The sequence below is a fragment of the Citrobacter sp. RHBSTW-00029 genome, from assembly GCF_014104295.1.
GTDB classification, from domain to species: Bacteria; Pseudomonadota; Gammaproteobacteria; order Enterobacterales; family Enterobacteriaceae; genus Citrobacter; species Citrobacter youngae.
In genome coordinates this window covers 1,830,529-1,888,199 of record NZ_JABXRT010000001.1, presented here as the reverse complement: position 1 = coordinate 1,888,199, position 57,671 = coordinate 1,830,529, and the positions used below count along the sequence as shown (strand labels likewise).

Genomic DNA, 57,671 nt, shown 5'->3' with positions numbered 1-57,671 from the left:
TTTTTTACGCAGTTCCTCTATCGGGCCGAAGTCCAGCGCACGCAGCGGGCAGGATTCGACACAGATGGGTTTCTTACCCTCAGCAACGCGTTCATGACAGCCATCGCACTTGGTCATGTGTCCTTTGGCGGCATTGTATTGCGGCGCGCCATACGGGCAGGCCATGTGGCAATAGCGACAGCCAATGCACACATCTTCATCCACGACCACAAAACCATCTTCACGTTTGTGCATCGCGCCGCTTGGACACACCTTGGTACAGGCCGGGTCTTCACAGTGGTTGCACGCAATGGAGAGGTAGTAGGCGAAAACGTTCTGGTGCCAGACACCGTTATCTTCCTGCCAGTCACCGCCGGCGTATTCGTAAATACGGCGGAAACTGACGTCAGGCGTTAAATTTTTGAAGTCTTTGCAGGCCAGTTCGCAAGTTTTGCAACCGGTGCAACGAGCGGAGTCGATAAAAAATCCGTATTGAGTCGTCATGGGTTACACCTTACGCCTTTTCAACCTGAACGAGATTACTGTGGGATGGATTCCCCTTCGCTAACGGAGAAGGACGATGTGACGTGAGAATGTTAATAGAACCACCGTGATCGATCTGGTCACCAAACATATCAGCATTGAGCCATGCGCCCTGGCCGATGGCTGTCACGCCGGGCAAAATACGCGGTGTAACTTTCGCGGCGATCAGCATCTGACCATTGCTGTTAAACACCCGTACCGTATCGCCGTGATGAATACCACGTGAACGAGCATCGACGGGGTTGATCCAGATTTCCTGCGGGCATGCCTGTTGTAAAACATCAATGTTGCCGTAGCTTGAGTGAGTTCGCGCCTTATAGTGGAACCCGGTGAGCTGTAGCGGGTACGTTTTGCGTTTGGGGTCGTCCCAGCCGTCAAAGCCTGGCGCATAAGCCGGTAGCGGATGCACAATCTCGTCTTGCTTGAGTTCCCATGTCTCGGCAATGGTGGCCAGTCTTTCAGAGTAAATCTCAATTTTCCCTGATGGTGTTTTCAACGGGTTTGCCGCAGGATCTTCGCGGAATGAACGGAAGGCAACATAGTGTTCTTCCGGGCATTTTTTCTTGAAAATACCGGTCGTTTTCATCTCTTCGTAATCCGGCATTTCCGGGTTACGTTCTTTGGTTTTGGCATGCAGATATTTCACCCACTCGTGTTGGGTGCGGCCTTCCGTGAATTTTTGATAGACGTCCGGGCCCAGGCGTTTAGCGACTTCACTTAACATCCAGTAGATGGGTTTTCGTTCAAATTTAGGTGAGGTAGCGGGTTGTCCGAGGATCACATAGCCCATATTCCCGGCGGACTCATGTGAGATGAGATCTTCCTGTTCAGTAGGCATCAGATCCGGCAGCAGGATGTCGCAGTACTTCGCCGATGCGGTCATAAAGTGCTCAATGCCGACAATCATTTCGCACTTACTGTCATCCTGTAAAACGTCATGAGTATGAGCAATATTGCCATGCTGGTTGATGAGCGTGTTACTGGCATAGCACCAGATAAACTTGATAGGCACATCCAGTTTATCTTTGCCACGTACACCGTCGCGGGTGGCTGTCATTTCTGCACCATGATCGATAGCATCCGTCCAGGTGAACACCGATATCTGTGTTTTGACCGGGTTCTCTAACATGGAGAACCATTCAACGCCCAGATCCCAGGTCCCTTCACGCATACCGGAGTTACCGCCGTTAATTCCCACGTTTCCTGTCAAAACAGAGAGCATGGTGATTGCTCGGGCTGTCTGTTCACCGTTGGAATGGCGTTGCGGTCCCCAGCCCTGACAGATGTAAGCTGGTTTTGCCGAACCTATTTCACGCGCTAACTGGATGATTTTGTCTGCAGGGATGCTGGTAATCTGAGATGCCCATTGCGGTGTTTTGGCAATTCCGTCCGGACCGTCACCTAATATATAGGCCTTGTAGTGCGCATTACGCGGTGCGCTGGCGGGGAGAGTGGTTTCATCGTAGCCGATGCAGTATTTATCAAGGAAAGGTTTATCAATCAGATCTTCTGTGATCAGCACCCAGGCGATAGCGGCGGCCAGTGCAGCATCTGTCCCAGGGCGAATAGGCAACCATTCATCTTCACGACCTGCGGCGGTGTCGTTGTAGCGTGGATCGATAACGATCATTCTGGCATTTGACCGCTCACGTGCCTGCTCGACATACCAGGTTACGCCACCGCCGCTCATACGCGTTTCGGCTGGGTTATTACCAAACATCACAACCAGTTTTGTGTTGGCGATATCGTCGGGGCTGTTACCGTCGTTAGCACCAAACATGTATCCCATGGCGGCGCTGATTTGTGCGGTGCTGTAACTCCCGTAACGGCTTAGATAGCCACCACAGGAATTCATCAAACGGTAGGGGACGTTGGAGTTCGTGATATTACCGCCATCCACACCGGTACCGTAAAGAACGTGAACGGCTTCATTACCGTAATCATGCAAAATACGTTTCAGATTTCCGGCTACGGTATCCAGCGCTTCATCCCAACTGATACGCTCAAATTTACCTTCACCGCGTTTGCCAACGCGTTTCATCGGGTATTTGAGGCGGTCAGGGTGGTTCATACGACGGCGAATCGAACGACCACGCAAGCAGGCGCGAACCTGGTGGTTACCGTAGGTATCATCGCCGGTCGTGTCAGATTCAACCCAGTAGACTGCATCATCTTTCACATGCAGACGTAAAAGGCAACGGCTGCCGCAGTTAACCGTACAGGAACTCTAGACAGCTTTATCTTCAACAGGTTGCACTGATTGCTGTACTGCAGCAGCAGCGGCACGAATACCAAAGGGTAGTGACAGGCCTCCGGCAGCAAGTGCCAGTGAACCTATAGCCGAAGATTTCACTAACGTCCTGCGGCTAATACCTCCATATTGCTCATCTTCAGACATAACCCACTCCATTGTAATTGTCGTTATATACATTGTTTTATAACGAAATAACTAGCTTGCTAACAATGAAGTTGAGTCTACCTATTTATAGGTAAATCTTATTAATGCATATCAAACAGGAGTGACCCTCCGCGAACGGAGGGTAAAAATTTATTGCGGTTCAGCCACGTGACCGTCCTGAGAAGGGCTACTGTTTGCGGGTGCGTTACCGCTGTTAGTTCGGGTATAGAGGATTTTGTGCGTATCATTGGCACAATGACCGACCACCAGTGAATCAGGCTGATCGGCCTGGTCATTAGGAACAATATTCAACGTGAAACTGGATTCCGCGACACCATTATTAATAATGCGCTGTTCGATATCACTCTTCACGCGCTCACATGACGCGGGCGCCGCCAGGATCTGCGGGGAAGCGACCAGTAATAAGCTCGCGGCAATTCCTGCTATGTATTTCATCATCAACTCCTTTCGTGATCGACATAAACTAAGATTAGCATTTCTGGTGTAAATAACTGTATTTGCTAATATGATTGAGAATTATCTTCTTATCCCGGTGAAAAATGTGAAGAAACAGACCCTGTTAGGTTTCCTGTGTATCGTGTTGGTTGGGTGTGATAACGCCAAAGGGCTGGTGTCCTTTACGCCGGAAATGGCCAGCTTCTCCAATGAATTTGATTTTGATCCGCTACGCGGCCCAGTGAAAGATTTTAGTCAGACACTGCTCAACGACAAAGGCGAAGTGACTAAGCGCGTCACAGGTACGCTCTCACAGGAAGGCTGTTTTGATACGCTGGAATTGCATGATGTCGAAAATAATACGGGTATGGCATTAGTGCTGGATGCGAACTTCTATCGGGACGCCGAAACGCTGGAAAAACGGATCCGTTTACAAGGGAAATGCCAACTGGCGGAACTGCCTTCGGCGGGGGTAGTGTGGGATACCGACGATAACGGTTTTGTTGTGTCCGCCACGGGAAAAGAGATGAAGGTGCAGTACCGGTATGACGCGGAAGGCTACCCGCTCGGTAAAACCACCATCAGTAAGGACAATACGCTGCAGGTTGAGGCTAAACCGTCAGTCGATCCATTGAAAAAACTGGATTACACGGCAGTAAGCATACTGAACGATCACCCTTTAGGTAACGTCAAACAAACCTGTGAGTATGATTCGTATGCTAATCCGGTCAACTGCCAGCTGGTTATCGTTGACGAAAGCGTAAAGCCGGCAGTTGAGCATCATTACTCGATTGAAAACACCATTGATTACTACTAACCGTTTTTACTGAGCGGTAGGTTGTAACAGGCTGGAACCCGGTATTTTGTGATCGGCAAGATATTGCTGTTGGAAGATACACATGCGAATGGTGTTACGATATTGGCCGTTAATAAAGAACTCATGAATCAATTCACCTTCGACCATAAAGCCAAGTTTGCGGTAGATGTGAATGGCTTTTTCGTTCTCTTTATCAACGATCAGATACAGCTTATATAAATTAAGCACGGTAAAACCGTAATCCATCGCCAGCTTTGCCGCGCGCGTTGCCAGACCTTTTCCCTGGTAATCCGGGGAAATGATGATCTGAAATTCAGCCCGGCGGTGCACATGGTTTATTTCAACCAGCTCCACCAGCCCGGCTTTCTCACCGTCACACTCGACCACAAAACGGCGTTCACTTTGGTCGTGAATGTGTTTGTCATACAGGTCTGACAGCTCAACAAACGCTTCGTAAGGTTCTTCAAACCAGTAGCGCATGACGCTGGCGTTGTTATCAAGCTGATGGACGAAACGTAAATCTTCACGCTCCAGCGGGCGCAGCTTTACACTGAGGGCGCTTGCCATATCGTATCCTTTCAATATCTTCTGGTGAGCACAATGATTATGGGGCAACGGTGCGCCCAGTGCGGCGATCGAGACAACGCAGGGTGTTAGGTTCCCAATACGCATTCAGGTTCGCGCTTTGTTCGCATTTATCACGGCTATCAAAAGCAGCGTCGGCTTTGTCCCACTCTTTCTCTGTACGCTTGTTGACTTTCTGACGCAACTGACGCGTATCGTTCCATTGTTCCTTTTCCATTGCAGCCTGTTGACGACTTTGCGCACTGTCCCCGGACTCTATGACCAGTTTACTGGTTTCAGCAAATACGGAAGAGGTGTACACGGCCGCCGCCAGCGTCAGCATGGCCGTCAGACACAGGCGTTTGGTCAGTGTAATTTTCATGGCGAATTCCTTTAATGAGAAAGGGAAAAAAACGATAAAACAGGGTTAAATTCTACACTATTCCTGCGCCAGGGCATACCCACTGGGCGCATATAGATACGTTGGACATATTCTGTCGTATCATGGTTAAACCGAAGGTAACTGAATTACTTCAATGCTTAAGACAACATTACTTTTCTTCGTCACCGCGTTATGCGAAATCATTGGCTGCTTTTTACCCTGGCTCTGGCTTAAGCGTGGGGCGACGGCCTGGTTGCTGGTTCCCGCTGGGGTGTCATTAGCGCTGTTCGTCTGGTTGCTGACGCTACATCCGGCGGCGAGCGGGCGGGTATATGCCGCGTATGGTGGTGTCTACGTGGTGACTGCACTGCTCTGGTTACGCATTGTCGATGGCGTAAAACTGAGCCTGTACGACTGGTCCGGCGCGTTAGTAGCACTGTGCGGGATGTTGATCATCGTTGCCGGATGGGGGCGCGCATAGCGCCTTTTTTGTGATCAGTGAGCGTTTTTTTGATCTTCATACTTGTATGGTAGTAGTTCAGTTGGGTAAATTTCCTGCATCACAAGAAGAGATGTAAGGATTAAAAAATGAAGATTGTCGGGGCTGAAGTTTTTGTTACCTGTCCAGGACGTAATTTTGTCACGCTGAAAATCACGACAGACGATGGGATCACTGGATTAGGGGATGCCACGCTTAACGGGCGTGAATTATCCGTGGCGTCCTACCTGAAAGATCATGTGTGTCCACAGCTAATTGGACGTGATGCGCATCGAATTGAGGATATCTGGCAGTTTTTCTACAAGGGGGCTTACTGGCGCCGCGGCCCGGTAACGATGTCGGCGATTTCTGCGGTGGATATGGCCCTGTGGGATATCAAAGCGAAGGCGGCGAATATGCCGTTGTACCAGTTGCTGGGGGGCGCATCACGCGAAGGCGTCATGGTGTACTGTCACACAACGGGTCATTCCATTGATGATGTGCTGGAGGATTACGCGCGTCATAAAGAGATGGGATTTAAAGCGATCCGTGTGCAGTGTGGTGTACCGGGAATGAAGACCACCTACGGAATGTCTAAAGGTAAAGGCCTGGCCTACGAACCTGCGACCAAAGGCCAGTGGCCGGAAGAGCAGCTGTGGTCGACGGAGAAATATCTCGATTTCACACCGAAATTGTTTGAAGCCGTCCGCAACAAATTTGGTTTTGATGAACATCTTCTGCATGACATGCATCACCGTCTGACGCCAATTGAAGCGGCTCGTTTTGGTAAGAGCATTGAACAATACCGTTTGTTCTGGATGGAAGACCCAACCCCCGCTGAAAACCAAGAGTGCTTCCGCCTGATTCGCCAGCATACGGTCACGCCGATTGCGGTAGGGGAAGTGTTCAACAGTATCTGGGACTGCAAGCAGCTTATTGAAGAACAGCTGATCGACTATATTCGCACCACTATTACCCACGCAGGCGGTATCACCGGTATGCGTCGTATTGCTGATTTTGCCTCACTTTATCAGGTACGCACGGGTTCTCATGGACCTTCCGATTTGTCGCCAGTCTGCATGGCCGCTGCGCTGCATTTCGATCTGTGGGTACCCAATTTCGGGGTGCAGGAATATATGGGGTACTCAGAACAGATGTTGGAAGTGTTCCCGCATAACTGGACCTTTGATAACGGCTACATGCATCCAGGTGACAAACCAGGGCTCGGTATTGAGTTTGACGAAAAACTTGCAGCGAAATATCCGTACGATCCCGCATATCTGCCGGTCGCCCGTCTTGAAGATGGCACGCTATGGAACTGGTAAGGAGTGATTTGTTATGAATAGTATTGTGATTGAAAAACCGAATATGCTTGTTATCGCACAGCGACCAGTACCAGAACCCTCAGCAGGAGAGGTCCGGGTAAAAGTAAAACTGGCGGGGATTTGCGGTTCAGACAGCCATATTTATCGTGGACATAATCCATTTGCGAAATATCCGCGAGTTATTGGCCATGAATTCTTTGGTGTAATTGATGCTGTAGGTGAAGGGGTTGAACGTTCGCGTATAGGTGAACGTGTGTCCGTTGATCCGGTTATCAGTTGTGGACATTGTTATCCCTGTTCGATTGGTAAACCTAACGTTTGCACATCGCTGGTGGTGCTGGGCGTGCATCGGGATGGCGGTTTCAGCGAGTACGCTGTCGTGCCGGCGAAAAATGCCTGGACGATCCCCGATACCGTGCCCGATGAGCATGCCGTTATGGTCGAACCTTTTACCATCGCCGCAAACGTGACCGGACAAGTTAAACCAACAGAGAACGATATCGCACTGATTTACGGGGCAGGCCCGATGGGGCTCACGACTGTTCAGGCACTTAAACATGTCTATAAAGTAAAAACGGTAGTGATTGCAGACAGAATTGACGAACGTTTGACGATGGCAAAACAGTGCGGTGCTGACTGGACAGTCAATAATGGGCAGCAATCATTGCAGGATTTTCTTGCTGAGAAGACACTGAAACCTACGATTATCGTGGATGCGGCTTGTCATCCATCCATTTTACAGGAGGCTATCACGCTGGCATCACCGGCTGCGCGTATAGTTTTAATGGGATTCTCCAGCGAGCCTTGCCAGATTGTGCAGCAAGGTATTACAGGGAAAGAGCTTTCAATCTATTCTTCAAGATTAAATGCAAATAAATTCCCGGTTGTTATTGATTGGTTGGTCAAAGGACTTATCGACCCCAATAAACTTATTACCCATACTTTTGACTATCACCACGTTACCGACGCAATTGAATTGTTTGAGAAAGATCAGCAGCATTGCTGCAAAGTTTTACTCACATTCACTGAATAATATTAATAACTGCGAGCAAGTGGTACGCATCTTACCTCTTAGAGATAGCCAATATGAATCAAGAAAAACACGAAAGGTCAACGAAAGATCTGGTGAGAGCAGCCGTTTCAGGGTGGTTAGGGACAGCTCTCGAATTTATGGATTTCCAATTATATTCATTGGGTGCCGCGCTGGTATTTCATGAAATATTTTTCCCGGAGCAATCTGCCGCGATGGCACTCATTCTGGCAATGGGTACCTACGGTGCGGGATATATTGCTCGTATCGTTGGAGCATTTATATTTGGCAAAATGGGCGACAGCATTGGACGTAAAAAGGTGCTGTTTATTACCATTACCATGATGGGGATCTGTACAACATTAATAGGCGTACTGCCAACGTATGCACAAATCGGTATCTTTGCGCCCGTATTACTGGTGACGCTGCGTATTGTGCAGGGTCTCGGTGCAGGGGCCGAAATCTCTGGGGCTGGTACAATGCTCGCTGAGTACGCACCAAAAGGAAAACGCGGTATCATTTCCTCTCTTGTTGCAATGGGAACTAACTGCGGCACATTAAGTGCTACTGCAATCTGGGCCGTGATGTTCTTTGCCCTTGATCGTGAGGAATTGTTAGCCTGGGGTTGGCGAATTCCGTTTCTGGCGAGTGTAGTGGTTATGGTTTTTGCCATCTGGTTGCGAATGAACCTCAAAGAAAGTCCAGTATTTGAGAAAGTTAATAATGAGGAAAACGCACCTGCATTGAATAACCCGTCAGAAAATACGCTGGGTGCAATGTTTACCAGTAAATCTTTCTGGTTGGCAACCGGCTTACGTTTTGGACAGGCGGGTAACTCAGGTTTAATTCAGACTTTCCTTGCCGGATATTTGGTGCAAACATTGTTGTTTGATAAATCAATACCGACAGATGCCTTAATGATTAGTTCTGTGCTTGGATTTATTACAATACCCTTACTAGGGTGGTTGTCAGATAAATTTGGTCGCCGTTTACCATATATAATTCTGAATATATCTGCAATTATTCTTGCTTATCCAATGTTATCGATTGTTGTAGATAAAACGTATAGCCCCGGCGTCATTATGACAGCGCTGATTGTTATTCATAATTTTGCGGTGCTGGGATTGTTCGCACTCGAAAATATCACCATGGCTGAAATGTTCGGTGCGCGTAATCGCTTCACCCGAATGGCAATTTCAAAAGAGGCCGGTGGATTGGTGGCCGTTGGTTTTGGTCCTGTTCTGGCCGGTATTTTCTGCAACATGACAAATTCCTGGTGGCCGATTCTGGTGATGGTTATGGCTTACTCGCTGATTGGTTTGGTTTCAGCATTGCTAATGCCTGAAGTGAAAGACCGTGATTTGAGTGTCCTGGAAGATGCTGCGGAAGTGAGCAAAACCGAGACGGTTCGTGCTGGAGCCACTCAGGCTGGCTAGTACGGACAGGGTATGGTCAGGTCTGAACTGATGGCCTGATCATGCTATTACACAGCTTTAAATGATGTCATACCAATCATAGAAAGTTTAATGCAAATCAAAACATACAACCATACAGGCGTTACTCTGAAACAGTCCTGATTTCATTGATAAGTAGGTCATACAATGCAAAACAAGCTCTTAGCGGCAAAGGCTGCACTTCCTGGCTACGATCGTACAAAACTGGTTCCGCGTATTGTTCATCTGGGGTTCGGTGCTTTCCACCGTGCACACCAGGGGGTATACGCTGACATCCTGGCAGCAGATCACAATAGTGACTGGGGATACTGCGAAGTAAACCTGATTGGTGGAGAGCAGCAGATTGCTGATTTGAAACAGCAAGATAACCTGTACACCGTTGCGGAAATGTCTGCGGATGCCTGGACCGCAAGAGTTGTTGGCGTGGTTAAAAAGGCGTTGCATGCGCAGGTTGATGGTCTGGAAGCTGTACTGGCTGCGCTGTGCGAACCGCAGGTGGCGATCGTTTCCCTGACCATAACTGAGAAGGGGTATTGCCATTCTCCGGCTACCGGGCAATTGATGCTGGATAACCCGATGATTGCCGCCGACCTGCAAAACCCAAAACAGCCGAAGACGGCACCGGGTGTGGTGGTTGAAGCACTTGCACGCCGTAAAGCCGCAGGTTTAGGTGCGTTTACCGTGATGTCCTGCGACAACATGCCTGAAAACGGCCATGTGATGCGCAATGTTGTCACTGCGTATGCCCGGGCGGTGGATGCTGAGCTGGCTGCATGGATCGAACAACATGTGACGTTCCCGTCAACAATGGTTGACCGTATTGTCCCAGCGGTAACCGCAGATACGCTGGACAAAATTGAACAACTTACCGGGGTACGCGATCCGGCGGGTGTGGCATGCGAACCGTTCCGTCAGTGGGTCATTGAAGATAACTTTGTCGCAGGGCGTCCAGAGTGGGAAAAAGCCGGGGCTGAACTGGTGGCAGATGTTATCCCGTTCGAAGAGATGAAGTTGCGTATGCTTAACGGCAGCCACTCTTTCCTTGCTTACCTCGGCTACCTGGCAGGATATCAACACATCAACGACTGCATGGGTGATGAGAACTATCGTGTCGCCGCCCGCGCGTTGATGCTGCAGGAGCAAGCGCCAACATTAAAAGTGAAAGGGGTGGATCTTCAGCATTATGCCGACTTACTGATTGACCGCTATAGCAACCCGGCGTTACGCCACCGTACCTGGCAGATTGCCATGGACGGTAGTCAGAAACTGCCGCAACGTATGCTTGACTCTGTGCGTTGGCATATCGTGCACGGCAGTGGTTTTGATCTGCTTGCACTCGGTGTGGCGGGTTGGATGCGCTATGTCGGGGGCGTGGATGAGCAGGGACAAGCCATTGAAATTAGCGATCCGCTGTTGCCAGTGATCCAGAAAGCGGTACAGAACAGTCACGAAGGTGAAGATCGTGTGCAGACGCTATTGGCTATTGACGCTATTTTTGGTGACGAACTGCCACAGGTTGAACGGTTTAAAAAGCGGGTTACAGAAGCGTACCTGACTTTGCTGGCGGAAGGCGCGAAGGCAACGGTTGCAAAATATGCTGCGAAATTACTGTCAGTAAGATAACGCTTTATGTCGCCATCCGGCTTTAACGACAGCCAGATGGCGCATTGTTTTTGGCATTCACACCAATTAGTTCATGCCTAAACGAATCAGTTCGAGGGGGGCATATTTGCCTTCACATCCTTCGATTTCCACTGTTTTACCGCGGCGGATTTGCTCAGCGGTCAGGCCATCGGTGTCAATGGCTGTAATACGGCCGGTGAGTCCGGTGTCACTAATCATGACTCGGCTGCCAGTGGTGATTGCGTTGCGGTTACGATCGTATGTTTTCATGGTGTTTTCTCCTTTCCAACTTACCGTCAAAGCCCGTGGGCTTTTAGTCCCACGTAACGGGCGCAATATAAATACGCTTCTCGTTAATGATTTTTTTTGTTTTCGATCAAAATCACAGCTTTTTTTATGGGGATATGCAGGAGAGGGAATTGTTCGGGGAAACTCACCTCAGTGAGAGGTGAGCTACGTATTAGTCTTCGCTAAACCAGTCGCTATTTTCCTGACGAATAAGCTGAACAGATTCGCTAATTTCCTGTAGATGCAGCATCATTGCATGCTCGACGGCATCGCCATCATGTTTTACCAGCGCTGTAAAGATATCATGGTGCTGACGAAGTAGCATTTCAGGTGGGGAGACATGATCCAGACTCATATAGCGCACACGGTCAATCGTGGCTTTAATATTCTCGACGGTGTCCCAGGCAAGCTGGCAATCAGCGATTAATGCCAGCTTCTGATGAAACTCATCATCAAGCTGGAAGAAATCGTTGAGCTGCTTACGGTCGATGGCAATGCGTTGCTGGTGCAGATTCTGTTCCAGTTGATAGCACTGGTTATCGGTGATCATCGAGGCGGCGCGGCGGGCTACGGCACACTCAATGGCCTGACGTACAAAACAGCCATTTTGCACCTGCGACAGCGAGATCTTATTCACGTAACTGCCACGTTGTGGACGGATCTGAATCAAACCGTTTTCTGCCAGTTTGATGAATGCTTCTCGTACCGGCTGGCGAGACACGTTAAAGCGTACGGAAACCTCTTTCTCCGACAATGGCGTACCAGGTGCAATCAGACAATGCACGATATCGCTGCGAAGAATACGGTAAATCTGTTGATTTACCGGCTGTGTAGGGTTGAGCTGCGTTTCTACGGTCATTCATTCTTACTTATTAGAGAGTTAACCCGGCTATTTTATCACTTATCGAGCGCTTTCTATACCCGGCACAAGGCCGGGTATCTCATTTAGCTTCGATGCACGCTAAGCCCGGCAAAAGACTGGGTGACTGGCATCATCTCAAGGGTATTGATGTTGACATGAGCCGGTAACGAAGCAACCCACCATACAGCTTCAGTGACATCCTGCGGAGTCAGTGCAGTGGTATTTTCGTAGGTTTTACCTGCTTTATCATCGTCGCCTTTGAAACGCACATTAGAGAACTCGGTACCGCCAACCAGTCCGGGTTCAATGTCGGTAACGCGGATCGCCGTGCCGTGTAAGTCTGTACGCAGGTTCAGACTAAACTGACGAACAAACGCTTTGGTTGCACCATAAACGTTCCCGCCAGCGTACGGCCAGCTACCGGCGGTAGAGCCGATATTAATTATGTGTCCGCGGTTACGCTCGACCATGCCAGGCAGAACGGCACGAGTCATATAAATCAGGCCTTTGTTGTTGGTATCGATCATGGTTTCCCAGTCATCGACATTCGCTTTGTGGGCTGGCTCAAGACCCAGCGCCAGACCGGCATTGTTGACCAGGATATCGATATTGCGCCATTCGGCAGGCAGGGTGTCCAGCATCTCTTCAATGGATGCGCGATTGCGTACGTCAAGCTGGGCGATATACAGATTATTACCCAGTTCATCTTTCAGTTCCTGCAGACGTTCCTGGCGGCGTCCGGTGGCAATAACTTTATGCCCATTCTCAATAAAACGACGCGTAATGCACTCACCAAAACCTGCTGTTGCTCCGGTTACTAAAACGATCATCTCACTGTTCCTCAACGCTTTTTATGTAGTACTACCATAGCACGTCATTTCTGTTCAGAGCTATTCCTGCTTAACGAGATTGCGGTCAAATCCTGGGAGGCCTACTCTAGTAAACAAATCGTTTTCAGGAGGAAAAGATGTCGTTAACAAATCCTTTTTTGCACCACAGCACATTACCTTACCAGGCACCGCAATTTGATCAGATTGAAGATTGCCATTATCGGCCCGCGTTTGATGAAGGTGTGAAACAAAAACGCGCTGAAATAGCGGCGATTGTGCAAAACCAACAGGCTCCTGATTTCACAAATACGTTGCTGGCGCTTGAGCAAAGTGGGGCGTTGTTGACGCGCGTCACCAGCGTTTTCTTTGCGATGACGGCAGCGCATACCAACGATGAGCTGCAGCGTCTTGACGAGGAGTTCTCCGCCGAACTGGCCGCGCTGGCCAATGATATCTATCTCAATGACGCACTTTTTGCGCGTATAGATGCCGTCTGGCAGCAACGCTCTTCGCTGGCGCTGGAAGGTGAATCATTGCGTCTGTTGGAGGTGGTTCACCAACGCTTTGTGTTGGCTGGTGCATGTCTTAATGATGCCGATAAAGCACGCCTGAAAGCGCTAAATACGGAGTCGGCGACGTTAACCAGCCAGTTCAATCAGCGTCTGCTGGCGGCGAACAAAGCGGGTGCACTGATCGTGGATGATGTCCGGCAGCTTGACGGACTCAGCGCAGAAGAAATTGCCGTTGCGGCGCAAGCCGCCAGCGACAAAGGACTTGAGGTTCGCTGGGTTATCCCACTATTGAACACCACACAACAACCGGCACTTGCTGCGTTACGCGATCGACAGACACGAGAAAACCTGTTTACCCAGGCATGGACACGGGCGGAAAAAAATGATGCCAACGATACTCGCGCTATCATTAAACGGCTGGTGGAGATCCGCAGAGAGCAGGCAACATTACTGGGTTTTGCGAATTTTGCTGCCTGGAAAATTGCCGACCAGATGGCGAAAACGCCAGAAGCGGCACTTTCTTTTATGCGGGCGATCGTGCCCGCTGCACGTCAACGCGCGCTGAATGAGCAGGCTGAAATTCAGAAAGCGATTAATCAGCAACAGGGACAATTCGAGGTTGAGGCCTGGGACTGGGCATTTTATGCCGAGCAGGTGCGTCGTGAAAAATATGCTCTTGATGAAGCTCTGATTAAACCTTACTTTGCCCTGGATACGGTGCTGAATGAAGGTGTTTTCTGGACAGCAAACCAGCTATTTGGCATTAAATTCATCGAGCGCTTTGACATCCCTGTTTATTATCCGGATGTACGGGTTTGGGAGATTTTCGATCATGATGGCGTAGGACTGGCGCTATTTTATGGTGATTTCTTTGCCCGTGAATCAAAAAGCGGTGGTGCCTGGATGGGAAATTTTGTTGAGCAATCTCTGCAAAATGAAACCAGGCCGGTAATTTACAACGTCTGCAATTATCAGAAACCTGCTCAGGGCCAACCCGCCTTGCTGCTGTGGGATGATGTCATCACGTTGTTCCATGAGTTCGGACACACGTTACATGGTCTGTTTGCCAGCCAACGGTATGCGACGCTGTCGGGCACGAATACCCCGCGTGATTTCGTCGAATTCCCGTCGCAGATAAACGAACACTGGGCGAGTGATCCGCAGGTTTTCGCGCGTTATGCTCGCCATGTTGAAACGGGTGAAAAAATGCCCCAGCCATTGCTGGAGAAGATGCAACGGGCCAGCTTGTTTAACAAAGGCTATGATATGACGGAGCTTCTCAGTGCTGCATTGCTGGATATGCGCTGGCACAGCCTGGAGCAGTGTGTGTCATCGCTGTCAGTTGATGAATTTGAGCAGCAGGCCCTGGCTGCGGAAGGATTGGATCTGCAGGCTGTACCGCCGCGTTATCGCAGCAGCTATTTTGCCCATATATTCGGTGGTGGCTATGCCGCAGGGTATTATGCCTATTTATGGACGCAAATGTTGGCCGATGACGGCTATCAGTGGTTTGTAGAGCAGGGCGGATTGACCCGTGAAAACGGACAGAAATTCCGCGAAGCGGTTTTGTCCCGTGGTAACAGCACTGATTTAGCTGAGCTTTATCGCCAGTGGAGTGGCCGCGACCCCAAAATGGAGCCAATGCTCAAACACCGTGGTTTGAGCGCTTAAGACATTGTCAGCCAAAAAGTTAAACCGGGCGCGATGCCCGGTTTTTAGCTGGATTTTTTCTTCATCAAAATTCCTCCCTAAAATGAATCCTTAAATTCTGCAAAATTTGCAGGGGGGCCTTCCTCCGCTCTGTGCCAGAAGTGAACGTGGTTAGCGACTGCCTCTTGCAAAGGCGAGGGCGAAGGCCAGGATCCATTTAGATATTTAAAAGTTAAAGCAATAAGTCCTGCGCCATCTTCAAGGCATCATTTGAATACGTATCTGGGCCAGGCACATTACAACCCTCCGTGCCCATCCAGGTTTCTTCCAGACTCAGTCGTTCGCACGCGTGTATTCAGCGTCAATCGCTTCCGCATCCGCGCGCCAGCGGGAAAAAAGGGATTGTCGCTCGCGGATCGCCTGCATCGTTGTCTCAAGGTTGATCATTTCGTCCTGCATCTGTGCGAAGCCGGTAAAATGCTTACGGTCAAAATCACTCTCTTCCAGCGTATTAATCAACCCCTCGCGCTGCTGATTAAAATTTCCCACCATGGATTCAATCATTTTCTTGAACTCTTCTTCACGTTTCGCTTGGTTATAGGTATCCCAGAGTTCAAGCGCAACGCCGACAAATACCAGCGCGCCGTTCATGCCTTTTGCAAATTTTATGGCACCCCAGGGCTTAAATTTCAGAAATTTGCCCAGTTCTAATCCGGCCATTTTGCCAACCGTTACCACGCCATCACGCGCCGCAATCACGGTTGTACTGTTGATGAAATTGCTCTTAACGATGTAATTGAGCCCTTGCTTACCCATGGCTGCAATATTACCGTTGTAATGATTAATCTCCGCACTGTAGCCCAGATGCATTTTCCGGATAGCATTGTTAACGGACTGGACACGACGATCGAACTCGTTTTCGAGACGGGTATTAATCACGATGCCTTTTTCGCCTATTTCGTTCTCGAAAAATTCCACATAGGTTTCGAGACTTAGGCCTTTGGCCCTCAAAATCAAATCTTTAAAGTAATCAGTAACGAAGGTTTTCAAACTGATGCGGGCGTCAGTGATGTCGCGTTGCATCATGAGCAGCTCTTTAGAGAGCCGGGTATGCATCGATGAAAGACCTTCAACCTCCTTCTTAATTCGATCATCGTTAGCGATCGCCTCAGGAAGTTTCCGGAACAAAATATCCTTTATTACGCTCTTTTTCGTCTCTTCACACAGTGCCAGTGCACCGCCGCTGCGCTCGATTTTGTAACTCGTCGCATCCTGCAATTCGACGATGTGGGACAGGGCCAGGAATTTCTCAGGGTTCTCCAGCCAATATTCCGTTCCCATATCAAAGGGGTTGGCCGCAACAGCAACAATACTGAGCGCATCACGTTCCTGCTGGGTCAGCGCAATCAGGTCACTAAGACGAGAACTCACATTTTGGCGTTTCACCAGCATATTGGACGTGTAATCCTCTTCGTCCTCTACGTCCGCTACCTCATCAAAACGGCTAAGCACAAACACCGTTCGGTCGAGCAGGTTCAGTGTGCGGAACAACCATTCAAGGTCGGCCTTGTGGCTTTCTTTAATCGGGTTGGTGGAGTTCATTACGTAGAGGATCAGATGTGCCTCGCTGATATACTTTTTTGTCATGTCCTTGTATTTTTCGACGACTCGGGTGTCCTCATTGAACTGCTCTTTAAAACCAAACAGCCCAGGCGTATCGATCAGAACAAAATCAGAACCCACGTCGTACACTTTGACTTCGTTGGATGACTCCTGATGGCTGATGTTCATGCTGGCTTTATCCAGACGCCCCATCCATGCCGCTGCAATGGAGGTTTTACCTTCGGAAAAACCACCGATCAGAGCGATTTTTAATTTCCCATTCGCAGCATTCTCTTTGGCCGCCTCAATTTTATGAATAAGTTGCACATCGACCGGGACACCGACCTTTTCTCCCTGTTCGAGAAATGCAGTCAGTTCATCCAAAATGTAAATATTGCGTAACTGTTGCGCTTTAAAAGCCTCAAGCGTTTTTTCCATTACTTAGCTCCAGAAAAATCAATTTCATTAGATAACAGGCGCAACGCTGCGGCCGCCTGAGTCAAAATCTCATTTATGCTCGATACCTGCTGTACCGGTGCTTCCAACATTACTTTGAGTTCGGCTATTTTCTTCTTCAATTCAGGGAAGGCCTTTTCGATACCTTCTAAGATTGTGTCATTCATATGAGAGGCCACATTGCTGAGATTTTTGTCAGTTGACTGCTTCTGTTGCGACATTTTGTAGTTGGAGCTGAAAAAGCTGCGCACCGCCTTGTAAGCCGCAAAGGCAAGGCTTGCGAGTGCAGGGGCAAGGACTAGCCACCCCGCGGGGTTCCAAAATAACAGCGCACCTCCTGCAAGCGATGCCAATAGCCCTGAGACCTTGATGCCATTATCAATATCAATGGTGAGTGGAAACTCACTACTGAACTGATGTTTTTGCAGGCTTTCGAAGGTGTCGAGTATTTCGTGAGCGTGCTGCTGGAATTGCTCAATGATGTCGCTAGTCTCAAGCTGAAAACGTTCGAGCTCTTTTTTCAGTGCTTCTGAGAGGGATTTTTCAAGCTTACCGTGCTCCCTGCTGATGGCAGACTCCAGCTCACTTTTAAAACGGTCGGTGCTAATGTCACCGTCAATGGCCTGATAAACTTGTTCCCGTGCCTGATTACGGAACTGGCTAATTCCCTCATCAGCTCGGTCAATCAGTCGCTGGTACAGTGACTTCAGAGCAAGGTCAAGCTGCTTATGCGCACTGTCTTTTTTATCACTGAACTGACTGGCAAGCCCGGCATAGGTGTCCTGTTGCAGCGTAGTCACTTGTGCAGCAATATCATCCAGCACAATACGAGTTTTTTGGGTATTTGAGCGGGTAATTTTTTCTTTGCTGTCGGTCACGAGCTGCTGTGTTAATACGCGCGCAAGTTCCGCAACGCCCGTTTTCTCAAGTAACTGTTCTCTGGTAAAGGATTTTAGAAATTTATCGCGGCTTTTAATGTGCGACCCACCAGGCACCAAATGTTCAGCCACACTGAGAAACCCTGGCATGGCACTGACAACCAGCGTATCTCGATAGTTGTCACCCAGTTGTTCGCGCATTTTTTCATTAAGATCCTTGATACTCTGCGCTTCATCTTGATCCACCAAAGGTTTGCTAAGACCCATCGCATTTGTCACACGCTTATTAAACAATGTCCAGACCTCGGTCTGTGCATTAAGGTGTGATTTAATTTTCTCCAGTGTTCCGGGATTTTCTTCATCACCTTTCTGCGGCGCAGTTGCTTTGCTGGTTACATAAAACACCGCATGCGCTTTCTCGACCGCTCGCTTAATTTGTTCGAGCACCTTGCTCTCTTTACCTTCAATACCAGGAATATCCAGTAGAGCAAAACGCTGGCCATGGGCTTCGAAAGGATAAAGAGTGGCGTCCAGAGTGAAGTCTGACAGACCAGTGCCGATGATTTCACCATCCGCCAGCGCGTTTAGTTCGCCAAGTTGGTTCTCCACTCTTGCCCGTAGCTCTAAAATCGTCTGCCGCTCTCTGTCGCATTCCGCTTGCTGGCTTGTTAAGGACTGTGTTGCCTGACTAATTTCAGCGTCCAATGCCAGCTGTCGCTTCCTCAGCTGTTGTTGTTGCTTTTGCTCTGGGGACAGAATGTATAGGGCTATCAGTCGACGTATTGCGGACCAATGCTTTTTCTGATCTTCGATAAGCGTGCTCAGTAGCGACAATTCTTTCTCAAGTTCAGCTTCCCGCGCAGCATAACTTCCTCGTAATTCTGCTAAAGCCCGGCTAAGGGCCTCGGTCCGGGTCTCATTGTCTTTCAACAGCCGGTCGCTGTTTTCAAGAATCTCAGGCGAGAGATTATGTTGTTGCTGATACCTGCGAAAAGCATCTTGTCTGGCGAGTTTAGATTCTTCCTTAAGCAGGATGCGCAGTGCCTCAATAACTGTTGATTTTCCGGCGTTTGTTTCGCCATAGAAGGCGATAGTAAACGTCTCCCACTCTGCATTCGCGCTCAAGCTTTCGATGGCTTCATTTAACCGTGTCTGGAAACTTTCAAGTTGAAGACGGGCCTGGTCGTTGGCTTTCTTTAGCGCAGTGTCGGTTACAGGCTTAGTAAGATTATCGAGAATGCGTCCAACTTCTTGTGAGATTTTCTTGTAGACCTGTCCGGAGGTCTCAATAACAGCAGACATGCAGAATCCTTTGAAGTTAATTCGTTTTACTCAGTTGGGTTGCGGCAGGCAGGTAGACTGCATATCCTTTCAACACATTGCGCGATCGCCCAACTTAAAACTATACCGCGCATCTAGCGTCTGTTGCTGTTGGCGGCATACACGACCCCGCCATATATACAGCTCCTAATGTTGAATCGGCAGAATGAGAAATTTCTTTAATAAAAACGGATTGATAGATGAGAAGGTAAGGTGAAAGTGATGAACTGACTTACACACCGTTGTTTAACACACAACGATTTAAGAAGCGCCTTCATCAGAAGTAAAATCATCTGCGAACTTCCGCTGTTCGCTCACCGTGGATCTTTGGCTCAGTTAGATTGTCCGCTTTGTGCTGTGAGTTCAATGGGGCGCTTCATACATCAACGTATAGCTTCTATTAACGCCGATCCTTGATTCCCAAAGGTACGTGTCACGGTGTGCCATATAAATTTATCAGTCGGTACACATTAAGATTGAAATGATATATCTATGAGGGAATATCTTCCCCAAAACGATATGCAACTTATCTACTATGACACATATCTGAAGCGTGAAATCGCGCTCTGTCACTGGGATGATGCTCCCTCTTTTTTCTATAAGGATTATATTCGGGTAGATAAGCTGATTTCAGGTATGGGCGGGCAGATTCTTTACCACGAAGCCGTTCATTGAGGAAATTGTTTTCAAATATCACATTTCATGTGGTTAATATTATCGTCATTTTTGCGATTTAACTCATGGGTGTTCGGTTCCATTAAATGTAAAACAAGAAAAATAGAATAAAATCTATCGCATTGGTTATCATGATTGTTTTAATTTCAAGTTAATTTATTATCATGCGAAGTAATCTTTTTTTTCTTTCCTTAATATTAATTACTATTAAAAAATTTACATAAGTTTTCCTTTTGGGCGCTAAAATGCCCATGTCTAAATGTTCATACAGGGAAGGAAACCGTGATGATCAGAAGAACGCAGGAAATAGATGTAATTTTAATCGAACTTAACAAATCAATTGATGCTCATTATAAGTGGCTGGTGAAAATGTTCCGCTGTGTGGTGTCATCAGACGTTACTCAGCCTGATATTTCGGGCGATGACTCTCACGCTGTTTGTCAATTTGGGCAGTGGCTCAAGAACCATCCACAGCACGATGATGATGAATGCAGTTATGTCAGCAATATTCACGCGACACATGAGAAAATGCATTTGTTAGGCAAGGAATTGCTATTGGCAATCGTGGAAGAGCGTAGCCATTCATGGCATTTCGACAGTTTCCAGGATGCGTTACTGGGATTTACGTCTGCGGTCATGGACTACAAAATATATTTACTGACTATCCGCAGTAATATTGATGTGTTAACAGGTTTGCCTGGCAGAAGAATGCTTGATGAGTCGTTTGACCAGCAGTTACTCGATGCTGAGCCGCTTAACCTGTACATATTGTTGCTGGATATCGACCGTTTTAAACATGTTAATGATACCTACGGACATCTGGTTGGTGACATGGTGTTGCGCAGTCTGGCGTCAAATTTATTAGCATGGACTCGATACGATGAGGTTGCTTATCGCTATGGTGGTGAGGAGTTTATTGTCATCATCCGAACCAAAACGGACGAGCAGGCATGCCAGGCAGGGTTGCGTCTTTGTCATCTGATTGGCCAGAAAAAAATCCCTTATCCAGAAGGCGAAATCGGCATAACGGTAACGGCTGGCATTACCAGAGTTCAACAGGGTGAAACGCTGGACAGCGGTCTTGGACGTGCTGACAGAGCCATGTATGAAGGGAAACAGACCAGCAGGAATCGCTGCATGTTTATGGATGAAAAAGAGAAAATCACGCTAGTTGGCACTAATGATCAACTGACACCGCGCGTCAGAGCGTGAATTTTATCAGTGTAGACCGGCTGTAGTTACGTTTCGTTTAACTTCCATTGCGGTTGTCGATGATATGTTAGCCGACTATTCGTTATCTTCGCAGGGAATTGCCAGATAACGTATAAAGCAAAACACAAATCTATCCATGCAAGCATTTACCGCTGGTTTCTCCGGCGGTTTTTTTTATCTGTAATTCTGAGAAATGATTCAGGGAAGGGAAGCAGGTAAAAAAATGGCCCCTTGTGCAGTTATGCGACAAGGGGCCGGTTCGGTGCAGGATTATCTCCGTTCATCAATCATCCCATCTGTGGCTAAAATACGCGGCCAGGAAACCGGAAAATAAAATAATTCCCAGAACAGCCATAAAAATATTCATATTACCCAGCATAGTAAATGCTCCTTTATCTATTGAGTTTCCTCTCTTACCTTAATTTCACCTCGTTAATGACTATAGTAGCAATTCGAACTTAAACAAAGAGTGAACTGTGTGAATATTTCGTCTGAAATGTAAGGTTTTGGCTTTTTCTCGGCGAAGAAAATAAATAATCGTGACGAAACAGGCGCACCCATCTGCAAATAATCATAATTTTATCTTGTAATCCGCTGCAGCTACCGGGTTGTCCGGACACAAGATGTTGCACGTTTATAATGCAACACTGTGTCATGGTGGTTCAATTCTTCTCTCTTGCCGTCATGGCGACGCATTCTTTTTATCTGCATTTCATTGATGGTATTTATAATTTATTGAATTATATGCCTTTTTCATATCTGGCACTGTTTTTGCCTTATTCCTTCTGAACACCCTTAATTTGCACCGTTTTGCCTTTCCGGCTGCACCGGAGCTTTCAGCAAGTCTACTTTCAGGAGTGAAACTATGCAGCGTCGTACATTATTAAAAGCCTTTGCTCTTTCGGCCTCTGTTGTGGCTATGGGGATGAGTTTTAGCGTTCAGGCTGCCGACACCATTAAAGTTGGCATCATGCATTCGTTGTCCGGGACAATGGCTATTTCTGAAACACCGCTGAAGGATGTGGCGTTGATGACCATTGATGAGATCAACGCCAAAGGCGGTGTACTGGGAAAAAAACTGGAGCCGGTAGTGGTTGATCCGGCGTCAAACTGGCCGCTGTTTGCCGAAAAAGCCCGTCAGTTGCTAAGCCAGGACAAAGTGGCGGTGGTTTTTGGTTGCTGGACATCGGTTTCGCGCAAATCTGTACTGCCGGTATTTGAAGAGTTAAACGGCCTGTTGTTTTATCCCGTGCAATATGAAGGTGAAGAGATGTCACCTAACGTTTTCTATACCGGCGCTGCGCCCAATCAGCAGGCCATTCCCGCGGTTGAGTATCTGATGAGTGAAGACGGTGGCAGTGCAAAACGTTTCTTCCTGCTGGGCACCGATTACGTTTATCCGCGAACAACCAATAAAATTCTCCGTGCCTGGCTGCATTCAAAAGGCATTGCGGATAAAGACATTGAAGAGGTTTATACCCCGTTTGGCCACAGCGATTACCAGACCATCGTCGCCAGCATCAAAAAATTCTCCGCCGGGGGAAAAACGGCGGTGGTATCAACCATTAATGGCGACTCTAACGTTCCGTTCTATAAAGAGCTGGCAAACCAGGGTCTGAAAGCGACCGATGTTCCGGTTGTTGCGTTCTCTGTTGGAGAAGAGGAGTTGCGCGGTATTGATACCAAACCCCTGGTAGGCAATCTTGCGGCCTGGAACTATTTTGAATCCGTTGATAATGCCACCAATAAGCAATTTATCGCTGATTACCGCGCCTATGCGAAAGCGCACAAACTACCGAATGCTGATTCTGTGGTCACGAACGATCCGATGGAAGCCACGTATGTTGGCCTGCACATGTGGGCGCAGGCGGTTGAAAAAGCCGGAACGACGGATGTCGATAAAGTCCGTGCGGCCATGGCGGGGCAATCATTCTCTGCACCTTCTGGCTTTACGCTGACAATGGATGCAACGAACCATCACCTGCATAAACCCGTCATGATTGGCGAAATTGAAAGTAACGGTCAGTTTAACGTGGTATGGCAAACGGATGCCCCGGTCCGTGCCCAACCGTGGAGTCCGTATATCGCCGGGAATGATAAAAAATCTGAGCAGCCCGTCAAAACCGCCAGCAACTGATCTTACGCCCTCCTGTGGGAGGGCCCAATTTTGGAGAACGCTATCATGAAAGCCATGCGCTTTATTCGTGGCGTGTTGTTGCTGACGTGGCTTTTGCCGTGGATAGCGCAGGCAACAGATGCCGATACCTTCGCCGCGGCCAGTCGGACACAGCAGGCGACATTACTGGAACAATGGGCGATTAACCCCGATGTTCAGCGTTTACCTTTGCTTAATGCCCTGAGTGGCGAAAACCTGCTGACCGACGACGTTAAAAATGCATTCACGATGAACGGTTCGCGTGTGCAATCTCTGGGGGCGGCCAGCACACCCAGTGGTGAATTAAAAAAAATCCGCCTGACTAACCGCCTGCGTAACCTGGTGGCTGGCACATTGTCTGTTCATCAGTTATTAAGTGACAATGTCACTTTTAGAATGGCTGCTGCCCGAACATTACAACGTGAAGCACTGCCAGTGATGCTGCCATTTTTGCAGCAAAGGCTGCTGCAGGAGACGGATGCTGGCGTGAAATCCACCCTGGCGGCTGCTCTGGCAAACCTGCAACTGAACAGTAGTTCGCCCGATGTCAGGCGCCGGGCCATCGAATTGCTGGGCGCATCCAATGATCCTGAAACACAAGCGCGATTACAGCCTTTCACCCAACTGGAACATGAACCCGATGCGCGTGTACGCGCTGCCGCCAGCGAAAGCCTGAATACCATTGAACATCGAATGAAGGTTGGAGAGTTGCTTGGCCAGGCGTTTATGGGATTATCGCTCGGGTCTATTTTATTGCTGGCGGCGCTGGGGCTGGCCATCACCTACGGACTACTCGGCGTCATTAATATGGCGCACGGTGAAATGCTGATGCTTGGTGCTTATTGTACCTGGATAGTGCAACAGCTGATGAGCCAGTTTTTCCCGCAGTGGTTAGCCTTTTATCCGCTGATTGCGCTGCCGGTTGCCTTCCTGCTGACCGCCGCTATGGGAATGCTGCTGGAACGCACAGTGATCCGCCATTTGTACGGACGCCCACTTGAAACGCTACTGGCAACCTGGGGGATTAGCCTGATGCTGATCCAGTTGGTGCGCATGACCTTTGGTGCGCAAAACCTTGAGGTAGCTAACCCGGCATGGCTGTCGGGTGGTATTCAGGTCTATGCCAATCTGATTTTGCCGTGGAACCGGATTGTGGTGCTGGGATTTGCCATTCTGGTGCTGTCCTTCACCTGGTTGTTGCTGAATAAAACCCGTCTGGGTATGCGCGTGCGTGCAGTGACACAAAACCGCAGCATGGCAGATTGCTGCGGCGTTCCCACGGGGCGCGTGGATATGTTGGCATTTGGTCTCGGCTCCGGCATTGCCGGACTTGGGGGCGTGGCGCTATCGCAGTTGGGCAACGTTGGGCCAGAACTGGGGCAAAGCTACATCATTGATTCATTTTTGGTGGTGGTGCTGGGAGGCGTTGGACAGCTTGCCGGGAGCGTCGCGGCGGCGTTTGGTTTGGGGATTTTCAACAAGATTCTCGAACCGCAGGTTGGGGCCGTCCTCGGCAAAATTATGATTCTGGTGCTGATTATTCTGTTTATTCAAAAACGTCCGCAGGGGCTGTTTGCGCTAAAAGGGAGGGTCATTGACTGATGACGATGCCAATGACATTAACGCTGGCGCGCAAAGCGCCGCGTATTACCTGTGTGCTGGGACTGACTTTACTGCTGGCACTGATTATTCTGCCATTTCTCGCGCTGTTGCCTACGGATCATCCGCTGGCGATATCTGTCTGGACACTGACACTGGTTGGGAAAATTCTCTGTTATGCCATTGTGGCAGTTGCCCTGGATCTGGTGTGGGGATATGCCGGAATGCTCTCGCTGGGCCACGGTATTTTCTTTGCGCTGGGCGGTTATGCGATGGGGATGTACCTGATGCGCCAGGCATCTGGTGAAGGGGTGCCAGCTTTTATGTCGTTCCTGTCGTGGACTGAACTTCCGTGGTTTTGGTGGGGAACGCAGCATTTTCTTTGGGCGATGATGTTGGTTGTTATGGTGCCTGGCTTGCTGGCGTTGGTGTTTGGTTGGTTTGCCTTCCGTTCAAAAATCAAAGGGGTCTATTTCTCCATCATGACGCAGGCGCTGACCTTTGCCGGCATGCTGTTGTTCTTCCGTAACGAAACCGGGTTTGGCGGCAATAACGGATTTACCGGTTTTACCACCATTCTGGGATTTTCGGTGACGGCGACCACGACACGTATCGCGTTGTTCCTGGCGACCGTTGTGCTGCTGATTCTGGCGCTGTGGCTCGGATGGGCGCTGGCTCGCAGTAAATTTGGCCGTATTTTGACAGCCGTTCGCGACGCTGAAAATCGGTTGATGTTCTGCGGGTATGACCCAAAGGGTTTCAAACTACTGGTATGGACACTCTCTGCCGTCCTGTGCGGGCTGGCGGGGGCGCTGTATGTTCCGCAGGTGGGGATCATTAACCCCAGTGAAATGTCACCCACCAACTCAATTGAAGCCGCGATTTGGGTCGCACTGGGTGGGCGCGGTACGTTGATTGGCCCGGTGTTTGGCGCGGTGCTGGTGAACGGCGCTAAAAGTTGGTTTACCGTCATCATGCCTGAATACTGGCAACTGTTTCTCGGCCTGATTTTTATTGGCGTTACGCTGTTTTTGCCTCGAGGCGTAATTGGTCTGTTTCGCAAGGGAGACAAATAATGCAGCCAGATGAAGGGCTTTTTACCCGCCAGATGCCGGGCGATCGTTTTCGCAATCAAACAGATCCGGTGCTCCAACTGGAAAAAATAAACGTTAACTTTGATGGTTTCCAGGCGCTAACGGATTTGACGCTCAATATTGGGGTTGGCGAGTTACGCTGCGTTATTGGACCCAATGGCGCGGGAAAAACCACGTTGATGGATGTCATCACCGGTAAAACGAAGCCGCAAAGTGGGCGGGCGATTTACGATCAATCCATTGATTTAACATCACTCGACGCCATCGCCATTGCTCGCCAGGGCATTGGTCGCAAATTTCAGAAACCGACCGTTTTTGAAGCGTTGACGGTGGAAGAGAACCTCGAGTTGGCGATGAAAAATGATAAATCCGTTTGGGGGTCATTACGGGCGTGTTTATCGGGAGAACAACGGGATCGCATCGATGACATGTTGACGCTGTTGCGACTGAGTAACGAACGCGCCCGTCGTGCCGGACGCCTTTCCCATGGGCAGAAACAATTTCTGGAGATTGGTATGTTGCTGGTGCAGGAGCCGCATTTGTTGCTACTGGATGAGCCAGCTGCCGGGATGACGGATGCTGAGACGGAATACACCGCTGAACTGTTTCGCCAGCTTGCCGGAAAACATTCTCTGATGGTGGTTGAGCACGATATGGGGTTTGTTGAGAGCATTGCTGATCACGTCACGGTATTGCACCAGGGGCGGGTACTGGCCGAGGGGAGCCTGCGCGATGTTCAGGCCAATGAGCAGGTGATTGAAGTGTATCTCGGACGCTAAGGAGTGCTGATGCTACAGGTAAATGAACTAAATCAATACTATGGCGGCAGCCATATCCTGCGTGGCGTGAGTTTTGAGGCGCGTATAGGTGAAGTAACATGTCTGCTGGGGCGTAATGGGGTTGGTAAAACAACACTGCTGAAGTGCCTGATGGGGCTGATTCCAACCCGCAGCGGTAGTGTTATCTGGCAGGGTAAAAACATTACTCTCCGTAAGCCACATCAGCGGGTGCTGGCGGGGGTAGCGTATGTGCCGCAGGGCCGCGATATTTTTCCTCGCCTGACGGTTGAAGAGAATCTGTTGCTGGGACTCTCCCGGTTTTCAGCACAAGAGGCAAAACGTGTACCGGATGAAATTTATGCGTTGTTTCCGGTATTACAGGAGATGAAATACCGGCGGGGTGGTGATTTGTCGGGCGGGCAACAGCAACAGTTAGCTATTGGCCGGGCGCTGGCCAGTCGCCCGCAGTTGTTGATCCTCGATGAGCCAACAGAGGGGATCCAGCCTTCGGTGATAAAAGAGATTGGCCTGGTTATCAGCCAACTGGCCCATCGTGGTGATATGGCTATATTGCTGGTGGAGCAGTTTTATGACTTTGCCGAACAGCTTGCAGACAAATACCTGTTAATGTCGCGAGGCAGCATTATTCAACGTGGATCAGGTGAAAATATGGCAGCAGAAGGTGTGCGTGGGTTGGTTGCCATTTGAATCAGGCGACAGTGCCGTTTTGGCACTGTCGCAGTAATTTTCAGCAGACTGCCGGCTGGCTCCAGGGTTTGGCGCGCATGCCTTTTATCATTAACGCCCAGGCCAGGACAATCGCCACCATTAGTGCGACAAACAGCGACCATGGGGGCAGTGTGGTCAGGATGACCCCGCTGACTAATGGGTTTACCGCCGCGCCAAGCCAGCCCAGTGACTGGGCGGAAAAGTAACTGGCTTTCATACCTGCCGGTGCGATGTTGTCGATCAGCATGTATTCACCCGGCGCGTAGATGACCTCGCCAATGGTGAAAAAGGCGGCTGAAATCCCCCAGAACAGCAGGCTGTTGCCAGAGAAGGTAAAACCGACCAGACCGATAACAAAAAAAAGTGTACCCGCAGCCATCAGCGGGCGGATGTTTGCAGACGTCAGTCTGCGTCCGACAGCATATTGCAGCGATACCACAATTGCTGCGTTGACGGGCAGGACGACCGCCACCACTTTCTCAGCAAAATCACCATCGGCAACCACCATCACGTACTGAGAAATACAGGATGCAAATGCACCACCGACAAAAGAGGCCAGAAAAGCAGACAACGTAAACCAGCATAATGCTTTATCGCGCAGCAAAACTGAGGGTGACCATACTGTCGTGTTCAAACCTTCAGAGGGGATTGCGGAGCGTTTTACCCATGTCTGGATAAACACCAGCGGGAAGGCTGAACATATGGCCGCCAACCAGAACGGCAGGTTAATGCTTTGCATGACCAGTAGCGTGCCCAACGGCGGGCCAACGGTCCAGCCGATGTTCAGCACGGTGTAGTTAAGTGAGAAAATCTTTGTTTTAGTGGTGGCTGAGAGGTTATCGGCAAACCAGGCTTTCAGCACCGTGGCAAACACGGAGTAGGCACAGTTGATCAGCGCGAAGAGCAGAACCACTACCACCACGTTATGCACCAGAGGAATCGCTATAAAGCCGCAAGCAAAGCCCGCGATCGCCAGTAGCATAAAGCGTTTTTTTTCAAATTTATCGGCCAGGATGCCGAATCCAAGACTGAAAACGACGCCAATAGTCAGTGCTACTGTCATTGCATAACCGATCAGATCGACACCCAGGCCATACTGACGACTGAGGTAAATCGTCATGAATGGTAGCGTGGCTCCGCGTCCAATAGTTAATAACAAAGATGACGCGAGTAACGCGAGAGTGGACCTTCTCAGTGAGATATTCATTTTTCTGCCCGACAATGCATGTTGTTATGTTTTTTTTAGATATCAGAAACAAATAGCATGCTAAAAGTGTGATGTACACTCAATAAGTTGTCTGAAAATGCCCTGTGTGGCCTACCTGAATTAATGATCTGTTACGGTACAACGATTTCCGTTACCTTAACTTGTTTACAAAAATTTAATATTTGCAGGGGCGGTGGTATGTCGCGTAAAGATGGGTTGCTGGCGTTACTGGTTGTCGTAGTTTGGGGGCTGAACTTTGTTGTCATTAAGGTGGGACTACACAATATGCCGCCGTTGATGCTGGCAGGCTTGCGCTTTTTACTGGTGGCGTTTCCCGCAATCTTTTTTGTTGCCCGCCCGAAGATCCCGCTCTCGCTGTTACTTGGCTATGGCCTGACCATCAGCTTCGGTCAGTTCGCTTTTCTGTTTAGCGCCATCAAGTTTGGGATGCCTGCCGGTCTGGCATCGCTGGTTTTACAGGCGCAAGCTTTTTTCACTATCGTGCTGGGCGCGTTCGCCTTTGGCGAGCGTTTACAGGGGAAGCAACTGGTCGGTATCGCGCTGGCGGTGTTCGGTGTGCTGGTATTGATTGAGGCGAGCCTCAATGGACAACATGTTGGTATGCTTGGCTTTATGCTGACGCTGGCGGCGGCACTGAGCTGGGCCTGCGGCAATATCTTTAACAAGAAAATTATGCAGCATACTTCGCGTCCAGCGGTCATGTCGCTGGTGGTGTGGAGCGCATTAATTCCTGTCGTACCGTTTTTTCTGGCATCGGCATTGCTTGATGGCCCAGCGCAAATCGTGCAGAGCCTTGTGGCGATCGATATGACTACCATCCTGTCCCTGGTGTATCTGGCCTTTGTGGCGACCATTGTGGGCTATGGCATTTGGGGGTCTCTGCTGGGGCGCTATGAAACCTGGCGTGTTGCGCCATTGTCGTTGCTGGTACCCGTGGTAGGGTTGGCCAGTGCCGCAGTGCTGCTGGATGAAACGTTAACCGGGCTGCAACTGCTTGGTGCATTGTTGATCATGGCGGGGTTGTATATCAACGTGTTCGGTTTTCGCTTGCGCAAGATTGTGCAGGTGAAGAGTTAAAAAAAAAGCCCCGCAGTGACGGGGCTAAATAATTACAGGCTGTGCATATTGTAATAAGGCACGCCTAACTCATCGGATTTATCGCTGCCGGCACCCATATGATTAAAATCGAACGGGGACTGATCGTGCGCAGGGGGCATAATCATCGCGTCGCGATTATTTTGCGTTGTCGGTTGCGGGGTCTGTTCCGCCATGCTCTGGCCCGACGCAACAAGCAGCAGGGCCAGCATCGCATAAGACAGAAGTTTCATGATTTCCTCGGTTACGTCGTTAACTGGCGATTAGCAATTGCATTGATTGAGCGGGAGCAAATACCGGGATTCGCCATGCATATTCGTCACCCGATATTTATGCGGCGGTACATCAAAATAGTTCTTGAAGGTCCGGGTCAGCGTTTGCTGAGACTCAAAACCGTAACGCTCTGCAAGATAGAGGATCGGTTCGTTACTCTCTTTCAATTTTTGCGCTATTTCAGTCATTTTGCGGCTACGGATGTATTGACCTAATGAATGGCCGGTTTCTTTTTTGAACATCCGCTGCAGGTGCCATTTGGAGTAACCTGAACGCTCAGACACTTTTTCCAGCGAGAGTGGCGATTCAAGGTTATTTTCGATCCAGTCCAAAATGCTATGAATAGTGATTGTGTCAGTATTGCGTCTGGACATCGTCATACCTCTTTCTGTTTACGGCAGGATCCTCTTAAGCAAATGCTCAAGTGTTGCTACTTCTTCCGCCGTTAAGTTTTTTGTTAGTTCCTGGTGCAGGTCTTGCCCTACTAATTGATGACACTGCTCGCAAATTGCTGCGCCGTGCTCGGTGAGTTTTACCAGCACACCGCGCTTGTCATGTGGATTCGGAAGCCTTTCTATCCAGCCTTTACAGGCCAGTCTGTCCAGCATCCGCGTCAGGGCGCCAAGATCGACAGACAGCACTTTTTTCAATTCGACAGGGGTAATGCACACCGCACAACGGATGGAGCAGAGCACCTTAAACTGCGATGCCGTGATATCCAGCGGTGACAAATAGTCGTTTAATAAACGATCTTTTTTCTGATTAACCATGTAGATCAAACGACCCAGTGGGATGATTTCATTGAACAGATCACTGGTGCTTTTCACAATGGTTGCCCTGGCAAGTAGTTAGTCACGGCTGATATTATTGCTTAGGCAAATATAAGTCAAATGAATGAGTGGCCGCATGCCACGTTTTGCTAAAACATCAGGAACGCGCTACGCATAGCGCGTTTTTAACGTTCTGATCCGTAGGGTTTATGCGTAAAGAGAACTAATGAATCCTTACATCGACAACATGGCTTAACCCTGGAGTTTGCCCTTATACTTGCCGTTGACGAAAAACGCACAGGAAAGATGACATTATGATGGACTTGTTTAAAGCAATAGGACTGGGGCTGGTAGTCCTGTTACCGCTGGCAAACCCGTTAACCACCGTGGCGCTGTTTCTCGGCCTTGCTGGCAACATGAACAGCGCAGAGCGTAACCGTCAGTCATTAATGGCGTCTGTCTATGTATTTGCCATTATGATGGTCGCGTACTACGCCGGGCAGGTGGTAATGAATACGTTTGGGATTTCGATTCCCGGGTTGCGTATTGCGGGCGGGTTAATCGTTGCGTTTATCGGCTTTCGTATGCTGTTCCCTCAGCAGAAAGCGCATGATTCTCCGGAAGCGAGAAGCAAATCCGAAGAACTGGAGGACGAACCGACGGCCAATATTGCCTTTGTTCCGCTGGCCATGCCGAGTACTGCCGGCCCGGGGACGATTGCAATGATCATCAGTTCGGCCTCTACCGTGCGGCATGGTTCCGAATTCCCGGACTGGGTGATCATGGTTGCGCCGCCCATTATTTTTGCCGTCGTCGGGATTATCTTGTGGGGATGTCTGCGCAGTTCTGGCGGAATTATGCGGCTGGTGGGGAAAGGCGGGATCGAAGCTATTTCCCGTCTGATGGGCTTCCTGCTGGTGTGTATGGGTGTGCAGTTTATTATTAACGGCGTGCTGGAAATCATCCAAACCTACCATTAAACAACGGGCCCGGTATATCTACCGGGCCTTTTTCTTATTGCTGCTGTGGTTGCTCTTCCAGCGTTACCGGCCATTTGCGGAAGATAATCACTGACCAGATCAGCGCGGCAACGGCAGGAAGTGCACCGGCGTAACCAATCGTCGACATCGACCAGTGCAGACTTACCTGATTTCCCACCAGCGCTCCCGCGCCAATACCAATATTAAAGATACCGGAGAACAGCGCCATTGCGACGTCAGTGGCATCCGGAGCCAGTGCCAGTACTTTCACCTGCATTCCCAGGCCGATCACCATAATGGCAATACCCCAGAAAATACTCAGGACAGCCAGGTGCATTTCGCTATCAGCAGCAGGCAATAGCAGCACCAGGCACAGGGTCAACAGGGCAATAGCCGCGCTTATCAACACCGAGGCATACTGATTACCCAGCTTGCCAAAAATTACGCTGCCAATAATACCCGCGCCACCGAGAACCAGAAGCAGCACAGTGGCAAAGTTAGCGCTCAGCCCGGCGACGGTCTGCACAAAGGGTTCGATATAGCTATAAGCCGTATAATGCGCAGTGACCACAATCACCGTCAGCAGATACAGGCTCATTAACGCCGGACGGCGGAATAACACCGGCAGGCTTTTTAATGAACCGGAATGCTCACTGGGTAATTTGGGCAGAAGCTTAATCAGGCAAAGCAGGGTAATTAGCGCGCCCATACCGATGGCGAAGAAGGTAGTGCGCCAGCCAAAATACTGGCCGACGATGCGTCCGATAGGCAGGCCTAATACCATCGCCAGCGCGGTGCCGGTCGCAATCAGGCTGAGTGCCTGCGCGCGTTTCCCGGCCGGAGCAAGGCGTATCGCCAGCGATGCAGTGATCGACCAGAAAATAGCGTGTGCGAAAGCAATACCAATACGGCTAATCACCAGCACGGTAAAATTCCATGCCAGGAAAGAGAGTACGTGGCTGGCGATAAACACGACAAACAGGCAGATCAGCAGCTTGCGGCGTTCTACCTGACTGGTGAGCAGCATGAAGGGCAGCGACATCAGGGCCACCACCCAGGCGTAGATCGTCAACATGATCCCAACCTGCGCGGTCTGCATATTAAAACTTTGCGCAATGTCGGACAGCAACCCGACCGGGACAAACTCAGTGGTATTGAAAATAAAACCGGCAATAGCAAGCGTAACTACCCGTAGCCACGCGACCTTGCGGGAAACAGTGTTTGTTGTCATATGTATAAATCGGGTTAGCTGCAAAAAGGAGAGGTGGCGATCTTAAAACGTTTACTGGTGAAAATACAATCATTTCGTGATTAAGATCACGCTGCTTTGCGGGTGATAATGCGGTGCATTACGAGAAAAAATAAAGCCGGTCAGTACTACTGACTGACCGGAGAATACCGTTACCTGAGCGAGTTTAGTGCAGTTGCGCTTCTTTCATGCACAACGCTTCATGCTCACTGTCGATGATTGGCTCAACTTTACCCATCAAAAACAGATAGTTCAAAATTCCCAGAACCACCAGTGCGGCAGAGAACACCAGCGCCCAGGTAAAGGAGCCAGTGGCTGCAACAATGGCTCCGGTAATAATTGGTCCTACCGCGCCTCCCATATTGGAGACAGTATTCTGTAACCCTGCAACAATCGATACGCTGTTTTTAGGTGCAACGTCACCCGGTAGTGCCCAGACCTGCGAGGCGGCAACCGTGGTGCCTGATTTCGCCACACACAGTAAAAACACGGTCATAAACACGGAATCAGTAAAAGGGGCAAAACCAATACATAAAGCCATTAACAGACCGATTGTCAGGAATAATTTTCTCGTGGCAGTCAGCGACAGGATCCGCTTATGTACCATACGGTCAGAGGCCCAGCCGGCAAAGACTTCGATCACCATCCCACATAATAATGGCAGGGCGGCAACCATCCCCATTTTGATAAAATCCATTCCTTTGTCTTTTACCAGATAAGTGGGTAGCCAGGTAATAAAGAAATAGGATGTATAGTTGATGGTAAAGAAACCGATACACATTGCCCAAATGTTACGGTAGCGCAACAGTTTATACCAACGCATCGGTAATACGGATTTGTCGCCGTGTTTTTGTTTTTGCCCTTCGCGAATATGTTTAATTTCGCTTGTACTGATCCTTTTATGGTCCTCCGGGTTTTCTGTATAAATAAAATACCAGGCAATGACCCAAAAAATGCCTACACCACCAATAATCAGAAATGTCATCCGCCAGTCAAACTGGTAGATCATCCAGACAATAAGCGGCATCGCGACGGCACCGCCAAATTTAGACGCACTGTCAAACAATCCTGAGACGGTGGCCCGCTCCCGATCCGGGAACCAGCGCGCAGCGATCCCTGCATTGCTTGGATAGGCGGCGGCTTCACCGACGCCCAGAGCGAGTCTCAATGCGAGTAGAGATTTAAATCCAGTGGCTAAACCCATCATTGAGGTGGCGATTGACCACCACGCGACGGCAAAACCCAGACCTTTTTTCTGACCAAAACGGTCAGCAAACCAACCTGCCGGTATTTGCAGTAAAGAATATGACCAGAAGAACGCCGCCATGATAAACCCCATCATTTCAGGATCGAGTTTTAGCTCATCAATGAGGTGAGGTGCAGCAGCAGATAATACCGTCCGGTCAATATAGTTAATTGCAATAGCAAGCCACATTAATCCCGCAATCCACCAACGAATTCGGGATTTTTCTGCAAAATTATTCATATATCTGGCCCATGGTAGATGTTCATTTTTATTATTGTGGAAAGGGTAGGGTTATCTCCACAATGTTATAATCCGTTCATTATATTTTTAGGCTTACGCTGATGAATGACATGTTCAATGATGTTATAAACACATTGCTCGCCTATATTGCTGATCGCACCCTCGGTATATCCTGCAATATGTGCCGTAGGGATGAAATTATCGAGCGCAAATAAGGGGTGTGAATTGCACGGCTCTTGTAAAAAGACATCGGCGGCAGCGCCCTTAATGACACCCTGCGTGAGAGCCAGAAAGAGATCCTCTTCATTAACGACACCACCGCGTGAAACGTTTATGAGATAACTAGTGCTCTTCATTTTTTTCATCTGCGCTAAATCAAAGAGATCTTTGGTTTCAGGCGTCAGCGGAGTGTGTAACGTGATGAAATCACTTTGTTCTGTTAGTTCATCGAGCGAAACGTATTCAATGTGATTATCTGCGGCGAACTGTGCATCCTGCCATGCGTCGTGAGCCAGCACGCGCATATTAAAGCCGCGGGCTCGCAGTGCAACCTGTTTACCGATATTACCTAACCCAATAATGCCAATCGTTTTTCCATATACATCGGAGGCGAAGATCCGTGGCCAGTTTCCCGCGCGGGTTTGTTCAATCGCGTAGGGGAGTTGACGCGCACAGTTAAGGATCAGGGAAAACGCAAAGTCTGCGACGGCATGCTTATTGGCATCCGGCACATTGGTAACAAAAATACCTTTTTCACGCGTGGCATTGAGGTCGATATTATCGACGCCCACGCCGTGTTTGCAGACGATTTTCAGATTCGGTGCCGCAGCTATTAGTCCGGCATTAACATCGGTAAAAGCGACGATCATTGCCACTGTCTGTTCCAGATGAGGTGCAAGCGCTTCTAAACCGGCATCTGCAGGTAGCATGATTAACTCAAGTCCGGCGTCGTTAAGCAGTTTGATCGGTTGCTGATCGTATTTGGCAAATGAAGGTGATGTACAGATGACTTTCATAATACAATCCTGTTAGTTAAGCGGCGTTGCCGCCGCTGTAAAAGTGTCTATCGTAAATAGTTATTGATAATTTGCTGGATCTGGCGTTCCTGATGAGCATCAAACGTGACAGCGTAACGGCTTGCGCCTACCTCATGTCCCATGATTTGCAATGCTTTTTTGACTGCGGCGGGCGAGAACGCAACTTTATAGAGCTCGGTTCGCAAACCTGTGACGCTTTCCTGTGCTTCATGCGATCCGACAACATCACCGGCCTTGAATCGCGCCCAGATAGCGTTAATTTCTTTTGGCGCTACGTTCGCCAAACCGGAAATACAGGCTGAACAGCCATCAACAAATCCCTGATGAATGAGTGAATCTGGACCATTCAGCACATCAAATCCCTCGATATCTTTAACTGCATCCAGGAAGCTGCTAAGACTTTCATAACTGCCGGCACTGTCTTTGATCCCGATAATGTTCGGGTGTGCCGCCAGCACTCTGGCTGTTTCCGGTTCAATGGTATTTCCCGTACGTGCCGGAATGTTGTAGAGAAATACCGGTACCGATAGCGCGTCGGCAATCGCGGTATAGTGAGCTATCAGTTCCTGCTGTTTGAGCGGAACAAAATACGGGGTAATCACCGATACGGCATCGACGCCCAGTTTTTCTATTTGCTTGCCCAGACGAATGGTTTCACGGGTAGAGATTTCACCAATATGCGCCACTACGTTCGCCCGCCCTGCAACTTCCTCAACGCAGGTGCGGGTCACTGCTATTTTTTCTTCCTCGTTGAGCACAAAAAACTCACCGTTTGTGCCGCCGCAGAAAATACCGTTTCCGGCATTTAACTGGCGGTTTACCTGGTTTCTCAGTTCTTTAAGGTTAAGCCCGCCGTCGTGGTCGAACGGGGTAACGATTGCCGTCAGTACACCACAGATTTTCTTACTCATGATTCACTCCTTTGGTATTCAGTTCTGGAAACAGAGTTTGATAAATGGCCTGAATATCCTCATGACTCACCTCGCAGGGAGCATTATTCATCAGGCGTTTTACGTTCAGTGCGGCATCGGCCAGTGCGGGAATATCAGTAGACGGTACACCAAGCGTTGCCAGGTTATCGGGCAGGTTCAGTCGTTTCACGAGTGTGGCGAAGTACTCCACCAGGGCGCGGGATTTTTCTTCGGCACTGAGTGTTGAGTCAGCGTCAGGCAGCAGATCCCACACCAGGGCAAACTTGTCGACCACAAATGGGCGAATCACTTTCATGCAGGGTGCTAACAGAATGGCGTTAGCGACGCCATGTGGGAGATGGTATCGACCGCCGAGCGGGTAAGAGAGCGCGTGGACCAGGTGAGTACCGGCATGATTAATCGCCACACCGCCGTAATACGATGCCCACAGCATCTCCAGTTTGGCCAGCAGATTTTCCGGCTCATTGACGGAGATTTCGATATGGTTGAGTAGCTTACGCAGGCCAATGAGCGAAGCGTTATCACTTACCGGATTGGCGACGGTAGCGGTAAAGCATTCGATCAGATGACATAGCGCGTCGATGCCAGTGGACGAGGCAATATGCGCCGGCATGCTGGTGGTGAGTTCTGGCAACAGGGCCACGTAATCCGGTAATAGCACCGGAGAAATGATGCCGACTTTGGTGTTTTGTTCCGGGATCGCCAGAATCGCATTGGGAGTCGCTTCAGAACCCGTACCTGCTGTGGCGGGGATCAGCACAGAAGCAACGCGTTGCAGCGGTTTTTCTCCCGCCAGCATGGCGTCAAGCGTCGGAGATTCAGGATGGCATAAGACGGAGAGCAGTTTCGCCACATCCAGTACGCTACCACCGCCGATACCGATCACCATTTCTACGTTGAGACCTTGTACGTTTTTTAATAGTACGCTGACATCGTGATGCCCGGGTTCTGCAGGCACATTGTCAATCAGAGCCACATGACGTCCATCGTTGGTCAGTAAGTTGCGGATCTGTGTTACCGCGCCCAGTCCGACAATATTGCTATCCGTCACCAGTAACAGTTGGCGTTTACCTGCCAGTAACGGCTCCAGTGCGGGGATAGCATTCGAACCGCTAATGACGGTGCTATTGATTGTTGCCACAGCATTCTCCTGTTGTTCGAGTGATTGAATTCGCTCACTGAGATTCAGGAACGATTGCATCATGGGCTAAATTTATAATTTATCTCGGAGATGAATAACTTGAGCTTGCTCACATTTAATCAAATGTGATTGAATATAATCATCATCAACATACAACAACCCGGAGCATGGATGAGTAGACATGTTGTAAGACCCCAGATCCTTGTCATTGCTGATGACTTTACGGGGGGAAATGATGCGGGGGTGAGTCTGGCGCTGACGGGAATGACGGTAAATGTCGCTTTCACATTGCCCTGTGCCGATGATGCAGATGTGCTGGTCATCAACACGGATAGTCGTGCGCTGGAGGCAGAGCAGGCCGCCGCCAGAGTAAGTGAGCTGGCTCTGACGAGTCAGGCTGGTCCTCAGACGCAGTGGCTGAAGAAAATAGATTCAACATTGCGCGGAAACCCGGGGGCCGAACTGGACGCGTTAATGCGGATTACAGGTAAAAAGCGGGCCATCGTGGCACTGGCTTGTCCCTCAGTCGGGCGAACCACCGAGCAGGGGCAGTGCCTCGTTAACGGTATTCCGGTAACGCAGACCGAATTTGCCAGCGATCCGAAAACACCGGTGATGAGTGCCGATATTTGTGAGGTGATACAGGCACAAACCACCATTGCGTGTCGGGCGATGTCACTGAATGACTACATGCAGCACCTGCGCGAGCCTGCTGTTGAGACGCCGCAGATTTGGGTTGTGGATGCCCGGACTGACGCTGACCTTGATGTGATTGTTACTGATGCGCTGATGCAGGATGAGCTGCCGCTGCTGGTGGGGTCTGCCGGGATCTGTGACGCGCTGGCCCGTCATGTCCGGACACCGTCCTCACAGTGTTTACTGGCGGTAGTGGGTTCAATGAGTGAAATCGCTCAACAGCAGATTGCTGCAGTGCGTCAGGACCCGCGGGTGGAGACTGTATTCATTGATATCGCAAATATCTTCAGTGGCAGCCTGACAGAGTATGTGCAGCGTATCGCCAGGGTTCTCATCTCAGGTAAACACTGCATCGTTCACACCTGTCCCAACAGCGAAGCTCGTCATCATATTCCAATACTGTGTGCGCATCTGAAGATGAATCGCGCTCAGCTCGGTGAAAAAATCTGCCAGTTTCTTGGACAGCTTATCCGGCAGGTTTTGCAGGAGGTATCGCCAGGCGCGCTGTATCTCTCTGGCGGTGATGTGGCGATGGCGGTTGCAGACGCCCTTAAGGCAACAGGATTTCGTATTACTGACCGTGTGGCCCAGTGTGTGCCGTACGGTCATTTTGTCGGTGGCGACTGGCAACGCCCGGTTATGACAAAGGCAGGGGGATTCGGTGACGAAACGACGTTGCGTCAGGTTTTAAATTTTATCGAGGAGAACATGAGTGAATAACATTATTGCAGTAACTATGGGCGACCCTGCAGGTATTGGACCTGAGATTATTATTAAATCGCTGGTGGAGGGAGAGCTGTCTGGCGCGCCGGTTGTGGTTGTGGGATGTGCCCAAACGCTGCGTCGTATCCAGTCATTAAATGTCACGCCGCCAGCGGAACTCCGGGTGATCGATAACGTAACCCAGGCGCAATTCGCCCCCGGTGTTATCAACGTGATTGACGAACCCCTTGCCGATCCTGCGGCGCTTGAACCGGGGGTGGTGCAAGCGCAGGCGGGTGATTTGGCCTATCGCTGTATTAAACGCGCTACAGCACTCGCGCTAAGTGGTGAAGTTAAGGCCATTGCCACTGCGCCGCTGAATAAAGAAGCACTGCACATGGCGGGACATCATTATCCCGGCCATACCGAACTGCTGGCACAACTGACCAACAGCAAAGACTATGCGATGGTGCTGTATACCGAACAGCTTAAAGTGATTCATGTCACCACACATATTGCACTACGTAAATTCCTTGATACGCTCAGTGAACAGCGTGTAAAAACAGTCATTCAGGTCGCAGATGATTTCCTGCGTCGTGTCGGGTTTGATAATCCACGTATTGCGGTCGCAGGCGTCAACCCCCATGCCGGCGAAAATGGCCTGTTTGGCGAGGAAGAGATAACGATTGTCGGACCCGCGGTGCAGGCAATGCAAGCGAGAGGGTTGAATGTTACGGGACCATGTCCACCAGATACTGTCTTTATGCAGTGCCACGAAGGTATGTATGACATGGTGGTGGCAATGTATCACGATCAGGGCCATATTCCGCTAAAATTGCTGGGATTCTATGATGGGGTGAATATCACCGCCGGATTGCCATTTATTCGCACTTCTGCAGACCATGGCACGGCGTTTGATATTGCCTGGACAGGTAAAGCCAAGTCTGAGAGCATGGCCGTGTCCATCCAGTTAGCAATGCAAATTACGCGGGATTAAAATGAAGGGATATAATCGGTTAGAACAGATTATGGATTATCTGAAAGGGCATAATCTGGCGACAGTTGAACAGCTTGTCGCTGTGACTCAGGCCTCTCCGGCGACCATTCGCCGCGACCTGATTAAACTCGATCAGGAAGGTGTTATCAGCCGTACTCACGGCGGCGTGACGCTTAACCGGTTTATCCCTTCACAACCAACCACACATGAAAAAATGCAGCGCAGCCTGATGGAAAAACAGGCTATTGCCTGCGCGGCGGCAAGCCTGGTGAAAGCCGGGGACGCCATTATCCTGGATGCGGGAACGACGATGATTGAACTGGCGCGCCAGCTTACCCATCTGCCGTTGCGCGTCATCACCAGCGATCTGCACATTGCGCTATTTCTTTCTGAGTTCAAGCAAATTGAAGTGACGATCATTGGCGGGCGTATTGATGACTCCAGCCAGTCCTGTATCGGCGAGCACGGGCGTAAACTGCTGCAAAACGTGTGGCCGGATATCGCGTTTCTAAGCTGTAACGGCTGGGATCTGACCCGCGGGATCACCGCACCGACGGAAGAAAAGGCCGGTCTGAAGCGCGACCTGATTGCAAACGCCAAACGTCGCGTACTGCTGGCAGACAGTTCAAAATACGGTGCATGGTCACTTTTCAACGTCACACATCTGGATGCGTTGACGGATATCGTGACCGATGCGCGACTCAATGAAGAGGTGCGGCAGCAGCTTGAGCAACTGCCTTGCCATCTGACGTTCGCCAGTTAATCTGCATTTTGCGACAGCTGAGGTTCCAGTACCTCAATAAATGCTTCCAGCTGTCGCGTCATCGCCCCCCGACGCCAGACCAGCCACGTATTTAACCAACGCCAGTTTTCACTCAGCGGCCAGGCATTGACCTGATGGTGGCCTGGCATGCTTTCCAGCATAGAACGTGGAATCAGCGCGATTCCCGCGCCGGCAATCACACAGGCCAGCATGCCGTGGTAGGACTCCATTTCATGGATCGTGCCTGGCATGGCGCGATCGGCGTGAAACCAGCTTTCGAAGTGGCGGCGATAGGAACAGTTGGCGCGAAAGGCATAGATATTGTAACCATTCACATCGCTGGCCCGTTTGATGGGGGGGTGGCCATGTGGGGTGACAATCATCATCTCTTCACGGTACACCGGCATTCCTTCAAGACCTGGATGGGTAATAGGGCCATCAGCAAAAGCGGCGTTCAGCGTACCGTCGAGCACACCGTCCAGCATGGTACCGGACGGTCCTGTTGCCAGTGCAAACTGGATTTTAGGGTAGCGCTGATTATATTCGGCAAGTGTGGCCGGAATACGCACGGCGGCTGTACTTTCCAGCGATCCCAGAGAGAACAATCCCTGTGGTTCATCACCTGCGACCACCATCCTCGCTTCTTCTACCAGCGCCAGGATCCGCTGGCTGTAACGCAAAAAATTGTGCCCGGAGGGAGAAAGCCGCAGACGTTGATTTTCACGAATAAACAGATCGACGCCAAGGTCCGCTTCAAGCTGGCGAATACGCGTGGTGAGATTGGACGGCACGCGATGCACCTTCGCCGCAGCCTGCGTGATGCTGCCGGTCTCTGCGACGGCATTGAACATTTCAAGTTGCGTCAGGTCCATAATTTTCTCTGTTCGTGAATGGTATGGTTAATATTATTCATTTTTCAGAAAGAGTAAACCTGCGCATGATATAACCATACCTTGCGAGAAAGAGAGGCACTTATGACCATCACAGCAGCAACACATGCTATTTCCGTTGACCCGACCTGTGGCGAAATGCTGACGGCAATGCCGTGGGCCAGCGCCGATGAGATTACCCACGCGCTGAATCTGGCGGCGACGGGATTCAACGCATGGAAACACACGACCGTCACCCATCGCGCACAGATGTTGCGCCGGGTCGGACAAGCGCTGCGTGAACGCGCCGAAGAGATGGCGCAGTGTATCTCGCGTGAAATGGGTAAGCCCGTCAGGCAGGCACGTGCGGAAGTGGCAAAGTCTGCGGCATTATGTGACTGGTACGCCGAACATGGGCCAGCGATGCTCAGTACCGAGGCCACGCAGGTTGAGAATCACCAGGCCGTGATTGAGTACCGTCCCCTGGGGACTATTCTGGCGATCATGCCGTGGAACTTTCCGCTCTGGCAGGTTATGCGCGGCGCCGTGCCGATTTTGCTGGCCGGAAATGGCTATCTGTTAAAGCATGCACCGAATGTCACTGGTTGTGGCGCGATTATCGCCCAGGTCTTTACCGATGCGGAAATACCCGCTGGGGTATATGGCTGGGTGAATGCCGATAACGCCGGGGTGAGTCAGATGATCAATGACCCGCGTATCGCGGCGGTAACGGTGACGGGCAGCGTTCGTGCTGGTGCTGCGATTGGCGCTCAGGCTGGTGCAGCGCTGAAGAAATGCGTGCTTGAGTTAGGCGGTTCCGATCCGTTTATCGTGCTTAATGATGCAGACCTTGATTTAGCGGTTAAAGCCGCAGTGGCAGGGCGTTATCAGAATACCGGGCAGGTTTGTGCCGCAGCGAAACGCTTTATTATTGAAGAAGGGATTGCGGCAGAATTCACCCACCGTTTTGTTGCGGCAGCCAGTGCACTGAAAATGGGCGATCCGCTAAATGAAGAGAACGATCTCGGCCCAATGGCACGTTTTGATCTGCGGGATGAACTGCATCAGCAGGTTGAAGATTCACTGGCTCAAGGGGCGCGCTTACTCCTCGGTGGGGAAAAAATAGCTGGTCAGGGTAATTACTATGCCGTGACGGTACTGGGTGATGTTACGCCGGAAATGACGGCGTTTCGTCAGGAGCTGTTTGGCCCGGTTGCGGCGATTACCGTCGCGAAGGATGCTGAGCACGCATTAGCACTGGCTAATGACAGCGAGTTCGGCTTGTCGGCGACGTTGTTTACCGCGGATGAGGCACTGGCGCAAACTATGGCGGCCCGTCTGGAGTGTGGTGGCGTGTTTATTAATGGTTACAGTGCCAGTGATGCTCGCGTTGCTTTTGGCGGCGTGAAGAAAAGCGGTTTTGGTCGTGAGCTTTCTCACTTTGGTCTGCATGAGTTTTGCAATGTGCAAACCGTCTGGAAAAACCGTCTCTGATAGCCCGGGTGCCTCTGCAGGGGCACCCGTCTTATTTCTGCAATAAATTTGTCATTTACTCTGCGTACACTCGCGCCTAACGCTTTGATACAGAAGAGTAATATGAACATAACGCAAATTTTTCGTCGCCTGACTCCCCGTCAGTTTGGTCTGTTAACCGGTATCATTTGTATTATTGCACTGTTCTCTGTTTTGCAGATTGCATCCTCGCTTATGCTCTCAGCCTCTGTCAGGGACGCGCAGATTAATGAACAGCATAATCAGCAGGTGCTTTTGCAACAGTCGAAGATCGATGAAGCAAGGGTGGCGTTGTTATCTGCCAGCGACTTACTTAATCGTGCTGGCGTTTACTTTATGCAGGATGCGGCTACCGGCTCGGAAGGGAGCTGGCGCCCGTTAATGGAAGAGGCCCAGCATGCGTTAACGCAGTCAAAAACGGCATGGGATGCCTGGCTTGCAATGGATCCGCATCAGCCTCCCGACTTGATGGAGAGCTATCAGCGTTTTTATAGCGGTATTCAGGAGCAGGCCGATGGATTAATGCAATCCAATAGCATTGATGCGTTTTTTGCCGTGCCTGTTCAGGCGTTTCAGACAGACTTTAATGAAAATTATGCACGTTTTCAGCAAGACAGTTTCCAGCAGACGGAAAAAGGGCGAGAGCAGCTGTTGACCAGTCTTGAACGTTTACAGCACCTCTTTTTATTTATTCCTCTTGTGCTGGTGGTGATTGCGGTACTGGTCTGGCGCAGTATGTCCCGCTGGGTAATCGCGCCACTGAGACGACTGATCGATCATATTGATGTGTTAGCGGCTGGCGATCTTTCCCGTCCAGCCCCCCAGGTGAGCCAGTTTAATCGTGAAGTGACACAACTGAGCTCACGTATCGACGCGATGCAGCAGGGGCTACGGATACTGGTGCAACAGGTGAATGACGCTACGACCTCAATGGTGGGAAATATCACTCAGCTTACGCAAAGCAATAAACAGTTATATCAGCAATCCGCGAAACAGAGCGATGAGCTAAATACGGTGACATCACATATTTCGTTTCTGGAAACACATGTTGAGGATAACAGTGGGTTTGCTCAACTGGCGAATCAACGCGCCGTGCAGGCGCGGGATATTGCTGCGGGTGGCAACCGGATGATGGCAACGGTAAATGCGTCGATGCAGGCAATTGTTGCCCGTTCATCAGAGATGCGCGGTATCATCTCACTGATTGACAGCATCGCGTTTCAGACCAATATTCTGGCGTTAAATGCGGCGATTGAAGCTGCGCATGCTGGTGAACAAGGGCGTGGATTTGCGGTTGTTGCAAAAGAAGTTGGGTTGTTGGCGAGAAAAAGCAGTCAGTCCACGCAGAATATTCAGGCGCTGATTCATCATTCCTTAGCGGGTATTGACGAAGGATTTCATGCGGTGAACGGACTGGATGACAACTTACAGCAGGTTATATCGCTGGTGGAAAATCTTGGCGCCTTACTGAATGATATTTCTGCTGCGACGATGAATCAAGGAACCCGTATTCACGAGTTGACCAGTCAGCTTCAGGCTCTGAATAACGAAGCCCGACAGACCAGCGATCTGGTGAACGCTGCGTCTGATTCCTCCTTACAGTTACATCATGAATCTCATCAGCTTATGCAGGCCGTTGCCAGATTCCGTCTTCCGGCCTGACGCTGTGTATTCAGCTCTGTTATACTCGCAGGCCTTTCATACCTGCGAGCAAGGAGCATGTTGTGGCCAGGGCCATGGACAATTCAATTTTAGAGACCATTGTGCAGCAGGTTCGTCCGCTGATTGGTCAGGGAAAAGTTGCCGATTATATTCCTGCATTAGCCTCTGTCGATGGCTCAAAACTGGGTATTGCCATTTGCACCGTTGATGGTCAGCACTATCAGGCGGGGGATGCGCAAGAACGTTTTTCTATTCAGTCGATTTCAAAGGTGCTTAGCCTGGTTGTCGCAATGCGTCATTACCAGGAAGACGAGATCTGGCAACGTGTTGGCAAAGATCCTTCCGGTCACCCGTTTAACTCGCTGGTGCAGCTGGAAATGGAGCAGGGTATACCGCGTAATCCCTTTATCAATGCCGGGGCATTGGTGGTTTGCGATATGCTGCAAGGTCGCCTGAGTGCGCCACGGCAACGAATGCTGGAAGTGGTACGTGCATTAAGTGGCGTTTCAGATATTGCTTATGATACGACGGTGGCACGCTCTGAGTTTGAGCACTCAGCCCGCAACGCGGCAATTGCCTGGCTGATGAAGTCCTTTGGTAATTTTCATCACGATGTGACGACCGTTCTGCAAAATTATTTTCACTACTGCGCGCTGAAAATGAGCTGTGTGGAGCTGGCGCGCACGTTCGTCTTTCTGGCGAATCAGGGGCATGCCTTTCATCTTGCGGAGCCCGTGGTCACGCCGATGCAGGCGCGGCAGATTAACGCGCTAATGGCGACCAGCGGTATGTATCAAAATGCCGGGGAGTTTGCCTGGCGGGTAGGTTTGCCGGCGAAATCGGGTGTCGGTGGTGGTATTGTGGCGATCGTGCCGCATGAGATGGCGATTGCGGTCTGGAGTCCGGAACTGGATCCCGCAGGGAACTCGCTGGCGGGTATTGCGGTACTGGAACAATTAACTCAACAGTTAGGGCGCTCGGTTTACTGATGAACACGCTCGACTCGCTTTTTGCCCGACTGGCGAAATCGACTTTTCGATCGCGGTTTCGTCTCGGTCAGAAAGAAAGACAATATTGTCTGGAAAAAGGTGCGCCGGTCATTGAACAACATGCGGCCGATTTTATTGCTAAGCGCCTGGCTCCCGCGCTCCCGACCAATGACGGAAAGCAAACGCCGATGCGTGGACATCCGGTGTTTATCGCTCAACATGCCACGGCGACCTGCTGTAGGGGATGTCTGGCCAAATGGCATGATATACCTCAGGGGCAACCGTTGAGCGAGCAACAGCAACGTTACGTTGTCACTGTTATCTACCACTGGTTAGTGCTGCAAATGAATAAGCCATAGATAACATAATCCTATGATTCGACTCCTTGTGTTATGTAATTGTTAATTGCAGTATGAAGGGGTCAATCTAAGGAGACTAAATGGCTACCCACACCCCCTGCTTTATACTGAGCGCGGAACAGATCCTGTCGAGAATCGACGAGCTTAGTGATGTCCTTGAACAGTGCGTGAACGATGGCGCATCTGTCAGTTTTATGCTCCCTTTTAACCGCGATAAGTCGCGGCCTTTTTGGACACGTGTTGCACAAAGTGTCTCTTGTGGAGAACGCATTGTTCTGGGGGCTGAAAATGCGCAAGGGACCCTTGTTGGGACCGTTCAGCTCATTATTGATCAACCCGAAAACCAGCCTCATCGTGCAGACGTTGCCAAACTCCTGGTTCATACCTCTGCACGGCGGTGCGGGATAGCCCGGGAATTGATGAATGCACTGGAAATTTGCGCCCATCATGAAGGGAAAACCCTCCTGGTTCTTGATACGTCTACAGGCAGCGCCGCCGAGTTGTTCTACCACAATTGTGGATGGCAAAAAGCAGGGGTAATCCCTGACTATGCAAAAATGCCTGATGGAACAGTGGCCGGGACCACACTTTTTTATAAAACGCTCTAATTTGTCACCGGGGATTGATCAAAACAGGGTTTCATTGTATTAAAGTTTGCTAACCTATTGGACCAATTCAATCAGGTTGTATGACTAATCAAAAAGGGAACCCATTGTGCAAACACTAAATCGTCGCGATTTTCCCGGTGCTCACTATCCTGAACGCATTATTCAGTTTGGTGAAGGAAACTTCCTGCGCGCCTTTGTTGACTGGCAAGTTGATCTGCTGAATGAACATACCGATCTGAACGCTGGTGTGGTCATTGTTCGTCCTATCGAAAGTACTTTTCCGCCGTCACTGAGTACCCAGGATGGTCTCTATACCACCATCATTCGTGGTTTGAATGAAAAGGGCGAGGCCGTCAGCGATGCCCGTTTAATTCGTTCGGTTAACCGCGAAATCAGCGTCTATAGCGAATACGATGAGTTCCTGAAGCTGGCGCATAATCCTGAAATGCGTTTTGTTTTCTCTAACACCACGGAAGCGGGTATTAGCTACCACGCGGGTGATAAGTTTGATGATGCGCCGGCTGTGAGTTATCCGGCGAAACTGACCCGACTGCTGTTCGAACGCTATAGCCATTTCAACGGTGCGCTTGATAAAGGCTGGATTATCATTCCTTGCGAGCTGATTGATTACAATGGTGAAGCGCTGCATGAACTGGTTTTGCGTTATGCTCAGGAATGGGCGTTGCCGGAAGCATTCGTACAGTGGCTGGATCAGGCAAACGCATTTTGTTCTACGCTGGTGGACCGTATTGTTACCGGTTACCCACGTGACGAAGTTGCGAAGCTTGAAGCTGAACTGGGTTATCATGATGCGTTTCTTGATACCGCAGAACACTTTTATCTGTTTGTTATTCAGGGGCCAAAATCATTAGCCACTGAACTTCGCCTCGATAAATACCCGTTGAATGTTCTGATTGTTGATGACATCAAGCCGTATAAAGAGCGTAAAGTCGCCATTCTCAACGGTGCGCACACAGCACTGGTACCGGTCGCCTGGCAGGCAGGGCTTGATACCGTGGGTGAGGCAATGAATGATGCTGAAATTCGCGCCTTCGTTGAGAAAGCTATCTATGAAGAGATTATTCCGGTGCTGGATCTGCCGCGTGATGAATTGGCTTCATTTGCCAGCGCGGTGACCGGCCGATTCTGCAACCCGTACATTAAACATCAACTATTGTCGATTGCGCTTAACGGCATGACCAAATTCCGCACCCGTATTCTGCCGCAGTTGTTGGCAGGGCAGAAGGCCAGCGGCCAACTGCCGCTGCGCCTGACATTTGCCCTGGCAGCCTTGATTGCTTTCTACCGTGGTGAGCGTAACGGTGAATCTTATCCGGTTCAGGATGATGCGCATTGGATGGAGCGTTTCCAGGTGTTGTGGGCTCAGCATCGTGACCGCCAGATTACTACCGAAGCGCTGGTCAACGCGGTATTGGCCGTAAAAGATCACTGGGAACAGGATCTGACACAGGTTTCCGGACTGGTCGAACAGGTTTCTGCCGACCTGGATTCTATCCTGGCGAAAGGCATGCGCGAAGCGGTTAAGCCACTGTGCTAATACGTTAACCCGGTTCAGGCCGGGTTTTTTTATCGTCCTTATTTAGTTACAACATACAATATAACTTCTAAAAATGGAGCACACCTGTAGCTTCAATGCCCACTATGGTCAGCAGGAAAAGATGTTTAGATAATGTTGCTATAAGCTTGCAACATTGATCGCGATCACGTTTAATGTCCCGGCTTTCACATTTTCCGAAGATAACCATGATCGTTCGCCCCCAACAACACTGGCTACGCCTGATATTCGTCTGGCATGGCTCAGTATTATCCAAAATCTTTTCACGCTTGCTGCTGAATTTCCTGCTCTCCATTGCCGTTATCATCATGCTGCCATGGTATACGATGCTGGGTATCAAATTTACCCTGGCACCGTTCAGCATTCTTGGTGTCGCAATTGCAATCTTCTTAGGCTTTCGTAACAACGCCTGTTATTCGCGCTATGTTGAAGCCCGACATTTATGGGGGCAGTTGATGATTGCTTCCCGTTCGCTTCTGCGTGAGGTGAAAACGACCTTACCAGACGATGCTGAACTGGGACAGTTCGTTCGCTTGCAAATCGCATTTGCCCATTGCCTGCGTATGACTTTACGTCGACAACCGCAGGCGGAACCCCTGGCGAAATATCTCAGCGAGAGCGATTTACAGACCGTTTTTGCGGCTCAATCACCGGCCAACCGCATTCTGCTGATGATGGGGGAGTGGCTGGCCGTTCGCAGGCGAAATGGGCAGCTATCTGATATATTATTTCACAGTTTAAACAACAGGTTAAATGATATGTCAGCAGTGCTGGCAGGTTGTGAGCGTATCGCGAACACACCCGTTCCGTTTGCTTACACCCTAATCCTGCATCGCACGGTATATCTGTTTTGCATCATGTTGCCGTTCGCGTTAGTGGTGGATTTACACTATATGACACCGTTCATCTCGGTGCTTATTTCCTATACTTTTATCTCGCTCGATACGCTAGCCGAAGAACTCGAAGATCCGTTTGGTACAGAGAATAATGATCTGCCACTCGATGCGATTTGTAACGCGATTGAAATCGATTTGCTGCAGATGAATGATGAAACCGTTGTGCCGGCGAAACATATGCCAGATAAGCATTACCAGCTGACATAGCATCCGGTAGAGCTGGTAACACGACCAGCTCTTATTGTTTCACGGAAGGAATAGGTAAGACTTGATGCGCCGGTGAGTGCGGTTTTAGCCGAATTCTCTTTGCCACCACGCAGGCTGCATATCGGTAAATGAATGAAACTCGGGGGCCAGATCTTCATCATTGGGATCATCAAAAACGCCCGCTAATAGCGCTATTACCGGAGCATCATCAATGGCACCAACTGAACTTCCGCATTGAGGGCAAAAAGCGCGACTGGAGGTTTCTGAAGAACGCCAGGTAGTCGGTTTACCCGCTTTTCCCGTCCATTCTACATTTTCAGCATTAAATTCAATCCAGACGACGGTTGGTGCACCGGTATGCTTGCGGCAAATATCGCACGAGCAGGTATGCGAATTATTAGGGCTCGTCGCGGTAAAGCGAACAGAGCCACACAGACAACCGCCAATGTAGATTTTAGACATGACAATCCCCCGTCAGTAAACGTTCTCAGACACTAGCAGATGACTGGCTTCATCACTAGATCCTCATCGTAAAAAGGCGAGGGCGCGCATGGGGAATTCACAATAATTATCAGCCCCTGGTATAAAGAGGCTGATACCAGGAGGTCAGTGCTTAAGAATTGTGTTTAGCAACGATAAACAACCGCGGAAACGCCAGCAGTATTTTCCCATTCTCTTGCAGTGGATATTGCTCCTGCAGCAATGCATGATAACGCGCCAGATAGCGATGTTGTTCGCTTTCACTCAGGTCCTGCAACCAGGGACGCAACCCCGTCGAACTCACCCAGTCGATAATTGACTGGTGTGAATCCATAACGTGATAGTAGGTTGTACGCCAGATATCAACATCGCAACCCATGTCAGTCAAAATATCATAGTACGCATGCACTCCGGGAAGAGGCGCACGGCCGCGATCGGGGTAACCCAGTTCATAGGCAACTTCACGCATCAGAACATGTGTTGGCTCCAGCCAGTTATCCGGCATTTGTACAGCCAATACGCCATCTTTCCCCAGCAGAGAGACCAGGTGGGGGAACAGCTGATAGTGATCGGGAACCCATTGCAAAGATGCGTTTGCATACAACAGATCTACGGGCTCTTCTGTCTGAAATGCGCTAATATCCGCTTCGATAAAATGACAGCCAGGCAACGCGTTACGCGCTTCGCTCAGCATTGCCGGCGAAGAATCCACGCCTGATATTTGCGCTGATGGCCAACGTTGATGTAGCAATGCGGTGCTGTTACCCGGGCCGCAGCCGAGATCGACGACTGAGCGGACATTCTCCAGCGCGACTCTGCTGAGTAATTCAGCTGCGGGTCGCGAACGTTCGGTTTCATATTGCAGATAGAGCGAAGGGTTCCAGTCAGCCATGTTTCTGTATCCTGTATGCGATGAAATAGTATGATTCTGAGCCAGCAATTTCCATCACGCCCTCAGAATCAATGATTCTTGTTCCTTCCCAGCATAGTAAGTGTAGCTTTAAAGGGTAAAAATAGGACAAATCGTATTACAAAAGATAATAATTCATAATCTTTCTTATACTTCTTTTGCTTTCTCTTCAGGATCGCGATCTCTCTTTGGGCATTCAAAAAACTTCTGACATAACATTCACCATTATTATGGTTGTCGATAAAGTCATCACCGTAGTTGCTCTCATAGAGGCTTATGCAGTATTTTATTTTTTCCTTAATAGACTCAATGTCATCAAATTGAATCCAATATTCAGATAACAAATATGCTATCAACTTCTCCTGGAAAACAGACATGGTACTGTGTGTATCATTCAAAAATATCGCATCGAAATCTTCTATAGAAGTGGAGACAGAAGGGGGATATCGATATGACATAGGCCCTACTGGTGCCGATGTCATATTCAGAAACAAGTATGCTGATTAATATATTTTCCCACATCAACAACTTTATTTGTATCGGGGTCAACATTGAATACTATAAACCGCATTTGTGGGCAGAACAGTTCCAGGCTTTTTTTACTGCATTCCGTTTGTAACCATTTATGACTGCCACTTTCGGTTTGTACCTGATTGAGGTTTGCATCCTTACTGCACACAAAACCATCCACGATTGCTTTTTGCCTTGCAGCATCCAGATTCAAGCCAATAACATTTAGCTCATCGACGTCTTTGTCATGTGAGCTGGCAGAGACGCGGGTCAACGCACAACCGGTCAGTGTGAATGAAAGAACCAATAGAAACGCGACGCGTAAGATAGCGTTGTCATTTTGATGAACATGGATAGTTCTTTGCATTGTGCTGTAGGGTCCGTTGCTGTGAAATTCCAGGGCACAGGTTTGTGTCGTACCTTGTGGTTGTACGCGAAAAGGACTGAGTGAGCAATTGCAACGTCAGCGATTTGACGTATGCGTAAAGTATATGGTTTGAATGGTAGTCGGTGAACAGCCTGAATCCAGGAACAACGCTGTCAGGCGTTATCAATGACCAGCACAATGATGAACCCAGTATGGCAGATTTCACTTCTCTCTATCTAAGTGCGCATAATGTATATTATGTTAAATGGCGTGACGTAACGCGTAAGTCGCTTGTAATCTACGTTAAAACAGAGAAAGCCTTCTCTCCCATGCCTTTCATCGTATATGTAGTTCACTTCTAATGCAACTACAAACAAGCGACCAACATCACAGCCCCGCCCTTTTCATTTCATCACCCCTTTTATCAATCACATACGGGCATTAATTGATCCGTTTCGATCACTCAACAGATCGCGTTACCGCATCATAGGTGCGCTCGCAGACACTCCCGGCGCTTGCGGCGGCATCAGCATACTTAGCGATTTCTCCCGCGCGGCGGTCAGATTCTTCGTACAGGTCGGCAAGCAAACTTGCGGTTTCGGCGGCTGTCTGCCTTCTGGCGGCATCTGCGGAAATGCGGCCTGTTTCACTGGCTGCGAGTTCACGCCTGATATTGGCAATTGCTCCGCGCAACCTGTCAGCAGCATCGTTAGCAGCAACGGCATCAGCCAGGGCTTTTTGTTTTTCCTTTTCAGCGTTATTGACGATTTCCTGTGTTTCTTTTTGACGGCGCAATTCTTCATTACGTTGTTCCTTTTCCTGTTTAAGTTGCGCGGTTCTGTCAGCTTCATCGCGCTTTGACCATTCAATCTGCCAGTCTTTGCGCTCCGCTTGTTTTCCAGCGTCATAAGCCTGCTGGTGAATAACATAGCCTGTCCCGTATAAAACTGACGCAACCAAAAAACCAGTTAAAAGCTTGTATCTGGTTTTCATTTGTCTAAACCCCAGCACGTTAATTCGGATTCCTGGTCTCGTCGGATAACCTGACCGTAACAATTATTCTCTCGGAGGCGGCAATCACGCCCGGCGTCATGTACCCAGCGCTTTATTTCTGCGCATGCCCCGAACCTGTCCCCGGCATTTAGCTTTTTGTAAAACGTCGATGAGAAACATTTACCTGGACCAATATTCCACGGACAAAATGACGCAATGCCAACTTTCTGAGGCTCACTTAGTGGCACATGGACATTTTTATCAACCCATGCCAGCGCTTTAGCCTGTTCAGCTTTATCTATCTTGTCGCACTGCTCATGCGTTAATTTCATGCCTTTGATTACCGGCTTTCCATTAACGTAAGTCACACCGCCGCATATAGTCCAGATTCCCCGGCTTTTGTCCTGATATGCTGTCAGGCTTGTTCCTTCTTTTTCATGCTGAAATTGCGCCATCATCACAGGAGCACTTGCCCCGACTGCAATAAGTGCCAGCATTACCGCGCTTAGTTTGCTTTTATTCACAATTAATATCTCTGGCTGTTGAACGTAAAAACTTTTTATGCTCGTAATACCAGTTGACAAAAAAAGTCCCTATCGTGCAGAAAATACCCGTTAATACCGCCCATTCATTTAGAGATAACATTGCCATTGCGACTGTAATCACTCCTACGCGGTATTTAATCCAGTCCCAAAACTTAAATGCACCAAATACCAGAGCCATAAACAAAACAGCTACAACGGCTAGTTTTCCAGATGGCAATGCCGCCTTTATTTGTCTAAGAATCCTCACTTAATCACTCTCCGTTTCGTCATAAAAGAAAAGGCCAAAACTGCCAGCAAAAGCATGCACATCGCCAAAAGGCTCATTAGGACGCAAACGCGCAACACCGACCGCGCCAGCCCCAGCATAACCTGGTATTTTCCCGCTAAGCCTGTGCCAGACACCCGGACGCAAGCAAATTTGTGACAGTGTAACCACCCTGTCAGCGTCAGATATTTCCAGCCACCATAGTTTTGTTGTGGTCGCATAGAACAATCGCATGTTCAAAACAGTGCCATTCAGAGAGGATGTAAATTCCTGGTCCGCTATGGATGGGATTACATTGATTTCGTAGTAAGCAGGCTGCATTTATGAGCCTCCCAGCATGCGGCGCATCTTCTCAAGCGCGAAAACTTTTTGAGGCTCCTTTTTTGCATCAACAGGCGCGGCGCTTTTCTTACCTGCGGCAACTGTCCCCTTCCCTGCCGGATTGGAAGTTTTTGCTTGTGCTGATTTATTGCGTGAACGCTGGAATGTTACCGTTTCGACTTTTTGCGCGGTCAGTTTGATGGTGTAGCAATTTTTCTTAGGTACGGCTTCGATGTTTAGCGACTGGATAACGCTTTGTGGCATCGCCATAAACGAGGTGTAAACTGATACGAACTCTTTCAACTCATAAGCCGCCATGATTTGTTGAGCCTGATTCATCGCCCAAATCATGTTTTGCGTTGTATAGAGAAGCCCGTATGTATACGGAAAATCAGCACCAGTAATGATACCTTCAAAAGATACAACCTTTGGATCGTCTACCGTGCCGTCAGAGATTTTATAGCCTGTTTCTACTTTCCCCTGAGTTATGGTGCGTTTCGCTTCAAACCCTTCTCTGGTTTTTAGTCTTAGTGACACTGTAACGCCAGATTCAAACACCATAACTGCGCGTTGGTCACGTGGTGCTGAAATTGCACCCTCCATACCGTCAGCCATGAAAACCCCATAAAAAAATCCCCTACGTGGAGGGGATTTTCACACCTTCTCGGCGTGGGTAACATGGCGTGACCGCTGGCGATTACTCTGCTTTTTTTGTCTCTGTTGCTTCACAGATTCTGCGTAGGTACTCATTATTTTTGAATGAAACCATAATCAACTCAAAAATAACTCTTGTCGCGATAAGTGACACAGCAAAGCTAATACTTACCCCTTCTCTCTGTTGTAACCAGCTTAGAATAGTACCTGCGATAAGCAGTATCGTAGCAAGCCAATATACAATCGTAATGATTTTGGGCGTAATCAGCGTTTCGAATGTTGCAAAATCTTTAAATTCACTTTTTGGCATTGTTTTTTCCTTTATCTTGCCCCTGTCGATTCAGCAATATTATCACCAATATTCCCGAGTGTGGTTCCTTTATCGTTGATGTTATTCAAAGTTTCTGCTGCATCCTTACCACTACTAACATGAATATGAGTTGTTTTATTACCACTGTTGCTAATAACTTGGTTTGTCGCGGCAGAAGAAGGCATTAAACCTAGTGTGTTTTCTATACCCGGTAGAGGATTCAGGTCAAACATATCATTTAACCCACTTAGCGCTCTAAATGTGGGGGCTAATGGTGTTAAGTTATACAAGCCATTAACTACCGCTGACAACGGGCTATCAATCGCATCAGTGAAAACACCGTCACTTTTATCGTCTTTTGTCGCAGAATTAACGCTTATCGCTGCTTTGTTTGCCAAGCTAACAATGGTTCTGAGAGCAGATATTAAATTTGGATAACGTTTTTCAAATTCATCAAAGCTACCGAATAAGCTATCGAAGATGGTTCCACCTTCACCATTCAACCAGGCTTTCCATTCAACAAAAGCCTCATAAACCAGCCACACAGCCGCGCCAATAGCGAGGAAAGGCCAAAGCGCCGCCATAACCGGAATTGCCAGCGCGGTAAATGCCGCACCTACAGCGCCAAGAATCCCAATGAGAATAGCTGTTTTACTTTCATCAGCCAGGGTAGACCAAAACTCTGCAACTTCTTTCTCTGCTTTCCGTGCCAGTGGAATTAAGGTATTTGCCGCCCAATCGGTAAATTTTTGCCACTCGCCGCCGATGGTTGCCTGAGCTAAGAAGGCTTGCCAGTCATTTTTCATGACTGTCATTGTCTGTCCCCACGTCCAGCCCTGTTTTTTCAACAAATCTATGTTGCTCGCCGCCAGCTTTTCAAAGGCTTTAATCATGGTTTCTGAGGTTAGCTTCCCTTTTTCTGACATTTCACGGAGGCCTTTAACGTCTGTACCAAACGCCTCAGCTACTTTCGGAGCCATCGTCCCTATCGCTTCCATGAATGAGCGGAATTCATCGCCGCCGAAACGGTCTGATGAAAACGCCTGTCCCATCTGGTAAAGCGCGGCGTTTTTAGCCTCTTCGCTACCGCCACCCAATTGCAACGCACCCACCAGCCCCTGCGTTGCCTTAATGGTTCGCTCCTGAGAAAACCCTAGTTTCTCAGTTGCTGTAGCCATATTGGTGTAAGTAGAGATAAACGATCCGCTATCGCTTCGCATATCGCTTGCGGCGCGATTAAGCTCAAAGAATGCGTCTTTTGCGTCGCCTGTTGTTTGTTTCAGGCGCTCAAGTTGCGCCTGCTGGCGCTGTATCGTGTCCAGGCTATCAGCCATAGCATTACTGGCGGCAACAATCCCAGCCGTCAGACCTGCCCCCGCCAGAACGTTATCAAGACCAAATTTAAAACCACCGCCCCCGGTAGCATTTTTCACCGCCTCTGCTGTTGGCGTTAGCTGAGTGCCCGAAAAACTTTTCGCAGATGTATCGTATTTTGAAAACGGATTACCGGCATTTGGATCGACTAAACCACCAGCCCGACCAGCAGACCAGTTAGCACCGCCCGGAGGTGGCAACATTAAACCCCCACCGCCGCCAGACAATAAGCGCTGAGGAGGTGGTAGCAATCCCGATATGCCTGCACTCGTACCCTCTACGGCTGCACGTGCAACCTTCTGAGCCTCTTTTCTAACTGTATCGGCTAATGTCGTCCGGCTAACCAGATTTGCTCCTGTGGCGGCTATTGTCGCTACTGCTGCCGTTGTTGCTACCGATGGCGCACTGGCAGTGCTGGCTGGCGCATATGGGCTGGCGGGTTTCAGGTTGTTAACGCGCTTAATGGCTGCGTCAAGCTGGTTTACTTTGGAAATAGCATGCTCTATTGCGGCTTCAAAACTGTTTAATCCCTCCAGTTCGGGGATAACGTCAATTTTCGTTACGAGATCGGCTGACTGGTCTGTCATTTTTTCACCTTACTAAGCGCGTGTTGAACCGCGTTATCAAACTGGATAACGGCGGAGGCTCTCATAATGGAATCGAAGGAGGCGCGGCCTGACGCTACGGCGTCGTAGCTAATCAGGCCGCTTTCAATCACTCGCCAGATGACGAGCTCTGTGTGGATGGTTCGGTCAAGGTTTTCAGCAAGGCGTTGAACAGTTGCCGCATGGCTCCCTGCATTGTTGCCGCCGTGTCCATTCCAATATTTTTTTTTAACCCTGCTGTTACCGGAAGAATGGACAATTTAAGGCATTCAAGCGCCACCAGATACACATCAGCAATGTTCGCCGCGGTGAAATTGGTGTTAACGGCGTCCCATGAATCCAGAAAAGCCCCTGTATCTACCTGTTGAGCACGAGACTGTGAAAGCAGCGTAAACAGCAATTCGTCGTGGTCTTCGCGGTTGAGCATACCGAAGATTTTCGACGACATAGACAGGATACTTTCTACCTGGTTGATACCATGTTTCGCCAGAATTTCAGCTACACGCAAGTTGAAGTGAACAGCATCAAAGGCGCTCATACGGATGATGCAGTATTTTTTCCCGTTAATTTCTACGTGTTTGATTGAATCATCCATTGGTTAAATTCACCCCAAGAATCGT

57 protein-coding genes and 1 pseudogene (2 of these 58 only partly in view) are annotated in these 57,671 nt (G+C 49.5%); 25 read left to right on the top strand and 33 right to left on the bottom strand.

The features are described from left to right. From HV041_RS09350 to HV041_RS09340, 3 genes and pseudogenes are all read right to left on the bottom strand, one after another. Positions 1-483: the 5' portion of a DMSO/selenate family reductase complex B subunit gene (locus HV041_RS09350; protein WP_121584618.1), read on the bottom strand. The gene continues 135 nt to the left of window position 1, outside the view; the window shows 483 of its 618 coding nt (coding positions 1-483); the start codon lies at positions 481-483; the stop codon falls past the left edge of the window. A gap of 10 nt (positions 484-493) precedes the next feature. Beyond that, positions 494-2,920 (bottom strand): annotated as a pseudogene (gene ynfF, locus HV041_RS09345) (selenate/tellurate reductase subunit YnfF). Between the two features lie 150 nt (positions 2,921-3,070). Further along, positions 3,071-3,379 (bottom strand): DUF1161 domain-containing protein, encoded by a 309-nt coding sequence (locus tag HV041_RS09340; protein WP_086523673.1) that lies wholly within the window; start codon positions 3,377-3,379, stop codon positions 3,071-3,073. 103 nt (positions 3,380-3,482) lie between these two features. Here HV041_RS09340 and HV041_RS09335 point away from each other — a divergent pair, with 103 nt between their 5' ends. Beyond that, entirely contained in the window at positions 3,483-4,193 is a 711-nt protein-coding gene (locus HV041_RS09335; RefSeq protein ID WP_153070206.1) for a YnfC family lipoprotein, read from the top strand. Between the two features lie 6 nt (positions 4,194-4,199). On the opposite strand, the gene speG is transcribed toward HV041_RS09335, so the two are convergent. Both speG and HV041_RS09325 read right to left on the bottom strand, forming a co-directional pair. After that, positions 4,200-4,760, bottom strand: a complete 561-nt coding sequence (gene speG / locus HV041_RS09330) for a spermidine N1-acetyltransferase (RefSeq protein WP_048211711.1) — start codon at positions 4,758-4,760, stop codon at positions 4,200-4,202. 37 nt (positions 4,761-4,797) lie between these two features. Beyond that, complete coding sequence (locus HV041_RS09325) at positions 4,798-5,139, bottom strand: DUF1283 family protein (protein WP_048211710.1); 342 nt, start codon at positions 5,137-5,139, stop codon at positions 4,798-4,800. Positions 5,140-5,293: 154 nt separating this feature from the next. Here HV041_RS09325 and HV041_RS09320 point away from each other — a divergent pair, with 154 nt between their 5' ends. From HV041_RS09320 to HV041_RS09300, 5 genes are all read left to right on the top strand, one after another. Continuing rightward, positions 5,294-5,620 carry a YnfA family protein gene (locus HV041_RS09320; RefSeq protein ID WP_005121149.1) on the top strand — a complete coding sequence of 109 codons (327 nt, stop codon included), beginning with the start codon at positions 5,294-5,296 and terminating at the stop codon, positions 5,618-5,620. 107 nt (positions 5,621-5,727) lie between these two features. Continuing rightward, positions 5,728-6,942 (top strand): starvation-sensing protein RspA, encoded by a 1,215-nt coding sequence (gene rspA, locus HV041_RS09315; RefSeq protein ID WP_048211709.1) that lies wholly within the window; start codon positions 5,728-5,730, stop codon positions 6,940-6,942. 13 nt (positions 6,943-6,955) lie between these two features. Further along, a complete protein-coding gene (locus HV041_RS09310) occupies positions 6,956-7,975 on the top strand; it encodes a Zn-dependent oxidoreductase (protein ID WP_121584620.1) in 1,020 nt (339 codons plus the stop codon). A gap of 53 nt (positions 7,976-8,028) precedes the next feature. Continuing rightward, complete coding sequence (locus HV041_RS09305; RefSeq protein WP_040231128.1) at positions 8,029-9,408, top strand: MFS transporter; 1,380 nt, start codon at positions 8,029-8,031, stop codon at positions 9,406-9,408. A 165-nt stretch (positions 9,409-9,573) separates the two neighbouring features. Further along, positions 9,574-11,049 (top strand): mannitol dehydrogenase family protein, encoded by a 1,476-nt coding sequence (locus HV041_RS09300; RefSeq protein ID WP_121584621.1) that lies wholly within the window; start codon positions 9,574-9,576, stop codon positions 11,047-11,049. A 66-nt stretch (positions 11,050-11,115) separates the two neighbouring features. On the opposite strand, the gene ydfZ is transcribed toward HV041_RS09300, so the two are convergent. From ydfZ to ydfG, 3 genes are all read right to left on the bottom strand, one after another. Beyond that, entirely contained in the window at positions 11,116-11,319 is a 204-nt protein-coding gene (gene ydfZ / locus HV041_RS09295; RefSeq protein WP_003032393.1) for a putative selenium delivery protein YdfZ, read from the bottom strand. Positions 11,320-11,509: 190 nt separating this feature from the next. Beyond that, positions 11,510-12,196 (bottom strand): GntR family transcriptional regulator, encoded by a 687-nt coding sequence (locus tag HV041_RS09290; RefSeq protein WP_121584622.1) that lies wholly within the window; start codon positions 12,194-12,196, stop codon positions 11,510-11,512. A gap of 86 nt (positions 12,197-12,282) precedes the next feature. Then, positions 12,283-13,029: a bifunctional NADP-dependent 3-hydroxy acid dehydrogenase/3-hydroxypropionate dehydrogenase YdfG gene (gene ydfG, locus HV041_RS09285; RefSeq protein WP_061067877.1), complete on the bottom strand. Its 747-nt coding sequence runs from the start codon at positions 13,027-13,029 to the stop codon at positions 12,283-12,285. Positions 13,030-13,166: 137 nt separating this feature from the next. Between ydfG and dcp the strand changes: the two genes are divergently transcribed. Beyond that, a complete protein-coding gene (gene dcp / locus HV041_RS09280) occupies positions 13,167-15,212 on the top strand; it encodes a peptidyl-dipeptidase Dcp (RefSeq protein WP_121584623.1) in 2,046 nt (681 codons plus the stop codon). Positions 15,213-15,524: 312 nt separating this feature from the next. Here dcp and HV041_RS09275 read toward each other — a convergent pair whose 3' ends face one another. Continuing rightward, positions 15,525-17,231: a LeoA/HP0731 family dynamin-like GTPase gene (locus tag HV041_RS09275; RefSeq protein ID WP_121584624.1), complete on the bottom strand. Its 1,707-nt coding sequence runs from the start codon at positions 17,229-17,231 to the stop codon at positions 15,525-15,527. Beyond that, positions 17,231-19,429, bottom strand: a complete 2,199-nt coding sequence (locus tag HV041_RS09270) for a GTPase (RefSeq protein WP_182294206.1) — start codon at positions 19,427-19,429, stop codon at positions 17,231-17,233. The genes HV041_RS09275 and HV041_RS09270 overlap by 1 nt, the downstream gene beginning before the upstream one ends. Positions 19,430-20,407: 978 nt before the next feature. Between HV041_RS09270 and HV041_RS09265 the strand changes: the two genes are divergently transcribed. Next, positions 20,408-21,334, top strand: coding sequence for a diguanylate cyclase (locus HV041_RS09265; RefSeq protein WP_165712431.1), 927 nt, complete (start codon positions 20,408-20,410; stop codon positions 21,332-21,334). A gap of 283 nt (positions 21,335-21,617) precedes the next feature. Here the strand turns inward: HV041_RS09265 and mgtS are convergent, their stop codons facing one another. Next, a complete protein-coding gene (mgtS, locus tag HV041_RS09260; protein ID WP_003032406.1) occupies positions 21,618-21,713 on the bottom strand; it encodes a protein MgtS in 96 nt (31 codons plus the stop codon). 486 nt (positions 21,714-22,199) lie between these two features. Between mgtS and urtA the strand changes: the two genes are divergently transcribed. Genes urtA through urtE form a run of 5 tightly spaced genes read left to right on the top strand, consistent with a single transcriptional unit; the run spans position 22,200 to position 27,669 of the window. Beyond that, on the top strand, positions 22,200-23,471 hold the full coding sequence (urtA, locus tag HV041_RS09255) for an urea ABC transporter substrate-binding protein (protein ID WP_048211701.1): 1,272 nt from the start codon (positions 22,200-22,202) through the stop codon (positions 23,469-23,471). 45 nt (positions 23,472-23,516) lie between these two features. After that, the gene (gene urtB / locus HV041_RS09250) at positions 23,517-25,091 is read left to right on the top strand and encodes an urea ABC transporter permease subunit UrtB (protein WP_048211700.1); all 1,575 of its coding nucleotides are present in this window, start codon (positions 23,517-23,519) and stop codon (positions 25,089-25,091) included. Further along, positions 25,091-26,164 (top strand): urea ABC transporter permease subunit UrtC, encoded by a 1,074-nt coding sequence (urtC, locus tag HV041_RS09245; protein WP_121584628.1) that lies wholly within the window; start codon positions 25,091-25,093, stop codon positions 26,162-26,164. Before urtB ends, urtC begins: the two co-directional genes overlap by 1 nt. Continuing rightward, positions 26,164-26,961 carry an urea ABC transporter ATP-binding protein UrtD gene (gene urtD / locus HV041_RS09240; RefSeq protein WP_040231114.1) on the top strand — a complete coding sequence of 266 codons (798 nt, stop codon included), beginning with the start codon at positions 26,164-26,166 and terminating at the stop codon, positions 26,959-26,961. The genes urtC and urtD overlap by 1 nt, the downstream gene beginning before the upstream one ends. Positions 26,962-26,970: 9 nt before the next feature. Beyond that, positions 26,971-27,669: an urea ABC transporter ATP-binding subunit UrtE gene (gene urtE / locus HV041_RS09235; protein WP_061067881.1), complete on the top strand. Its 699-nt coding sequence runs from the start codon at positions 26,971-26,973 to the stop codon at positions 27,667-27,669. Positions 27,670-27,709: 40 nt separating this feature from the next. Here the strand turns inward: urtE and ydeE are convergent, their stop codons facing one another. Then, complete coding sequence (gene ydeE, locus HV041_RS09230; RefSeq protein ID WP_115602065.1) at positions 27,710-28,897, bottom strand: efflux MFS transporter YdeE; 1,188 nt, start codon at positions 28,895-28,897, stop codon at positions 27,710-27,712. Positions 28,898-29,095: 198 nt separating this feature from the next. Between ydeE and eamA the strand changes: the two genes are divergently transcribed. After that, the gene (gene eamA, locus HV041_RS09225; RefSeq protein WP_121584630.1) at positions 29,096-29,995 is read left to right on the top strand and encodes an O-acetylserine/cysteine exporter; all 900 of its coding nucleotides are present in this window, start codon (positions 29,096-29,098) and stop codon (positions 29,993-29,995) included. 32 nt (positions 29,996-30,027) lie between these two features. On the opposite strand, the gene marB is transcribed toward eamA, so the two are convergent. Genes marB through marR form a run of 3 tightly spaced genes read right to left on the bottom strand, consistent with a single transcriptional unit; the run spans position 30,028 to position 31,113 of the window. Next, positions 30,028-30,246, bottom strand: a complete 219-nt coding sequence (gene marB, locus HV041_RS09220) for a multiple antibiotic resistance protein MarB (RefSeq protein ID WP_048211695.1) — start codon at positions 30,244-30,246, stop codon at positions 30,028-30,030. Between the two features lie 30 nt (positions 30,247-30,276). Further along, positions 30,277-30,660, bottom strand: a complete 384-nt coding sequence (marA, locus tag HV041_RS09215) for an MDR efflux pump AcrAB transcriptional activator MarA (RefSeq protein WP_140168326.1) — start codon at positions 30,658-30,660, stop codon at positions 30,277-30,279. A gap of 18 nt (positions 30,661-30,678) precedes the next feature. After that, the gene (gene marR / locus HV041_RS09210) at positions 30,679-31,113 is read right to left on the bottom strand and encodes a multiple antibiotic resistance transcriptional regulator MarR (RefSeq protein WP_048211693.1); all 435 of its coding nucleotides are present in this window, start codon (positions 31,111-31,113) and stop codon (positions 30,679-30,681) included. Positions 31,114-31,370: 257 nt separating this feature from the next. Here marR and HV041_RS09205 point away from each other — a divergent pair, with 257 nt between their 5' ends. Further along, positions 31,371-32,036, top strand: a complete 666-nt coding sequence (locus HV041_RS09205) for a MarC family NAAT transporter (protein WP_048211692.1) — start codon at positions 31,371-31,373, stop codon at positions 32,034-32,036. A 34-nt stretch (positions 32,037-32,070) separates the two neighbouring features. Here the strand turns inward: HV041_RS09205 and HV041_RS09200 are convergent, their stop codons facing one another. The 5 genes from HV041_RS09200 to HV041_RS09180 form a co-directional block, all read right to left on the bottom strand. Then, positions 32,071-33,267 (bottom strand): sugar transporter, encoded by a 1,197-nt coding sequence (locus tag HV041_RS09200; RefSeq protein WP_121584631.1) that lies wholly within the window; start codon positions 33,265-33,267, stop codon positions 32,071-32,073. A 184-nt stretch (positions 33,268-33,451) separates the two neighbouring features. Then, on the bottom strand, positions 33,452-34,771 hold the full coding sequence (locus HV041_RS09195) for an MFS transporter (RefSeq protein ID WP_048211690.1): 1,320 nt from the start codon (positions 34,769-34,771) through the stop codon (positions 33,452-33,454). Between the two features lie 65 nt (positions 34,772-34,836). Further along, positions 34,837-35,787 (bottom strand): phosphoglycerate dehydrogenase, encoded by a 951-nt coding sequence (locus tag HV041_RS09190; RefSeq protein ID WP_121584632.1) that lies wholly within the window; start codon positions 35,785-35,787, stop codon positions 34,837-34,839. Between the two features lie 47 nt (positions 35,788-35,834). Continuing rightward, positions 35,835-36,719, bottom strand: a complete 885-nt coding sequence (locus tag HV041_RS09185; RefSeq protein WP_061067885.1) for a dihydrodipicolinate synthase family protein — start codon at positions 36,717-36,719, stop codon at positions 35,835-35,837. Continuing rightward, positions 36,712-37,881, bottom strand: coding sequence for an iron-containing alcohol dehydrogenase (locus tag HV041_RS09180; protein ID WP_121584633.1), 1,170 nt, complete (start codon positions 37,879-37,881; stop codon positions 36,712-36,714). The genes HV041_RS09185 and HV041_RS09180 overlap by 8 nt, the downstream gene beginning before the upstream one ends. A 171-nt stretch (positions 37,882-38,052) precedes the next feature. On the opposite strand from HV041_RS09180, the gene HV041_RS09175 reads away from it, so the two are divergent. The 3 genes from HV041_RS09175 to HV041_RS09165 are packed head-to-tail and all read left to right on the top strand — an operon-like array spanning position 38,053 to position 41,039. After that, positions 38,053-39,297, top strand: coding sequence for a four-carbon acid sugar kinase family protein (locus HV041_RS09175; RefSeq protein ID WP_121584634.1), 1,245 nt, complete (start codon positions 38,053-38,055; stop codon positions 39,295-39,297). Next, positions 39,290-40,276, top strand: a complete 987-nt coding sequence (locus HV041_RS09170) for a D-threonate 4-phosphate dehydrogenase (RefSeq protein WP_121584635.1) — start codon at positions 39,290-39,292, stop codon at positions 40,274-40,276. The genes HV041_RS09175 and HV041_RS09170 overlap by 8 nt, the downstream gene beginning before the upstream one ends. Position 40,277: 1 nt before the next feature. Further along, entirely contained in the window at positions 40,278-41,039 is a 762-nt protein-coding gene (locus HV041_RS09165; RefSeq protein ID WP_048211684.1) for a DeoR/GlpR family DNA-binding transcription regulator, read from the top strand. Here the strand turns inward: HV041_RS09165 and HV041_RS09160 are convergent. Next, positions 41,036-41,911: a LysR family transcriptional regulator gene (locus HV041_RS09160; protein WP_061067887.1), complete on the bottom strand. Its 876-nt coding sequence runs from the start codon at positions 41,909-41,911 to the stop codon at positions 41,036-41,038. The two genes, HV041_RS09165 and HV041_RS09160, sit on opposite strands and share 4 nt — an antisense overlap. A 102-nt stretch (positions 41,912-42,013) precedes the next feature. On the opposite strand from HV041_RS09160, the gene sad reads away from it, so the two are divergent. The 7 genes from sad to HV041_RS09125 all read left to right on the top strand — a co-directional run bounded on the left by sad (position 42,014) and on the right by HV041_RS09125 (position 49,717). Beyond that, positions 42,014-43,402: a succinate-semialdehyde dehydrogenase gene (sad, locus tag HV041_RS09155; protein WP_121584636.1), complete on the top strand. Its 1,389-nt coding sequence runs from the start codon at positions 42,014-42,016 to the stop codon at positions 43,400-43,402. Positions 43,403-43,504: 102 nt separating this feature from the next. Continuing rightward, on the top strand, positions 43,505-45,082 hold the full coding sequence (locus HV041_RS09150) for a methyl-accepting chemotaxis protein (protein WP_048211681.1): 1,578 nt from the start codon (positions 43,505-43,507) through the stop codon (positions 45,080-45,082). A gap of 62 nt (positions 45,083-45,144) precedes the next feature. Next, positions 45,145-46,071 (top strand): glutaminase B, encoded by a 927-nt coding sequence (gene glsB / locus HV041_RS09145; protein ID WP_048211680.1) that lies wholly within the window; start codon positions 45,145-45,147, stop codon positions 46,069-46,071. Then, positions 46,071-46,430, top strand: a complete 360-nt coding sequence (locus HV041_RS09140) for a DUF4186 domain-containing protein (protein WP_048211679.1) — start codon at positions 46,071-46,073, stop codon at positions 46,428-46,430. Before glsB ends, HV041_RS09140 begins: the two co-directional genes overlap by 1 nt. A gap of 80 nt (positions 46,431-46,510) precedes the next feature. Beyond that, entirely contained in the window at positions 46,511-47,038 is a 528-nt protein-coding gene (locus HV041_RS09135; RefSeq protein WP_121584637.1) for a GNAT family N-acetyltransferase, read from the top strand. 106 nt (positions 47,039-47,144) lie between these two features. Next, on the top strand, positions 47,145-48,596 hold the full coding sequence (locus HV041_RS09130) for a tagaturonate reductase (protein ID WP_121584638.1): 1,452 nt from the start codon (positions 47,145-47,147) through the stop codon (positions 48,594-48,596). A gap of 206 nt (positions 48,597-48,802) precedes the next feature. Further along, positions 48,803-49,717 (top strand): bestrophin family protein, encoded by a 915-nt coding sequence (locus HV041_RS09125; protein WP_061067892.1) that lies wholly within the window; start codon positions 48,803-48,805, stop codon positions 49,715-49,717. Positions 49,718-49,801: 84 nt separating this feature from the next. Here HV041_RS09125 and HV041_RS09120 read toward each other — a convergent pair whose 3' ends face one another. From HV041_RS09120 to HV041_RS09065, 12 genes are all read right to left on the bottom strand, one after another. Next, positions 49,802-50,179: a GFA family protein gene (locus HV041_RS09120; RefSeq protein ID WP_048211675.1), complete on the bottom strand. Its 378-nt coding sequence runs from the start codon at positions 50,177-50,179 to the stop codon at positions 49,802-49,804. Between the two features lie 151 nt (positions 50,180-50,330). Beyond that, positions 50,331-51,089, bottom strand: a complete 759-nt coding sequence (gene tam / locus HV041_RS09115; protein WP_061067893.1) for a trans-aconitate 2-methyltransferase — start codon at positions 51,087-51,089, stop codon at positions 50,331-50,333. A gap of 502 nt (positions 51,090-51,591) precedes the next feature. Beyond that, entirely contained in the window at positions 51,592-51,984 is a 393-nt protein-coding gene (locus HV041_RS09110; protein ID WP_116360092.1) for a hypothetical protein, read from the bottom strand. A 459-nt stretch (positions 51,985-52,443) separates the two neighbouring features. Beyond that, complete coding sequence (locus HV041_RS09105) at positions 52,444-52,977, bottom strand: DUF2514 family protein (protein ID WP_182294205.1); 534 nt, start codon at positions 52,975-52,977, stop codon at positions 52,444-52,446. After that, positions 52,974-53,474 carry a lysozyme gene (locus HV041_RS09100; RefSeq protein ID WP_182294282.1) on the bottom strand — a complete coding sequence of 167 codons (501 nt, stop codon included), beginning with the start codon at positions 53,472-53,474 and terminating at the stop codon, positions 52,974-52,976. Before HV041_RS09100 ends, HV041_RS09105 begins: the two co-directional genes overlap by 4 nt. A gap of 19 nt (positions 53,475-53,493) precedes the next feature. Then, on the bottom strand, positions 53,494-53,622 hold the full coding sequence (locus HV041_RS25060) for an HP1 family phage holin (RefSeq protein WP_234625634.1): 129 nt from the start codon (positions 53,620-53,622) through the stop codon (positions 53,494-53,496). A 147-nt stretch (positions 53,623-53,769) separates the two neighbouring features. Further along, positions 53,770-54,108, bottom strand: coding sequence for a hypothetical protein (locus HV041_RS09090; RefSeq protein WP_182294204.1), 339 nt, complete (start codon positions 54,106-54,108; stop codon positions 53,770-53,772). Beyond that, entirely contained in the window at positions 54,109-54,723 is a 615-nt protein-coding gene (locus HV041_RS09085; RefSeq protein WP_182294203.1) for a phage baseplate protein, read from the bottom strand. 82 nt (positions 54,724-54,805) lie between these two features. Then, positions 54,806-55,072 carry a hypothetical protein gene (locus HV041_RS09080; protein ID WP_182294202.1) on the bottom strand — a complete coding sequence of 89 codons (267 nt, stop codon included), beginning with the start codon at positions 55,070-55,072 and terminating at the stop codon, positions 54,806-54,808. Between the two features lie 11 nt (positions 55,073-55,083). Then, on the bottom strand, positions 55,084-57,033 hold the full coding sequence (locus HV041_RS09075) for a tape measure protein (RefSeq protein ID WP_182294201.1): 1,950 nt from the start codon (positions 57,031-57,033) through the stop codon (positions 55,084-55,086). Positions 57,034-57,160: 127 nt separating this feature from the next. Continuing rightward, positions 57,161-57,646, bottom strand: coding sequence for a phage tail assembly chaperone (locus HV041_RS09070; RefSeq protein ID WP_182294200.1), 486 nt, complete (start codon positions 57,644-57,646; stop codon positions 57,161-57,163). Further along, on the bottom strand, positions 57,639-57,671 hold the end of the coding sequence (locus tag HV041_RS09065; RefSeq protein WP_182294199.1) for a hypothetical protein. It continues 396 nt past the right edge of the window; 33 of the gene's 429 nt are visible here — the last part of the coding sequence; the start codon falls outside the window, past its right edge; its stop codon occupies positions 57,639-57,641. The genes HV041_RS09070 and HV041_RS09065 overlap by 8 nt, the downstream gene beginning before the upstream one ends.

Coding starts and splice junctions, on each gene's coding strand:
- urtE (WP_061067881.1), top strand. CDS start 26,971: ATGCTACAGGTAAATGAACTAAATCAATACTATGGCGGCAGCCATATC.
- urtD (WP_040231114.1), top strand. CDS start 26,164: ATGCAGCCAGATGAAGGGCTTTTTACCCGCCAGATGCCGGGCGATCGT.
- HV041_RS09190 (WP_121584632.1), bottom strand. CDS start 35,787: ATGAAAGTCATCTGTACATCACCTTCATTTGCCAAATACGATCAGCAA.
- urtB (WP_048211700.1), top strand. CDS start 23,517: ATGAAAGCCATGCGCTTTATTCGTGGCGTGTTGTTGCTGACGTGGCTT.
- sad (WP_121584636.1), top strand. CDS start 42,014: ATGACCATCACAGCAGCAACACATGCTATTTCCGTTGACCCGACCTGT.
- HV041_RS09325 (WP_048211710.1), bottom strand. CDS start 5,139: ATGAAAATTACACTGACCAAACGCCTGTGTCTGACGGCCATGCTGACG.
- HV041_RS09075 (WP_182294201.1), bottom strand. CDS start 57,033: ATGACAGACCAGTCAGCCGATCTCGTAACGAAAATTGACGTTATCCCC.
- HV041_RS09200 (WP_121584631.1), bottom strand. CDS start 33,267: ATGACAACAAACACTGTTTCCCGCAAGGTCGCGTGGCTACGGGTAGTT.
- urtC (WP_121584628.1), top strand. CDS start 25,091: ATGACGATGCCAATGACATTAACGCTGGCGCGCAAAGCGCCGCGTATT.
- HV041_RS09185 (WP_061067885.1), bottom strand. CDS start 36,719: ATGAGTAAGAAAATCTGTGGTGTACTGACGGCAATCGTTACCCCGTTC.
- HV041_RS09270 (WP_182294206.1), bottom strand. CDS start 19,429: ATGTCTGCTGTTATTGAGACCTCCGGACAGGTCTACAAGAAAATCTCA.
- marA (WP_140168326.1), bottom strand. CDS start 30,660: ATGTCCAGACGCAATACTGACACAATCACTATTCATAGCATTTTGGAC.
- tam (WP_061067893.1), bottom strand. CDS start 51,089: ATGGCTGACTGGAACCCTTCGCTCTATCTGCAATATGAAACCGAACGT.
- HV041_RS09120 (WP_048211675.1), bottom strand. CDS start 50,179: ATGTCTAAAATCTACATTGGCGGTTGTCTGTGTGGCTCTGTTCGCTTT.
- HV041_RS09125 (WP_061067892.1), top strand. CDS start 48,803: ATGATCGTTCGCCCCCAACAACACTGGCTACGCCTGATATTCGTCTGG.
- HV041_RS09290 (WP_121584622.1), bottom strand. CDS start 12,196: ATGACCGTAGAAACGCAGCTCAACCCTACACAGCCGGTAAATCAACAG.
- HV041_RS09175 (WP_121584634.1), top strand. CDS start 38,053: ATGAGTAGACATGTTGTAAGACCCCAGATCCTTGTCATTGCTGATGAC.
- HV041_RS09105 (WP_182294205.1), bottom strand. CDS start 52,977: ATGAAAACCAGATACAAGCTTTTAACTGGTTTTTTGGTTGCGTCAGTT.
- ydeE (WP_115602065.1), bottom strand. CDS start 28,897: ATGAATATCTCACTGAGAAGGTCCACTCTCGCGTTACTCGCGTCATCT.
- HV041_RS09265 (WP_165712431.1), top strand. CDS start 20,408: ATGATCAGAAGAACGCAGGAAATAGATGTAATTTTAATCGAACTTAAC.
- HV041_RS09110 (WP_116360092.1), bottom strand. CDS start 51,984: ATGCAAAGAACTATCCATGTTCATCAAAATGACAACGCTATCTTACGC.
- marB (WP_048211695.1), bottom strand. CDS start 30,246: ATGAAACTTCTGTCTTATGCGATGCTGGCCCTGCTGCTTGTTGCGTCG.
- HV041_RS09140 (WP_048211679.1), top strand. CDS start 46,071: ATGAACACGCTCGACTCGCTTTTTGCCCGACTGGCGAAATCGACTTTT.
- dcp (WP_121584623.1), top strand. CDS start 13,167: ATGTCGTTAACAAATCCTTTTTTGCACCACAGCACATTACCTTACCAG.
- eamA (WP_121584630.1), top strand. CDS start 29,096: ATGTCGCGTAAAGATGGGTTGCTGGCGTTACTGGTTGTCGTAGTTTGG.
- HV041_RS09300 (WP_121584621.1), top strand. CDS start 9,574: ATGCAAAACAAGCTCTTAGCGGCAAAGGCTGCACTTCCTGGCTACGAT.
- HV041_RS09080 (WP_182294202.1), bottom strand. CDS start 55,072: ATGCCAAAAAGTGAATTTAAAGATTTTGCAACATTCGAAACGCTGATT.
- HV041_RS09340 (WP_086523673.1), bottom strand. CDS start 3,379: ATGATGAAATACATAGCAGGAATTGCCGCGAGCTTATTACTGGTCGCT.
- HV041_RS09310 (WP_121584620.1), top strand. CDS start 6,956: ATGAATAGTATTGTGATTGAAAAACCGAATATGCTTGTTATCGCACAG.
- HV041_RS09090 (WP_182294204.1), bottom strand. CDS start 54,108: ATGCAGCCTGCTTACTACGAAATCAATGTAATCCCATCCATAGCGGAC.
- urtA (WP_048211701.1), top strand. CDS start 22,200: ATGCAGCGTCGTACATTATTAAAAGCCTTTGCTCTTTCGGCCTCTGTT.
- ydfZ (WP_003032393.1), bottom strand. CDS start 11,319: ATGAAAACATACGATCGTAACCGCAACGCAATCACCACTGGCAGCCGA.
- HV041_RS09195 (WP_048211690.1), bottom strand. CDS start 34,771: ATGAATAATTTTGCAGAAAAATCCCGAATTCGTTGGTGGATTGCGGGA.
- ydfG (WP_061067877.1), bottom strand. CDS start 13,029: ATGATCGTTTTAGTAACCGGAGCAACAGCAGGTTTTGGTGAGTGCATT.
- rspA (WP_048211709.1), top strand. CDS start 5,728: ATGAAGATTGTCGGGGCTGAAGTTTTTGTTACCTGTCCAGGACGTAAT.
- HV041_RS09305 (WP_040231128.1), top strand. CDS start 8,029: ATGAATCAAGAAAAACACGAAAGGTCAACGAAAGATCTGGTGAGAGCA.
- HV041_RS09275 (WP_121584624.1), bottom strand. CDS start 17,231: ATGGAAAAAACGCTTGAGGCTTTTAAAGCGCAACAGTTACGCAATATT.
- HV041_RS09100 (WP_182294282.1), bottom strand. CDS start 53,474: ATGCTGGCACTTATTGCAGTCGGGGCAAGTGCTCCTGTGATGATGGCG.
- HV041_RS25060 (WP_234625634.1), bottom strand. CDS start 53,622: ATGTTATCTCTAAATGAATGGGCGGTATTAACGGGTATTTTCTGCACG.
- HV041_RS09135 (WP_121584637.1), top strand. CDS start 46,511: ATGGCTACCCACACCCCCTGCTTTATACTGAGCGCGGAACAGATCCTG.
- HV041_RS09085 (WP_182294203.1), bottom strand. CDS start 54,723: ATGGCTGACGGTATGGAGGGTGCAATTTCAGCACCACGTGACCAACGC.
- mgtS (WP_003032406.1), bottom strand. CDS start 21,713: ATGCTGGGTAATATGAATATTTTTATGGCTGTTCTGGGAATTATTTTA.
- speG (WP_048211711.1), bottom strand. CDS start 4,760: ATGGCAAGCGCCCTCAGTGTAAAGCTGCGCCCGCTGGAGCGTGAAGAT.
- HV041_RS09165 (WP_048211684.1), top strand. CDS start 40,278: ATGAAGGGATATAATCGGTTAGAACAGATTATGGATTATCTGAAAGGG.
- HV041_RS09320 (WP_005121149.1), top strand. CDS start 5,294: ATGCTTAAGACAACATTACTTTTCTTCGTCACCGCGTTATGCGAAATC.
- HV041_RS09205 (WP_048211692.1), top strand. CDS start 31,371: ATGATGGACTTGTTTAAAGCAATAGGACTGGGGCTGGTAGTCCTGTTA.
- HV041_RS09150 (WP_048211681.1), top strand. CDS start 43,505: ATGAACATAACGCAAATTTTTCGTCGCCTGACTCCCCGTCAGTTTGGT.
- HV041_RS09070 (WP_182294200.1), bottom strand. CDS start 57,646: ATGGATGATTCAATCAAACACGTAGAAATTAACGGGAAAAAATACTGC.
- HV041_RS09160 (WP_061067887.1), bottom strand. CDS start 41,911: ATGGACCTGACGCAACTTGAAATGTTCAATGCCGTCGCAGAGACCGGC.